Below are 56,671 nucleotides of genomic sequence, written 5' to 3' on the forward strand. Positions count from 1 at the left end.
AACAGGAACATGGTTTTTATCCCTCTGCTGCCTTGCAACCTCCCGGTGGCGCTTCACATCTTCCAGTTCCGCCTTCAATATACTGATCCGGTCATGGATCAGGCGGCGGTCCATCTCAAGCTTTTTCTCTCCTGGTCCTCTGGTTCCGATTCCGCCTCCCAGACGGGATAAGGAACTGCGGAGTCCTACCAGACGTGCCGAACGGTAACGCAGCTGGGCCAGCTCCACCTGGATCTTCCCTTCTCTGGTGGTGGCTCTGGAAGCAAAAATATCCAGAATCACCATGGTGCGGTCCATCACCTTTATATCCAATTCCTGTTCCAGATTCCTCATCTGGGCCGGAGACAGTTCATCGTCGCAGACCACGCCGGTCGCATCAAGCTCCCAGACACGTTCTTTGATCTCCTGAATCTTTCCTTTTCCAAGATAAGTGCCAGGATGGATCCGTTCCCTGTTTTGGATCACCTTGTCTGCAGTGACCGCTCCTGCGGTCTTGACAAGTTCCTCCAGTTCATCGAGAGAGGCTGCCGCATCTGCCCCGTCTCCGGTGCTGACTGCAACCAGAATGACTCTTTCTTCTACTTCTTTTAAATCGATCAGTTCTGCCATGGATTCTTCCAACCTATCTAGTTTTTAAAAATGTGATCTCCCGCTCTGCCGCTTCATCCGGGCCGTGAACGGAGACATACTTCTGCATCAATTCAAGAGCCTCTTTAAACGCTCCCTGATACTCTTTGGCAACCGCCTGATTGAACAGCAGTTCAGGTACCTTTGCACTGTCTTGTGCTGAAAGCCCCTGTTCAAAGTAACCGACCGCCGCATCATAATCTTCTTTTGCCATACTGCATAATCCCATACGGTTCAACAGCCGGGCGTTATTTTCTCCCGCCTGCAGCGCCTCTTGATAAAGGGACATGGCATCATCTGCAGCCCCGCCCTTTTCCATTAAAGCTCCTGTGGCAAGAAGGGCATTGAGCCTTCCCGGTGCCTTTCCGTCCTTATCAAGCTCTGTGCTTTTCCGATAATCTTCCAGTGCTCCCTTAACATCTCCGGTTTCCGCTTTTGAAACGGAGCGCAGATTCAAATACTCCGGTTTCCGGCCATCGGCTTTTATAAGTTTGTCGTAAGTATTGACAGCCTCCTTATAATTGCCGGATAAATACTCTGCCTCCGCCCGGTATTTGAGTATATCCATATCCACTTTTCCAACCAGGCCTTTTGAGACGTTGATGGCTTTATCAAAGGATTCGATGGCCTCTTCATAATTGCCTTCATTCAGTGCTGTAATTCCGGCTTCCCGGTAGGAATACCGGTTGTCTCTGCCCCCGCAGCCTGCAGCCAGTGAAAGCACCAGGCTTAACGAAAGAACAACCGCCGCATATCCTGTTTTCCTTCTCATGCTATTATCTCCAACTTTATAAAAGCTATGAATGTCATTGTTTCCCCGTACTTCCGTGACCGCCCCGGTCCTCATGACCCAGCTGGTCCACTTCCTGAAATTCAATGGCCGGCTGGTGTTCCATAATACGGAACTGGCAGATCCTGTCATTGACGTGGATTACCGTGTCCCGAAGCGCATAGGCAGGAAAGAACCACTGGTCATTGTCTCCGCAGTAAGTCTCATCAATGATGCCCATGCTGTTGGTCTGAATCACTCCGTAATTTTTAAAAGTACTGCTTCTCGGAACCACGTGGGCCTCATAACCAGCAGGGAGTTCCATGGCAATGCCCAGGGGAATCAGTTGAAATTCTCCTGCTTTCATCTCCACCTCTTCGGCCGCCCGCAGGTCGATCCAGTCAGATTTCCCTCCTACATAGCAAAGGCGTTCAATCTTATCTGTAAAATACTTTATCTTTATGGTTCCTGTCACGTTATTTCCTCCTGAAATTCATCTTCTATTTTTTCTTCTTCCGGCATCAGAACACCGCTGCCAGACAGTTCCTCCTCTACCTCCATGCGGATTTCAGCCGCAACCACAGGATCTGCAACCGGCAGGTTCTGCGTGGAACCGATTCCGAATCTTCTTAAAAATTCTTCTGTTGTCGCAAACAATGCGGGACGTCCGGGGGCGTCAAGACGTCCCACTTCATAGACCAGGTTATATTCCACAAGCTTATTCACGACATGATCGGATTTTACCCCCCGGATCTTCTCAATCTCCAGCTTTGTCACCGGCTGTTTATAAGCGATAATGGATAGTGTCTCTAATATGACATCGGTCAATACCTGCTTTTTAGGTGCCGCCGCCACCCGGATCAAATGTTCGTAGTATTCGGAGCGGGTACACATCTGGTAACGGTTTTCCAGTTCAATGATCTGTATCCCCCGCTTTCCCGTATCGTAACGTTTTTTCAGGCGGAGAACGGCCTCTTTTGCTGTCTTCTCATCCTGGCCGATGGCTGCTGCCAGACGGCTAAGTTCCACGGAATCGCCCATGGTAAAAAGGACGGCTTCTATTGCAGCTTCCCAGATCTTTTCCTCTTTTGTGATCTTCTTCGGTCCTTCTTCTAAAAGAGTTTCTTTATCCATCTGTATCCTCTCCCCTGAATCCTTCTCCGTCTTCCATAATATCCGTCAAATCCAACTCCCCTTCTTCGCCTTCTGCTTCCAGAGTCTCGATCAACATATCCTCAAATAAATGCTCCTGGGTCAAATGGATCTTTCCGATCTTCATAAGCTCCAGAAGCGCTAAAAATGTCACTACCACCTCGACCTTATCCGCCTGCCTCTCCAGCATCCTGCGAAATGAAAATTTCCGGTGTTTTCTGGCATAAGACATGACCGATTTTATTTTATCCTCCAGACTGACGGATTCCTTTCGGATGTTGCCAAAGCGGCTTCTGATGGGATCCACGCGATCCGACTTGCGCTTTGTGACCGCCCGGAATATTTCCTGAAGCCTTGCCAGGGTAAGTCCGTCAAGGAGCTTGTCTAAATCCACCGGAGGCTCGTACTTTGCCACTTCCGGCGGCACCGTGGAGGTTTTAAAAAACAGCCGTTCTGCCCCTATCTCCCGGTCCTTCAGTTCCAGAGACATGTATTTATAATATTTATATTCCAGAAGACGTGCCACCAGCTCTGCTCTGGGATCTTCTTCCTCTCCCTCCTCATTGACTTCCTTGGGGAGAAGCATACGCGCCTTGATGTCAATCAGTGTTGCAGCCATGACCAGAAATTCACTGACCATATTTAAATCCTCTGTCTCCATATGGCTGACATAGTCTAAGTACTGCTGTGTAATGGTCACAATGGGAATATCATAAATATTTACTTTATTCTTTTCAATCAAATGAAGCAGCAGATCCAGCGGACCCTCGAAATTATCCAGTTTATAAGAGATTCCCATAATTTCCTCCAAAACATATGTAACGCACTATGGACTAGTATAACAAATCCTGCCTCATCTGTAAACATATGCCAGGCCCAAAATCATGCTTTTGCTTTTAAATCCACTACTACCAGCTGGGGTTTGTTGTTCAAGCGTATGTTGATGGAATGGGTGCCAAGTCCCCGGCTGACGATCATGTACTTATGATCCTTTTCAAAAAAACCGGCACAATAAGGGTGAAAGAACTGATACTGGGGAGTCATTACGCCTCCGAGAAGGGGAAGCCTTATGGTACCTCCATGAAAGTGTCCGGACAGGGTCAAATCAGCTCCCCAGTCCAAGCATCCACGAAAATAAAGGGGGGAATGGCAAAGAAGGATCTGAAACCGTTCTTTGTCTGCCTTTCCCACCTTTTTTTGTATCTCTTCCCGAGTTAATATTTCGCGGCTGAATTTGCGGTAATAGCAAGGGTCCAGATCAATACCGGTCACTGCTACGTCATCGCCGAAATGCCGTGTCCTGTTTTCCAAAACAGTCACTCCAAGCTGTTTCAAACGGCTTGTGTATGTTTCATACTGGCGGCCATAGACGGAGCGCTCCCAGCACATCCGGTTTTCATGATTGCCGTTTCCATAAATTACAGGGTACTTAGCCGCAAGTTTTTCCATTAACTTTAAGGGAACCGACGTTTCTGCAGTTCCCTTACTGACTAACATATCGCCTCCCACCAGGATGAGATCGGGATTGATCCGGTCCACCGCTTCAAGAAGCCTTACATTGTCCTCACCAAACTGATGATTATGAAGATCAGAAAGGAAAAGAATCGTATGATCCTTTCTGATCTTACGGCTTTCTATGACCATTCGTTCTTCGGACAGCTGTTCTTTTTCATATTCGGAACGCAGCAGGAAACCTGCAGCAATCACCAGACAAAAAGCTCCAACAGCAATTAACATCTGTTTTCCTCAACTTCCAATTTTTTTCTGCTGTCTTTTCATCATACAATGAAGAACCCGTCCTCGTCAAGCCTAAGAAAACCATCCACCCGGCTGGCAATCAATTACGATATTGGGCAGTATCACAAGCAGGCCGATGCCCACACCCATGACAAGAGTACTGAAAAGGTACTCATTATACCCAGGAGTTCCTGGCTGCGGCGGTATCGTGAACGCCAGCCGGTAAATGGAACCGCAGATAATAAAAAAACATATCAGATAGTAAATTACATTGAAAACGCTTTTTTTCATTTGTACATACCTCCTTTCTCATAATATATACCATTTATGGATAATATGCAATAGCAGATACTCACGGTTTAATAATATTTAGAGGTGACACATATGATTGTTTTTGACAGACTATGGGAGACCATGAAAAAGAAAAATGTCAGCCAGTATCATCTGATCAAGTATTATAAGGTTAGTGCGGGACAAATCGGGAGACTTAAGAAAAATAACTATGTATCCACTCATACCATTGACATGCTCTGCAAAATTCTTGATTGCAGCGTAGAAGAGATTATGGAATACAGGGCTGATATCTGTGAAGTATCTGACGAATCAATCCAGAAGGAAACAAAATAGATCTGACTGCACCAGGATATAATCTGACATAAAAAAAGAGCCATTCAGGCTCTTTTTTTATGCATAAACGGCTTCTACGGAATCCATACTCCGGCGGAATCCACCTGATATCCGTCAGGTGTGACCGCATTCTTCAGCATGGTGCCGTCTCCTCCGATATAATACCACTTACCGCTGCTTTTCACCCAGTAATTACGGGCCAGGGCGCCGCTTGACCGGAAGTAATACCACACATTGCCGGGAAACTCCCTCCAGCCGGTGGCCATGGTTCCGTCGGAATCAAAATAATAGTCGGCTCCGTCTACCTTCAGCCATTCCTGACTGGCCTTCCTGCCATCCGGCTTTTTATAGTACCATTTCGTTCCATTCTTTTCCCAGCCGGTGGAGGAATTTGAGGATACGCTGGTTGCGCCCGCCTTAACGGCAAATCCGTAATCCAACAGGGCTTTGGTATCTGAATAATGGGTGGATCTGCTCTTCATCACCACTGCGACCAGTCGGACACCGTTCTTTTCCGCACAGGTGACCAGCGTATTTCCCGCAAGAGACGTATAACCGGTCTTACCGCCAATGACACCAGGATAATAGCGTGAATCAGAAGGATGGAGCATCTTATGTCCCATGGTAACGGTTCTGGCTCCTGCTTTTTTTGTAGCAGGAATCTGGTAGCTTGTGGTTGAAGCGACTTTTCTTACGATATCATTGTTAAATGCCGCCCTGGCAATCAGAGCCATATCATGAGGCGTGGTATAATGATCGGAATGATTGAGGCCATTGGGATTGACAAAGTTGGTGTTGGTACACCCAAGCTCCTTTGCCCTGGCGTTCATCTGTGCACAAAACGCACTTATACTGCCTGAAACGTGCTCTGCCAGACCATTGGCGGCTTCATTGGCGGATTTCAGCATAAGGCCGTAAAGGGATTGCTCCACGGTCAGCCTGTCCCCTTCTACAAGTCCCAGCGTTACAGCTCCTGACTCCAGATTGGTTGTGGCGGTTTTTGAATATGTAACCGTATCGGAAAGGCTGGCTTTTTCTGCCACAATAAGAGCGGTCATAAGCTTTGTGATGCTGGCCGGATAATATCTGGTTTCCGCATTCTTTCCATAGAGAACGGTTCCGGTGGAAGCGTCCAGAAGAACGGCCCCTTCCGATAAAATCTGAGGCTGTGATACGTTGGCAGTCCCGTTTTCTTCCTGGGTCTGGGTTCCGGCGGAAGTCTCTGCCGGCTTTTGACCGGACAGAGAAGCCCCCGGTCCTGCAACGGTTCCGGCTGTGGTCTCCGAGGTCTGACCGGAAGAGCCTGGAAAAGGCTGTACAACGGGGACGGTGCCATAAGCCGGGATGGATGCGAGTATGCTGAAACTGATTGCAAGACTCCATAGTCTTGGTGATTTATTTGTCATTTCCGTTTCTCTCCTGTATCGTTTTCACTGCTTATATGATTTCTTCCAACAGTATAGCATAAAATCCAAAATTTTCCGATTAAGTTTTTCTTACAAACGTCCGGCAGCAAAAAACGCATCATCCCTGTGAGATGATGCGCTTATATCAAAATTCCTGTTCCCTGTATTCTTTTTCCAGTTCTTCCAGCCGGTCCATCGCCGCATTTAGGATTTCTGCATGGTCAAATGCAAGCTTTTCCTGTTCCAACATATCAATCGCCGGCAGAAGTTCAATATCCGTCTCTTTCTTCCACATAAGACCCTGGCGGTCATAGGTTTCCGTGATCCGGTATGTCATGTAAATGTGATCTTCGTCATTCTCAACCGTAAGAGAATAGGTGGAGCCGTTCTCCAAATCCGAAAGTTTCTTTTTCTTTACCTTAAACCAGCCTGCCTTTTCCGCGTCATCGGCTGCCACAGGGTTCAACTGATTCTTTGGAACTGCGGCAAGATAAGATACGGAGATCACTCTTGTCCGCGGGTCCCTTTTTACAGTCCCCCAGGTATAGAGCTGTTCCAGGCAGATTCCCTTTAAGCCGGTCTCTTCAAACAGTTCTCTTGCTGCCGCTTCCTCCAGGGACTCATCAATGCCTGCAAAGCCTCCCGGTATGGCCCACTGGCCAATGCAGGGGTGATTTTTCCGCCGGATGAGCAGGATCTCCGCTTCCGCCTCAGCATCTTCCTCATCCACCGCAAAAATCAGCACATCAACTGTTACCGATGGACGTTCGTAGTCTCCGGGACGGTACTGTAAAAGAAACTCTTTTTCTGTCAATCCCTCTTCATTCTTTCGTTCCATTCTGTCCTTCTTCCTACCAGAATCTTAGAATGCCATGAACAAAGACCTACAAAAGCACGCCTCCCGTCACAGCTAGAATACTGGATTTCCTATCGTTATCAAACAGGCACGCTGACAAAGCCGCTAAATGGCTTCCGCCTGCAATTTTCACCGTTATGTTTTCCTGATTTTCATTGTCTGCTCACAAAAGTCTGCTTATATACTATACACAAAGATTGTCTCTCTATCAACCATTTTATAAAAAGATTATATTTAGGTACCGTCACTGGCCCTTGTCTGCAATCCATATTCCCATCGGTTTGCTGCCAGATTTTGTCTGGAAAATTAATCTTCCCCGAATAAAATATTAACATTTCTGAAATACTATTGTACAGTTAAAACGAGTATGATATAATCCTCGAAAGTTGATCAAATAAATCCTGACCAAAAGAACGGAGAATGGTGACTTAAATGAAAAATAAATTAAGTAAATACAGGCATGTCTGGATACTCAGCTACGCTTTTATTTATCTTCCATGGTTTTTTTACCTGGAAAAGACCGTAACGAGCAATTACCACATCATGTACGTTGCCATTGATGATCTTATTCCTTTTAATGAATATTTCATCATTCCATACCTTTTATGGTTTGTTTACGTGGCCGGTGCTGTGGGATATTTCTTCTTTACGGATGTGAAAAGCTATTACCGGTTATGTACCATGCTCTTTACGGGTATGACCATCAGCCTGATGATCTGCACCGTATTTCCAAATGGAACCGATTTCAGACCTGTTATTGATCCCAGTAAGAATATTTTTACAAAAATCGTTTCCATACTTTATTCCGCAGACACCTGTACCAATGTATTTCCAAGTATTCACGTTTATAATTCCATCTGTGTCCATTTTGCCATTTTAAAAAGTGAACGGCTGAAAAGACACCACCTGATAAAAGCGGCTTCTTTTCTCCTCATGGTTTCCATCTGTCTGGCTACGGTCTTCTTAAAGCAGCATTCTGCGTTTGACGGCTTAGGCGCCATTGTAATGGCTTATATTATGTATCAGTTCGTATATGCCGGAAGCTATGAGCCAAAGAGAAATAAAGTTACTGAAAAAGCAATCAGTTAGAAAAAGTCCCCGGCGGTGATGATTCCGCCGGGGACTTTTTTAATTAAACCCAAAAAATTTCTGGGTCATTTTATAAATCGCTATGGGGAATTTTCTTCCGCTTTTGCCGGGAAGATTGACTCCCTGGCCTAAAAATCCCCATCTAAGTCTCAGATAGAGCTTAAAATTCTCTTTCCTCAAATACTGCCATAGTTCCTTTTTCTTTTCCATATTCTCTTCAGATTCGGATTTGATGGCCAGAATGGAGGAAATGGTCATCATAATCTCCAGATACCGCACCATATAGTGACGCAGCTTCCACTGCTTGATCTTTGTCACATCATAGTAGCCAAGCATCAGCTTGGTCACCCGGATCTGCTGGTCGATCCGTCCGATCATAATGGTTTCATTGACAGACTGGTCTTCTCTTCCGATGAAATACCGGTAAAAATTCACGTTAAGGTAATACATGGTCTTCACATGGGGCAGCGGCTGATATACAAAAATGTTGTCCACATAAAAGGTATGCTTTGGAAGCTCCAGTCCGCACTGCTTTAAAAGCTCAGTCCGGTAAATGACAGAATGCATCAGAATGTACTGTCCAAGCATAAACACCTTTACATCATCCCAGTCAAACAATTCATTCTGGGGAAGTGCGGTACGGTAATGCATCACTTTTTTTCTCTTCGCTCCCTGCTTTTCATAAACGAAATTGCTTACCAGCATATCCAGTGTCTTTTCTCCGTATACAAAGCCTCTCAAGGTATCCAATATCTCCATATAGGAGGCTTTATCCACCCAGTCATCACTGTCTACTACCTTAAAATAGATTCCGGTCGCATTCTTAAGCCCGGCATTGACCGCAGCTCCATGACCTCCATTCTCCTGATGAATGGCCCGGCATATACCGGGATAATTTTTTTCGTATTCATCTGCAATCATGGCAGTGCGGTCTTTGGTCGAACCGTCATCTACAATAAGAATCTCGACCTCATCCCCTCCTGGCAGCAGCGAATCAATGCAGTGCCTCATATAAGCTTCAGAATTATAGCAGGGAATTGCCACAGATAAGAGTTTCACACCATATCCTCCTTTAGTTTGTTTTTGCTGTTGATCCGGACAGCACATGCTACGGCTAATGCAAAGGACAGGAGCGCAAAAGCTGCCATAACCGTCTTTTTTTCCGATTCAAACAACCTACCCGCAAATACGGTATTCGTCACAAGCAGTGACAATAAATTGGCTGACATATGGAGCAGGCAGGGCGCCAGTAAGGTTTTTGAAACCTCACAGAGCCAGGCTACTGCCATGCCAATCAAAAAAGCATATACTCCCTGGGGGAGATTTCCATGGTAAATCCCAAACAGAGCCGACGACAAGACTGCGGAAGGCCAGAAAGAAAGCCTGTCCCTAAGGGTCAAAAAACCAAGTCCCCGAAACATCAGTTCTTCTGTGACAGGGATCAAAAAACCGGAGGCCAGAATCTGTACCGGCACCGGCGGTGCATAGAGGGCATGTCTTACTTCTTCGTAAGTCTGCGAGCTGTGAGCCAGCCCCAGAAGGGCAATGATCTCATTGCCGCACACACATAGAGCCCAGCCCATGACCAGGATATGGAAAAAGCAGCCGTGAAGACTTAGACGGATCGCTTTGCCGATTCCCCTCTCTCTCTGATCTCTGCGGTAAATGGTATAAAATAACGGAGCGCAGACCGCAGCAGCGAACCCCGTAGCGGCCAGAGCATCCAGCTTCAAACCCAGAAACAAAAAACTGGTCACTCCAGAATAAAAAAACATTGGAACGATCAGATGCAGGATCAATGATACCATGTTAATGCAGTCCTTTCTTGTTCTGTTTCTTCCTAAACATTATACCACCTGATTTTAAGATATCCACAAATATTTTATAAATTCTTTGGAAAAGATACCCTGCTATTTTCTGCACAACCCATGAATCAGGAAAACCTGTTGCTTTTTTTTCTGCCTGATAATATAATGTTCTTATCTTTTTTGAAAAAACATGGAACTGAGAGGGAACTGAAATGGCAAAAAAACGTATTGTTATGGCTTTGGGACATAACGCTTTAGGAACGAACCTTCCGGAACAAAAAGAGGCTGTCAGCAAAACTGCCAGAGTGATTGCAGATTTTATTGAAGCCGGCTGGCAGGTGGCAGTCACACACAGCAACGCTCCCCAGGTTGGCATGATCCATACAGCTATGAATGAATTTGGAAAACAGCATGACGGCTATACTTCGGCTCCTATGTCCGTATGTTCTGCCATGAGTCAGGGCTACATCGGATATGATCTGCAAAATGGAATCCGGGCGGAACTTTTGAAGCGGGGCATTTATAAATCCGTTGCTACCATTCTGACCCAGATGATGGTAAATCCTTACGACGAGGCTTTCTACACTCCCATGAAACCCATCGGCCGTTTCATGTCTGCGGAGGAGGCAAAGGAGGAGGAAGAAAAAGGAAATTTTGTGGAAGAGGTTCCCGGTAAGGGCTTTCGCAGAGTCGTGGCTTCTCCAAAGCCTGTGTCCATAGTGGAAATTGATATCATTAAATCAATTTTAGACGGGGACCAGATCGTAATCGCCTGCGGAGGCGGGGGAATTCCGGTTATCGAGCAGGGATATGTTTTAAAAGGTGCCAGTGCGGTTATTGAAAAGGACCGGGCTGCGGGTCTGCTGGCGAAAGAAATTGATGCGGATGTGCTTATGATTCTCACCAGCGTGGATAACGTGGAACTGAATTACGGCAAACCGGATGAAAAGCCCATTGCCCATATGAATCTTAAAGAGGCCGGCTCCTACATTGAGGAAGGCCAGTTTGAATCCTCTTCCATGCTTCCTAAGATCGAAGCCTCTGTGGATTTTATCAAACACGGCAGAAACAGAAAAGCAATTATTACCTCCATGGAAAAGGCAAAAGCCAGTCTGGAAGAAAAAGCGGGTACGATTATCAGCGAAATCTAGCCGTTACTGGAATCTCTTTGAATAGGGACAGGCCCAGCCTTCATATATTGAAGCAAACGTACACAACGGAGCTTACGCAATATGAAGTTTTTGGGAAATCTAAAGATAGCAGAACGGTTCCGGAAAATCACCGTTTCTCCTGAGACCGGGAAACGATCCGCCAAAATATTCCTGCTCTTTCTCTGTGCTTTCCTGGCAGGTCGAATGGGCGCCATGTTTGCAGAACATCAAAAGGCGGTCACCGTAGCAGCTGACGGAAACTGGGGATTAAGTTTCCAGCAGGAGGGCCAGCCTCCGGTGGCCAATGCGACCATGGATTATTTAAAGCAGTTTGACTCCTATTACGCCCAGAAGACCCAGGATAAAGTTCTCTATCTCACCTTTGATGCAGGATATGAAAACGGCAACACACCTGCCATTTTGGATGCTTTAAAGAAACATAAGGCACCGGCTACCTTTTTCGTGGTAGGCAATTACATAGAAACAGCCCCGGATCTTGTAAAACGGATGCTTGAGGAAGGCCATACCGTTGGAAACCATACCTTCCATCATCCGGATATGTCTAAGATGGCTACAAAGGAATCCTTTGAAAAAGAGCTGAAGGACCTGGAAAGTTTATACGAAAAAACCACGGGGCAGCCCATGAAAAAATATTACCGTCCGCCCCAGGGAAAATACAGTGAGACCAATCTTCAGATGGCAAAAGACATGGGCTACAAAACTTTTTTCTGGAGTCTCGCTTATGTAGACTGGTATCAGGATAAGCAGCCTTCAAAGGAGGAAGCCTTTAAAAAACTGCTGGGAAGAATCCACCCTGGCGCGATTGTGCTGCTGCACAGTACTTCCAGTACCAATGCCCAGATCCTTGATGAACTGCTGACAAAATGGGAAGAGATGGGATACCAGTTCAAATCCCTGGATCAGCTTGTATCGGAGCAATAACCGCAGACCGGATTCTGCGGATCATAAAAAACGACCACCTTTCCTGGAGAAAGATGGTCATTTTTTTACCATACGATGACTTATATGGAATAACTGGGCTCCAGAGCTATGATTCTGGATAAGAACTGTCTGGTACGCTCTTCCTTTGGATTGGAAAAAATATCTTCCGGTTTTCCCTCCTCTACTACAACCCCGCCATCCATGAAAATAACTTTATCCGCCACATCCTGGGCAAAGGACATCTCATGGGTCACTACGATCATGGTAATCCCTGTTTCAGCCACTTTTTTTATGATCTCAAGGGTCTCTCCGACCAGTTCGGGATCCAGTGCCGAGGTGGGTTCATCAAATAATATGACTTCGGGATTTAAAACAAAGGCTCTGGCGATCCCCACCCTCTGCTGCTGTCCGCCGGATAGCTGACAGGGATAATAATCGTACCGGTCCGATAATCCCACCCAGTTGAGCGCTTCTTCCGCCCGCTTCCTTGCTTCTGCCTTTGGCACTCGTCTTGCCGTTATCAGTCCCTCCATCACATTTTCTATGGCAGTTTTATTGGCAAAGAGATTATAATTTTGAAATACAAATGCGGTTTTTCTTCTGATATCCAAAATTTCTTTTTTGGAGGCCTTCTTTAGATCTACCTGGGATTCTCCAATGGTAAGCCTGCCGCTGTCCGCATTTTCAAGAAAATTGATGCAGCGGAGCAGGGTGGTTTTCCCGGAACCGCTGGGTCCCAGGATGACCACAACCTGACCGTCCTCCACTTTGACCGAAACATCTTTTAAGACCTGATGTCTGCCAAAATCCTTTTTGATATTTTTCACTTCAATCATACAGATTCCTCCTGAATTTTCCGGTATACTGTCTTAATTTCTGAGCCAGGTATTCGATCCCCATGGTAAATCCCCAGTATATGATGGCCGCCGCCACATACCCCTCAAAAAAGGAATAGGTTCTGGAGCTGGGAATGGTGGCGCCTGCTACAATTTCCACAATGCCGATGGCCATAACCACGGAAGAACCTTTGATCAGACCTACCACGTTGTTGATCAGCATGGGAATGGCTACCGGAACCATCTGAGGAATCATGATTCTTTCAATGGTCTGGAGCTTTGTCAGTCCTACCGAATATCCTGCCTCATTCTGACCATTATCAATGGATAGCAAGGCACCCCGGACGGCTTCTGATATGGAACAGACTGCCATCAGGCTCAACGCAAAGATGCCGACCCAGATATTATCCACATCTGAGACGCTTTTCTTAATATGCAGCAGGCTTGCCAGATTGTTGAATTTGAGCATAAAGACCAGGTTGTATATCATTAGGGCCACCACAATGGGGACTCCCTGATAAACCGTAACAAATACTGCAAAAACCTTACAGATTACAGGCACTTTATACACACGCACCAGCGCAATCACGGTTCCCAGAAGCAGCCCGATGACTAACGGAATAAAAACCAGTCTCAGCGTATTGGGCAGATATTTCAGTCCATAGATAAGACTTTCATTAAAATGAGCTACGTTGAAATTCATCCCATTTCCTCTTTTCCATAATTCATTTTGACATTTAACTGATAGAACAAAAGCCGGACTGCCAGACTGATGATAATATAGATGATGACCACAAACACATAGGCTTCCAGAACGTGCTTTGTGGCGGTTCCGATGGTTTTTGCTCTTCCCATGATATCAGTTACTCCGATGAGGAAAACAAGAGAGGAATTCTGGAATAAGCCAACCAGATCGGAGCCAAAGGGCGGTATGGCGGTCTTGACCATCTGGGGCAGAATGATTCTTCGAAATGTCTGGAATTCTGTCAGCCCGACGCTTAAACCGGCTTCCGTCTGGCCATAGGGAACGGAGGTGATGGCACTGTAAAAGATGGCGGAGAGAAAAGCCCCCTGGTTGAGCAAAAAGGTCACATATGCAAAATTTACAGCGCTCCATTCCCTGTTTATATTCGTTCCCAAAGCCGGATCCAAAAGAGCCGGTATGCCGTAATAAACAAGCATCAGCTGAACCAGCATGGGAGTTCCTCTCATGAAGGAGACATAGACTTTCACAAGAGGATACAACACCGGCAGTTTCTTTATCTGAACCAATACGATTAAAATCCCGAGAAGCACTCCAAAAACCGTTGCATAGATCACAATCGAAAAAGTCACGGATAAATACGGAAGAATTTTTGGAATGCTTTCAAAAAACCGATCCCATACAAACAGCTTCTCCATAGGAATTACTCACTTTCTGTATAATCACCGCCGATGACATCTACTGAGATCTGTGCAAGCTTTCCATTTTCTTTCAGCTGTTTTAAGGCACCATCCACAGCCTCCTGCAATTTGGTGTTATTTTTTGCAAATACAAAGTAGGTGGAGGAGGTCTGTACCGGATCGCCGGCTATTTTGATGGCTTCTTTTCCGTTTCCGTAACTCTTATTCAGCTTTTCTACATCGCGGGAGGTCATAATGGTGGCATCCCACACGCCGTTTAAAAGGCCGGTAACGGTTTCTTCATCGGTGGAATTATTCACATATTCAATTTTAATGGGATTATCCCCATGCTCCTTATTATAGCTTTCCAGAATATAAGCGGAATTGGATCCTGAGGAGCTTTTTACCTTTTTTCCCTTCAGATCGTCAAGAGAATTTATATCATTTCGGTCTGCTGCAACCGTAAGATAGGTGACATAGGTTGTATAGGGTTCCTTTCCAAAGAGATATTTTTCATCCCTTTCCTTGTTCCATTCATATTGATGTGCTCCAATATCAATCTTTCCTGCATCAAGAGAAATGAGTACATTGGCAAAATCAGAGGTCTTAAATTCAAATTCATATTCCGGAAGCAATTCATCCACTGCCTTTAATACTTCATATTCATAACCGGCAAGATTTCCCTTGTCATCCAGATAGCAATATGGCTCATAAGCATTTCCGGTTCCAACTACCACCTTTGCTGCTCCGCTCCCCGCCGCGGTCTCCTTTTTTCCGCATCCGGTTAAAACGGTTCCGCCAAGTGCTGTTAAAATTGCTGCTAAAATCAATCGTCTGACCCTTTTTTTCATATTTTTCGTTCCTCCTGCTTTATATCACCGATCCATTGGCAATTCCCCTAAGTGAATGATGATGATCCACCCGGTAAAAATATAACACGATTTTATGTATTGCTTCCTCAATCTCCCCATCCACATCAAAAGAGCTGATTGCTTTCCGGTCCAGCTGCTTTTGTACAGGACTTCCGGTTTTTTTGCAAAGCAGGCATCTGCAGTCAGATATTAAATCCACTTTGGGGTTTTGAGGGCCGCTGTCATGGCAGCCGCCACCTTTACATTCCTCTTTTTTTCCGCAGGAGGAGGAAAGTTCTTCTCCCTGCAGTGTTTCCGGGACCTTCCTTCTTTCTATCAGTCCAAACTCTCCATTTTCCCTGACCTCATAGATCAAAAATTCCGATGCCGCTCCAAAATTTAAATCAATCTTTCTCTGGTCCGAGGATACAACGGCTATTTTATATGACATGGTACTCCCTCCATGAAACAGATTTATTAATTGAATCTTGTTTTTGCAACGGAGTAGATATCTTCGATCAGCTTTAACCCTCCGTCATAGCCTGCATAGTAACTATTCATAATTAAACGCTCATTGACCGGCCAGGAAACATTTAAAAAATGGCCGTCCGTCTGTTTTGCCACTTCCTTTTCCCAATACCCGCCAAGGATCAGCGGGTATCCATGATAGTCATGGGCTTTGATCTCATTATGTATTTTGTATCCATCGGTTTCAAAACTGACATCTGCCTCAATCCCAAAATTTAAATCTTTAAAATAGGAACGGATGGCTTCCCGATGTTCTCTCGGAGTGTCATCCACAATAAACTGCTTTGCCGGAAAAAGCCCCAGATCATTGACCAGGAATTTGGTGATTCCAAGAGCATAATGAGCATCGGATACTACGGTAAACTGTTTTGACATGACCCGTGTTTCCAAAAATAGGTCCGCATAGCGCTCGATGTAATAGTAGTAATAAGCCTCTTCCTCTGTGATGATCTTTTCCACCGTTTCCTTTGGCACTCCTGCATACTCTCCCACGGTGCGGAGAAATTTGCTGGTTTCATAGGCACCGATGGGCAGTGTGGGATAATGAAGGTAAGGAATTTTCAGCTTCTGTTCCATTTTTTTCATATTGCCCAGTCCTACCCAGGGAGATATTAAAAGATTAAATTCAGCAGCCGGAATCTTTTTTACATTGGCAATCCCCCGGTTGTATCCGAAAATAATGTTTGGAATCAGTCCCAGCTTTTCAATCAGCTTTTCAAGCTCCCTGAAGTTCCCATGCCAGAACTCATCCTGATAAGGTACATCTGCCCAGATGTTCACCAGATTTTTCACACGTATATCTGATTTTTCCAGCAGCTGATCAATGATGGCATCCACCACCTGCTCGTGGCCTTTGTAGTTATTTCCCTTAAATCCTGCGGTGGAGGCATAGATTACCGGCTTTCCCGCATCCTTAAAACCATCTACCACCTCTTCTGTATTATCTCCCACGATTTCAGGAATGCATCCGGTCAAAACCACATATAAGTCCGCATCAATCACATCCAGGGAATGTTTGATCGTGGATTCCAGCTTTTTCACCCCGCCAAATACCACGTCCCTTTCGTTGATGCTGGTACACGGGTAAATATTGGGGGAAAAATAGCCGGAACTCCCGGAGGAATTGGAAAGCTTCTGGGCGCATCCCGGACCGGAATGAAGCACTGGTATGGCACGGTCAATGGCCTGAACGGTCTGCATGGCACTCATTGCACATTTGTACCTTTGTTTATCTAATATTTTTGCCATTAGCTGATTGCCTCCTCTAAGAAACTTCCTACCTCCTGCTTATACCACCAGTCGGTATAGGGTAGCTTCACTCGTTTTGCCAGATTCTGTTCAAAGCTCCGGTTGCGTACCGTATCAAGGACCGTATGAGCGAATTCAAGGGTATGCTTATAGCCGAATATCATATATTCATCCGCTACATAGACAGCAGGTGTCCCCTGCTTAATGGCCCATACCGTAGAACCGGGATGTCTGGAAAGATATAAGTCCGGACGATATTTATTCAAGATGTTCATTACCTCAAAATTCTGCTGGTCCGCCACGCTGGCTTCAAAGTTGATGTCATTTTCAAGGAGATAGCTCATGGCAGGGGGAACATCACCGTTTTCGTATTTCTTATCATAATGCCAGGCAAGAGCCCATACCACTTCAATGCCCAGTTCGTCTAAGACTCTGGTCACCTCAAAGGTGTAGCCAGGTCCCATGCCAAGAACCGCCTTTAGTCCTTTTAATTCCTTCTTTACTTCTTCAATCTGCGGCAGGTAAATCTTTCTCTGTTCCTCGATATAGCGTTCCACCTGAGGGGATTTTCCTGCCACTCTTCCAATTTCCCGAAGCCAGGTCTCAAAACCGGTGATTCCAAGGGGGTTTATGGTACGGATATAAGGCACTCCATAGGTTTCTTCCAGACCATTGCCAAGATAATTTCCCAGGGTTCCGCAGATACAGGTGGTGGCAACGGATTCTGATAAATGTTCCAGTTCCTCTATGGTGGCGTTTGCATAGAGAAAAACAGGATCTAAGTCAAAGTTTTTAAAGATTTCTATGATTTCACTTCTGGCGCTTTCATAAAAATTCTTGAAATTGATGGTATTTCTCTTTTGCTTTGGCGGCTTTACAATTCCGCTGAGCACAGCGTGGTCGGAAATATCAAAGCCAGTGGCCCATATCCGGGATTTAAACCCTTCGCAGTGAACCGGAATAACAGGTACGCCGATCTGGTCTTTCACCTCATCCACCACACTGTCAATATCCTCACCGATGATTCCAGTGGCACAGGAACTGCTGACAAAGATGGCCTTTGGCTGATACCGTCTGTTCACTTCCAAAATAATATCGGCCAGTGCTTCCGTGGAACCAAAGATGGTATCGTTCTCATTCATGTCCGTACCGATATAGACGGATTTGTTCACCACGCCTCGTTTGGCAGCGACCTGGTTGGTAACGATGTACTGAGAGCTGGCAGTTGCCGAACATCCTGACGGCCCGTGATGGATGACTGCCACATCCCGTATGCCTCCAAGCTGGCTTAAAGCACAGCCGGAAAGGCAGGTACTGGACTGGGAGAAGCAGCGCCCGCAGCCCTTTAAGGTTCCGCACTTACTCTGGCTTGCAAGATCGTGCAAATCTCCCACATACCCGGTTATGGAACCCAGGCGGTTCTCTCTGGTTGCCAGATTAGAACTTGATAAATTAATCCCCATTTTTAACCTCCAAATCTTTTTTAAGCTTCTTCAAACAGTTTTGTTGACAGATAGCGAAGACCTGTATCAGCCAGCACTACCACAATGTTCTTTCCTTTGTTCTCCGGTCTCTTTGCAATCTGGCCTGCCGCATAAATGGCGGCTCCGGAAGAAGTTCCTACAAGAATACCCTCTGTTTTTGCAGCTTCTCTTGCCGCCTCATAGGCCTGATTGGTTTCTACCTCAATCTTTTCATCATAAATGCTTAAATCCATAGTGAGGGGAATCCTCTCAACGGGTACTCCTTCAAAGGGATGAACACCGGTGATATCCGGCGGAAGCGGGTCCGTCTCATTGGGCAGGGACCCAGGTCCTGGCTGAATGGCAACAATCTTAATTTTTTTATTTTTACTCTTTAAATATTTCCCTGCACCCGATACCGTTCCTCCTGTTCCCACGCAGGCAACAAGGATATCCACTGTCCCATCCGTAGCTTCCCAGATTTCCGGTCCGGTGGTACGCTCATGGATGGCGGGATTTGACGGGTTTTCAATCTGATTCACAAAAAAGATATTTTCTTCCTTTGATAGTACATGTTTCTCCAGAGCTTTTATGGCAGCCACAAAATCTCCTCCCGTTTCATCAAGCACCTGCTTCACCTCCGGCACCTGGGAAAGCCGGATGGTCTCTCCTCCAAAAGCCCGGATATTCTTAAAGCGTTCTTCACTGACATTATCCTGAACATATACCCGAAAGGCATATCCCTTTGCCGCGGCAATTGCTGCAAGACCAATTCCCGTATTTCCGCTGGTGGTTTCCACAATGGTAAACCCCGGCTTTAACAATCCCCTTTTTTCCGCATCTTCGATCATTGCATATGCAATCCGGTCTTTTACACTTTGATTTGGATTAAAATATTCAAGCTTTGCAATGATTCTCGCTTCCAGACCATGCTTTTTTCCATAGTTATTAAGCGCAAGCAGGGGTGTCTTACCGATCAGTTCCGTAATTGATTGATGTATTTCAGCCATTTGCATTCCTCCTTAAACCGGTGTCCGGTTGGTTAGATTTTATAGTCGTCATTGAAATCCATTAGCCCAAACTCCAGAAGAATCTCTTCCAGCCTTTCCGAGTCCATGGGTGTGGGGATGGTAAAATCCTTATTGTCAATCACTGCCTGAGCAAGATTTCGGTACTCTGTGGCCTGACTGGAATCAGGTTTATATTGAATCACTGTTTTGCGGTTGATCTCCGCATGCTGTACAATATTATCCCTGGGTACAAAATAAAGGAGTTTGGTCCCCAGTTCTTTTGAAAAGGCACGGAGCAGATCCAGTTCCCGGTCCACATTCCTGCTGTTGCAGATGATTCCGCCCAGTCTTACTCCGCCTGATTTTGCATATCGTTTGACACCTTTTGCGATATTATTTGCCGCATACAGCGCCATCATCTCTCCGCTGGCTACAATATAGATTTCTTTTGCTTTTCCTTCCCTTATTGGCATAGCGAATCCACCGCAGACAACATCACCAAGTACATCATAGAACACATAATCCAGATCCTCTGTATAGGCGCCCAGATTTTCAAGAAGTCCGATGGAGGTAATAATTCCCCGTCCGGCACAGCCTACTCCTGGTTCCGGACCGCCGGATTCCACACAACGGGTTCCTCCGTAGCCTTCTTTTAAGATACGGTCAAGTTCCACACCATCGCCTTCTTCCCGTAAAGTGTCAAGTACGGTTTTCTGTGCCAAGCCTCCCAAAAGCAGCCTGGTTGAATCCGCTTTTGGATCACATCCCACAACCATAACCTTTTTTCCTTTTTCCACCAACCCTGCCGTCAGGTTTTGAGTCGTGGTGGATTTTCCGATTCCTCCTTTCCCATATATGGCAATCTGTCTGATCTCTCCCATTGTTATAACCTCTCTTTCTTTTCCCTATAAATTGTCGTATAAATCTTCTATTAATGTCAGGCTTCCTCGTTGCTGCTGCCAACCAGGTGCGTCAAATTTTCCTCTTTCATAAGGGATTTGTTAATTTCATACAATTCTCTACTTCCACATATGAAAGAAGTCTTTTTACGGAATCCTCAATGAATCCCGGCAATTCAAACACCAGGGTACCGTTTTTTGCCAGGGCAGCCCTTGCGCCTTCCCCGATGTGGCTGACCAGAACATAATCGCAGTCCTTTAAACGATCCGCCAGCTCATAAAGCTTATGATCATCATGCTGCTGCCCCTGGCACACAGGAACCGTCTGCCGGCTTTCGCCGTACCGGAACGTCATATTCCCGCTGTCCGCCTCCACAATATAGAAGACATCCGCTCTGCCAAAATGCAGATTCACCACTTTTCCGTCTGATGATGCAATTCCGATTTTATACTTCATAATCTCCTGCCTTTTCCTTATCCGTGAGAGAAGGTATCACTGCCTGCCACCCGTCTCTCATAGATCATATCTCCGTAATCCTTTCCCCCCAGTAACCCAACTGCATCTGCGCGGCAATGCTGGCAATGTCTAAAAACATCAATGTGCTTTCCTGCCGCAGTTCTGGCTTCATCAATTTCAGCACACACCGGGGCAGGCTCACCGGAAAGGTCGGACTGGGGAATCAGCGGTATGATGTTATAAATGCTGGCACCTGCCTCCTTTACAGTTTTTGCAATTGTTTCAATATGGTCCCCGTTGATGTTTGGAACCAGAACAGTATTCACCTTTACTGTAATGCCGGCATCTGCAAGCTTTCTGATTCCTTTTAGCTGGTTTTCAATTAAAAGCGCGGCTCCTTCGATGCCGATGTAAACCTTTCCGTGATAAACCGTAAAGCGGTTCAGTCTTGCTTCTATCTCAGGGTCAACTGCATTGACGGTGACTGTTACGGATTCCACGCCTACCTCTATGATCTCCTCCGCCCGTTCATTGAGAAGAAGTCCGTTGGTGCTCATACATTTGATCAACTGGGGGTAATGTTCCTTTATGAGCCGGAAGGTATCAAGAGCGTAATCCGTAGCCAGCGTATCCCCCGGTCCTGCGATTCCGGCGACTGTGATTTCCGGGCAAAGCTTTAATGCTTTTTCTAAAACCTGAAGTGCCTCCTTGGGAGTAAGCACCTTGGAGGTGACTCCGGGCCGTTCTTCATCATCATTGATCTTTCTGTCACAGAACTTGCAGGAAATGTTGCAGCCTGGACTGACCGGAAGGTGGATTCTTCCTGTGTTGTTTCGATTTCCCCCAAAGCAGGGATGGGATTTTTGAAGATTTTGATATGTATTTGCCATTTTGCTCTCGCTTTCTTTCATTTTAGACCATAAAAAAGACAACCCTTGCCTGATATGCTCTTATGGCTTATCAGAACCTCCGGTTGTCCAGTCAGTCCTTTAATCTGATTTTTTCTATTTTTTCGATCTGCACTATTTTTCCATCCTGAATGGTAATGGTAATGGAACCATACTTCACATCTCTCGCCATTTCGTTCACGAGCCTGATGTATTCCTTTTCAGGTTGGGAAGCATTTGAATAAGATATATGAATCACCTTCTCTCACTTTAAGATTCATTCTCAAGCCGGTCATTTGCGAAAGCTGCCGTCTTTCATTCTTAGGTGGTTCCCTTATACCATGCATATGGATCTGTATTTCGTGCATGTTCCTGTCCGTTTCAATAACTTTTTCTCTAATTGATAGAGTTTCGTCATTTCATTTTATGTCATTAAAAAGCAGGTACCATACTAGTACCTGCCAAACTCCTTATGTCACGGATTCAGGTAGACTAATACATACAAAAATAAGCTGTATTCATACACATATACACAGTTTTACAACAACAGTTCATCTTATCCGTATTTGAAAATTCCATATCTCTGGTCAAAAACGCTGTGCTTTTCATATGTATTGCATCCTTTCTTAAATCCTATTATTTTTATATGTTTGTATGTATAGTATTATAGTATCATCTATTTTAGTTGTCAATATTATTTTTAATTTTTTTGATAATTTTTTACAACTTGTCCCATATTCTGTTTAATCTTTACTTTATAACAAAAAGCGGGATATTGTATCAAGATAAAGGGAACGGAGAATGGGGGAAAAGGAATCTGTGACAGAAATAAAAAAATCCCCCATACAGGACTTTGCTATTTCATTGTCCTATACAGGGGCACATCAATCACTGGTCAGGCTGCTTAATCAAAGCCCTGACGCACGAAGCAGTGCTTCGTCAATACAGCCGGCAATGTTCTCTCTGCCGATCATCTCTGTAAAGCCGGCCTTTTCCATGATGGACATGGGCTGCTGATTGACATGGGATAAAACCAGGATGACATTTTTCTTTTTTAAGTTCTGGTGAAGCTTCTGCAAGCTCTTTAATGCCGTGGCATCCATTGCGGGAACGCTGCGCATCCGAAGAATCAGCACTCTCTTGCCTTCCTCCAATACCACTTTTGATATTTTATCTGCGGCACCAAAGAACATGGGACCGTTGACTTCAAACACCGATACATGCTTGGGAACCGGTTTTAAATCAATGGATTCCTTCTCCGGTTCTTCCTGCTGGTCCTCTAAATACTTCCAGCCGCTGATCTCGGCCACATCGGCCATCCGTTTCATGAACAGCAGAGAGGCAAATACCAGGCCTACTCCGATGGCCACAACCAGATCAAATACAACGGTCAAGCCAAAGGTGACAAGAAGTACGGACCAGTCACTCTTCGGTGCTGTTTTCACGATGGAGACAAACTCTCTCCATTCGCTCATATTATAAGCCACCATAAAGAGGATCGCTGCAATCGCAGGCATTGGGATCAGTGCCGCATAGGGCATAAGGAAAATCAGGATCAACAGCAGCAGCCCGGCATGGACCATACCGGAAACCGGCGTCCGTCCGCCATTTTTAATATTGGCTGCGGTACGGGCAATGGCACCGGTCGCCGGGATTCCTCCAAACAGGGCGGAACAGGTATTGCCCACTCCCTGAGCGACCAGCTCCATGTTGGAATTATGCTTTCCGCCTGCCATTCCGTCTGCCACCACACAGGAAAGCAGGGATTCCACTGCTGCCAGCACTGCAATGGTGATGGCATCGGGAAGGACCTTCTGCACCATGGCAAAGGAAAAATCAGGCAGGTGAAAGGCCGGTAAGTCAGGGGAAATGGTATACAGATCCCCAATGGTATTGACCGGAAGATCAAACAGCTTCACAGCCAGCGCCGTTACGATGACAGCAATCAACGACGGCGGGATTTTCTTAAAGAATTTCGGCCATATAATCAAGATGGAAAGAGCCACAAGCCCCACCGCCAGGGTCATGGGATTTAAGGTGTGAAAACAGAGAACGATCTGTTTTAATTTTTCCATGGTCTCTATGGGCGACTCCTGAAAGGTCAATCCGAGAAAATCCTTGATCTGTCCGATGAAAATGGTGACCGCAATCCCAGTGGTGAAACCGGTGGTTATGGTGTAAGGAATAAAACGAATGAGACTTCCCAGACGCAGCAATCCCATAAGCACCAGAATGATTCCTGCCATGATCGTAGCCAGGGCCAGGCCATCCATGCCATTTTTTATGACAATGCCTGCCACGATGGAGGCAAATGCCGCGGTAGGGCCTGCGATCTGCACTTTACTTCCGCCCAGAAGGGATATCACAAAACCAGCCACAATGGCTGTGTAAAGTCCTTGTTCCGGAGTCACACCGGAAGCCAGAGCAAGGGCGATGGAAAGAGGAAGGGCAATGATTGCTACAATGATACCGGATATGAAATCCTTAACAAACTGCTCCTTGGTGTAATGCTTCATTGATAAATAAAACTGAGGTACCATATCTTTCATTTTTCCTAATCCTTTGTATATTATAAAATTTTTATAAACATTTTAAAATATAATGTTGTAATCGGAAGAATGCAAGCGATTTCGCCATGTTTCTAAATTAATACACAATATCCGGCAAAATTCCCCTCAAGAAAGGGTAAATGGATAGGAAATCTCATCGTTGCTGTCAAAAAGCCTGAAACACTCCTCGTAACCAAGTCTTTTGGACTTTAACTCTTCTGCCAGCATAAGAAGAGTTACCGAATTGATGGCGGCTCCATGGATTCCCGACCGGACAGAGATAAGATTTAACCGGTCTTTAAATCCTCCCGTAAAGGAACCGGAAACAAATGCAAAGTGAAAACTGGTCACGGATTCTTCAAAGATGTTCCACCAGCGGTTGGGATTGAGCATGTCCCTTCGTTCTTTATTCTCTTCGATGTAACGGCACATCTCGTCTGCCTGTTTGATGGGAAGAGAATACCCTTTTCCATAGGCTTTATTGTCTATGATCAGCCCGTGATTACCATAAAAAACGCACACATCAGGCTTTCTGGTATCCCCAAGCCTGGCTCCCTGAAACTCAAGCTCCGAGGTCAGAAGCTCCGCGGTTTTTATCTCATAATCCCGGTCGGAACTGCCGTCAAAGCCCAGGTCCACAAGGATCAGATATTTATGGTCTACATGGGTCATGTGGGTTCTCAAATAATCCTTATACACAGATACTTCTGATTTTACCGGTATCCCGTACCGGCCCTCCTCCGGCAGCTCCAGTCCCCTTATCTCATCCATGATCCGGTAGGTATCCCCTGTTTTTTTTACCTGAAGTCCAATATTGGCAAAGCTTTTGAGGTCATCGAGGATGGTTTCGGTTTCTTCTTCAATCCCTTTGGTGCTTAAGTATTCCTGTATCTGCAAAGGGGAACGGTAATTTCCCTCTAAATATTTAATGATATAAGTCCTTCGGTTTCTTAAATATTCCCGGTCTGCCGCCTTGGTAGCCAGCATGTCCCACATCACCCTCTTTGGAATCCTGGCAAATCTGGATACTCCGGCAATGTGTTTTAAGACGGTCCTTCCCTTTAACGTTAGCATATAAGACTGGGGAATGACAGCAGACGCTCCCCGGCTTCCTGTGGGGGCGGCCACTTCCTTTGGCACTTTCCGGATAAAGCCCATCTGGATCAGCCAGCTGCAGATGGTGCGGACGTACTTGTCACTGGTTCCCTCCGTATCCTGCAGCAGCTTGGTCCTCTCTTCCTTTGTCTTTGCCTCCAAAAGCCCTTCTAAAATCATGTATTGGGGGATAGAGGTAAATCCGGCCTCACCGATGAATCCAAGCCTTGCTCCGATCTCAAACTTCGTCAAATGTTCTTCCTCTGCCAGCAGGGATAAAACCCGGCAAACCGGAGGATAAGACAAAAACGCCGTCTTGAGCACCTCTGCCTCCTCTTCACTTCCTTCTTCTGCCTCCGCATACCGGCGTCCAAGTTCTGATAAAGAACAGACATCTTCTGCTCTGCTGTAATCAAGAAACCCCACGCTGACCGCCCAGCGGAGAAAGGAATCCGCAGGCCAGTCACTCTGGTATTCCTTTCGCTGGCCCGGAAGCACTGCCTGTATAATGCCGGAGCAGGGTGCATTGCTTCTGGTAAAGCCAACAGGCGTTCCTTTTCCTTTCAGATGGAGATACGGAATGCGGATGGTCTCTTCCTCCAACTCTTTGATAAAAATATCTCTTCCGTCTTTTTCTGATATCAGCCTGGGGATTTTATCCGTCCGAAGGAGCCGGTTGATGGGGGAGCCGGGTACAAAGACGGATACCACATTCTTTAAATTTCCCAGGATATAGGCCTCCTGTACCCAGCCAAATGTTCTGTCTGCCACTGTTATTTCCTCTCCGTTTTTTTCTCAAGTATAGCATAGCACAAAAAGATACGCAAAGCGTTTTGGTCTCTCCTCATTTGGTTTGTTTCCATTTCCATTTTGTGCTATAATAGGAAACACGGATTGGAACCAAACGGAAAGGAACAAAAGAACATGGGAAAACTACAGCTGATGTTTCTGGCTTTTATCATCATATCCCTCTGTCTCCATATAACTGCGGGGAGAAAAGACAGAGAGCATTTTAAAAATCTCCTGTCAGGGAACACAGAGCGTGGAAAACGAATCCTTTACCTGGATTATATCCGTCTGATTGCCACTCTTTTTGTCATACTGGTTCACTGTCTGGATTCTTCGGCATTCAGCCATACAAAAACCCTCTTTCCCCGAATCGCCATACAATCCCTGATCGCCGTTTTATTCGTCTGCAACACCCTGTTTATTATGAACAGCGGAGCGCTGATTTTAAACCGGAGGGAGGGTTGTCTGGCACGCTTTTACTATAAGCGTTTCATCCAGGTAGCCCTCCCTTTTTTCTGCTACTATGGCATTTACATCCTTTTATCTTCCCAATACTTTACTTCCGGTTTTTTTAATGGGATTTTAAGAGCAGGAAAGGACATGATGGCGGGTCCCATAGACTGGGCGCCCCACCTGTGGGTGATCTATGTGATTTTGTCACTTTATATCCTGGCACCGTTTTTTTCTATTCTATTAAAGCATCTGCCCGATGGCCTGCTTCACGGACTGGCCGCTCTGATCCTGATTTTCAGGTGCATTGGGGTTTATCTGCCTGCGGCCGGTCTTCCGGTAAATTTCCAGCTTATGATCAGTCCGTGGGAAGGAGTGTTTTTACTTGGTTATTACTTTGCTCATCCGGCTTCCTTTTCCCGAAGACGGCTGTTCTTTTGCCTTGGAGGAATTTCTTTGATTGGTACGGTTCTCTGCGTGGCCTTTCGGGAAGATTATAAAGCCATCCTGCTGGCAGAAGGCGCTCCCATGATGATTCTTCTGGCCGGTGCCATATTCCTTCTGCTGCGCTCTTTGGAATCCCGGCTTCCTGCACCGGGAAGAATCATGGGATTCCTTATCCGGTACAGCTACTCGGTGCTGCTGGTTCACTGGGCCGTACTTTACTTTGTCCATGAACGGTTTGGAACCACTCAAAACCCGGTCTTAACCTTTTTCCTTGTCCTTGTTTGTTCGGCGGCCGCCGCATTTCTCTTTGACCAGACCGTCGTCTACTGCGTCCAAAGCTTTTTTAAAGCACTTGCACGTCTTGTCCGGAGAAAATAGCCGGTCATTCCAGACCGGTTTCCCCGGCAGTCTTGTCCGCTGCGATGGGCCTTACAGTGATCCCGTTGATCTCCACATGCTCACTGATCCCGATTACAATGCATGGACGTCCGTCGATCATCCGGTTCTCCACCAGATAGGTCTTGTCCGGGGCAACTTTTATGCTCACGTCGGTTGTCTTAATCTCAAAGCTTCTTGTATTGACCACATTGGAAGCCACAAAGCCCGCACTTTTTCCATCCGGGGTTTCTTCAAAACGCTGTTCAAATTCTTCCAGTTTTTCCTGGCTGGCACCGTTGTTCTCCAGAAGTTTTTTCATTTGGTATTTGTCCAGGGTAAAGGGGGCGGGCTCATCCTTTGTTTCTTCCAATATCTCATTTAAACTCTCATGAATGTTCTTCACCGTTTCAAAGTCACAGTTTTCTCCCAGAGTCTCCTCTACGATCGCCTGAAAAGTCTCTTTCTGATCCTTTGCCGTCATGGGAATGACACAGCCAAGCAGCTCATCAATCAGCCGTTCCGGCATCTGCTCCGGGTTTTTTATGTAGTACATAAGACCGTGGATGTCCGTATTCCGATCGGTAAAGGAAGGGAAAATAAAACCGGTATCGGGAGCTTCCACAAGCCAGTCCCTGCTTCTGTTTTCGATGGTATTCGATTCTGAATTATAGCAAAGTCCTGCCTTTGACAGCTTCACCGGACAGATGGTACATTGAATGAATTCGTAAACAAAATCAGACGCATCAAACATCTCTAAACCATCCGAGGATTTTGCAGGGATATCATACGCACAATGGATGAGGATGATGTAATAATTCTCTCCGTAATCATAGCTTGCAATCACCTTGTCATAAAACTCCTCCAAAAGAGCGTCATCCTTTAACTGGCTGTCCCTAAGCTTTAATAAGAAATTCTGGGTCCCCCCTTCTTCTTCCGCATTCAGAGGGAATTCCATATTCACCATATTTTTCCCGATAGAGCCGGATAACGCACTTTTAAAAATGGTGAAATATTTAAACGCCTCCTCTTCCGGAAGGGACAAAAACGCTTCCTTTAATTCCGTCCTTTTGTTCTTTTCCGCATCCACATAACAGCCGCAGATTCTGCTGATGGCACAATTGGCGGGAGTGAAAAGTTTCTTTAATTCATTGGCTTCTTTCTTATTCATATTACGATTTCTCCTATCTGTGAGCTTACTCCCTGACTGGACCCATGCTCAGGCAGGGCTTCCAAAAAAAGCCCACGGACCATGCGGCCTGTGAGCTTTTCCAGCACAAATTCAGTGTTATCATACCATAAAATTCTCGCTTTTACAATATGTGCCAAATCCAAAAACCGGAATACACTGTGATTTTTTTCTGCGGTTTTCAGATACACTGGGTCCTGATTTACAAGGTCCAGTTCTGACTCTCATTCTGGAGCAGGGTCATATGGCGGTAGATTCCTCCGCGTTCAAAAAGTTCCTCCGGGCTTCCCTGTTCTGCCACGATTCCATCCTTTAATACGACGATCCGGTCCGCTTTTGCGACGGTCCTCATCCGGTGGGCAATGATCAGTACGGTCTTATTGCGTACCAGATTGGAAATGGCCCCCTGTACCATGGATTCATTTTCCACGTCCAGGGAAGCGGTGGCCTCATCAAGAAGAATGATGGGTGCATCCTTTAAAAGTGCTCTGGCAATGGACAGCCGCTGCCTTTCTCCCCCGGAAAGAACGGAACCATTTTCCCCGATCACGGTTTGGTAGCCTTTTGGCAGGCGGTTGATGAATTCCGTACACTGGGCCGCTTCTGCCGCTGCCATCACTTCCTGGTCCGTGGCGTTCTTTCTGCCGAGACGGATGTTTTCCATAATTGTGTTATTAAAAAGCACCACATCCTGGAATACAACGGAAAAGTTTTTGAGCAGGCTTTCCGGGTCAACGGTGCTTACATCCACGCCGCCGATGGTGATCCTTCCCTTATTTATATCCCAGAAACGTGCCGCAAGCCTTGCTGCCGTACTTTTCCCTCCTCCGGAAGGCCCTACCAGTGCCGTAACCTGCCCCTGTCTGGCCTGAAAGGATACGTCTCGTAAAACCGGCTCATCCGGATTATAAGCAAAGCCTACATGATCGAAAACGATGTCATAGCCCTGGTAAGCTGCTTCTTCCGTTCCTGTCTGCACCGGCTGTTCTTCAATGGAACGCAGCCGTTCCACACGGAGCATGGTGGAAAATACGGCGGACAGATTGTTGAGACTTCCGATAAGGGGGTGATAGATTCGAGTCGCTGCAATCATAAAGATCAAAAATACCATAAAGTCTATCTGCTGCCGGGATAACAGAACCGCACCGCATAGAACCGTAGTTGCCATTCCTACCTTTAACACCATCTGGGACGCAGTGACCAGCATTCCGTTCAAAACTTCCAATTTTACTGTAATGGCTTCTACTCCCACCAGCTTCCCGCTCAGTCCATAGAGGTATTCCTCTGTCTGGTTATTAGCCTTGATGTCTTGAATATTCTCAATGCATTCCTGGATGCCCCCGGAAGCCTCCAGGATTTTCCCTCTTTGTTTCCGTTCCATCTTATCAATCCACGGTCTGGTCCCCGCAGAAAGTAAAAAGGCCGCCGGAACCACCCAAAGCGCGGATACTGCCATTTTCCAGTCCATCAAAAAAAGTCCGATACCTATGAGAGACGTAGATAGCACCGCTCCTAGCAGCTCAGGAATAAAATGGGAAAGGGCAGTCTCCATCCAGGCACAGTCCCCCATGATGGTAGTGGTCAAATCGGTTAAGTCCCGTTTTCCGAAAAAGGAAAGAGGAATCTTGCGAAGCTTTTCCGCCAGATTGATGCGCATATTGGCGCTTTCCTTATAGGAGGCCAGGAAGGTGGCATTGTATTGGTGATACATAAGGAGAAAAATCAGGAGCAGAAAGACGATGCTAAAACCTACATATCCTGCAATCCCCATTTCCGGCCCCCTCCTTCCAAGAACAGGAGCAAGCAGCTGTTCCAGAAGTAGCACCAAAAGTGCCATGGGAAGTATTAGACCTACATTTGTAAGGGTACAGGCAAGGACTGCCTTCCACAGATCTTTGCCGCCCTGTTGACTCAATGCAAACAGCTTCTGTAAATATTTACTCATGATTTTTCACCAACCTTCCAGGAAACCGATGTCTGATAATCTTTCCACATTTTTGCATACAGGCCCTGCATTTCCAGTAACTCGTCATGGGTTCCGGCTTCCGCTACCTGTCCCTGGCTCATTACAAGGATTTGATCCGCCTTGCATACCGTGGATAGGCGGTGGGCGATCATGAGAACGGTTTTTCCCTTTACCAGCGTCTCAAATGCCTTTTGGATCTGGTATTCATTATCCGGGTCTGCAAATGCGGTGGCTTCATCAAGTACCACAATAGGGGCATCTTTTAAAATGGCTCTTGCAAGAGCAATTCTCTGACATTCCCCTCCGGACAGATAAACGCCTTTTGTGCCCACTACCGTATGAAGCCCTTCCGGAAATTTTTGAATAATATCCTCACAGCAGGCTGCCTTCACCGCCCGTTCCACCTCCTCTGAAGAAGCCTCCGGCCTGGCTGCCCGGATGTTATCCAAAAGGCTGGCTTTGAACAGATGGCTGTCCTGAAAAACAAAACTGACCCTGCGCATCAGTTCCTCGGTTCCAATTTCTCTCACATCCACACCCCCTACCAGAATGCTTCCCTGGTCCACATCATAAAACCGGGAAATCAGACTGGCGGTTGTTGTCTTTCCGCCGCCGGAGGGCCCTACCAGCGCATAGACCGCTCCTTCCGGCATACGGAAGGAGACATGGTTCACCGCAGGGATCGTATGATCCTCATAAGAGAAGGTTACGTCTTTAAATTCGATTGAGGCATCCTTTGGATGCTTTGGCTTAGCCGGCTCTTTGAACGGCTGCTGGTTCACGATTCCCATGATCCTTGCCAGCGCTTCCTTTGCCTGCAGTGTATGTTCACTGGTGAACATGATTTTATCCATCATTGTCACACAAACCGGAGTAAACAAAATATAAAAAATCAGATCCAGCACCACATTCAGACCGGAAGCTCCGGCCGCTGCTTCTCCGGCAAGAAGAAGGCCGGCCGGCAGCAGAAAGGCAAATATACCGTTAATGCTCACGGTATAGGCACACATGGGAATTCTTAAAGATAACGTATATTTCACCGCCCAGTCCCGGTACCGCAAAATGGATTCATGGAAATTTTTAAAGGAAAAAATGCTTTGCTGGAAAGTCTTTACCACGGGGATGCCTCTTACATACTCCACGGCTTCGTTGTTCATATCTTCCAGCGCATTTTGATACTGCTTCATGGATTCTGCCATGCCCGGACCCATCATTCGGGACAGGAAATACACTCCCACCGCCATTGGCAATAGACTGATCAATCCGAATCTCCAGTCAAAGAAAAAAAGGAGAAACAAAACCGCAGCCGGTGTGACAATTGCACCTGCATAATCCGGCAGCTGATGGGCCAGATAGGCTTCCGTCTGACCGGTTCCGTCATCAATGATCCGCCGGATCTTTCCGCTTCCCAGACTCCTGATATACCCCACCGGAAGTTTTGCCAGATGGTGCAGGGCAACGGTTTTCATATTTCTGGCTGTGCGGAATGCAGATAAGTGGGTGCACAGCAAGGCCACTAAATAAATCAGCATGGAAAGCAGAGAGGTCCCTACTGCCAGCCAGCCATACCTGACCAGCTTCCCCGTTGTGTAGACGTCAGGCCACTGTGTTATCGCTGTCTTTACCGCCAGCCACATATATACGTAGGGCAGCAGACCGATCACCGTACTGATTCCCGACAGAACACAGCCCAGCCATGTTGCATACCGGAAGTTTCCTGCAAAGGTCATCAGCGTGACTTTATCTGTGTCCGGCAGCTTTGTCATTATTTTTGTTTTATCGTTCACCTTTTATCCTCCTTTATAACGATGCGTCTGCTTTTTAGTTAGTTTAAACTAATCGCAAACCTTAATAATATGGAGCATTAAAGCCCCATAATCTTCTTCCAGCCCGCATGCTGGAACCTTCCAAGAACCAGGGAATAGGAAAGGGCCTTTTCCCTTGGAATGTCATGCGCCACAAACTCCAGCAGCTGACGGAAAAAGGAACGGGATATGATATGAATCAGCGTATTGTCAATATCCTTTACCTCATGCCCGATTTCCTTCATGGCATTGATAAAATCCCAGCTTGATTTTTCTTCGATCTCCGCCAGCTGGTCCAAATAGCTGTCACAGGTTCCGGCATTGCTTTTTAAAAACAGCAGCTGAAATAGTTCAAGCCGGTCATACACATAATTCACCATATCCGGCACCGAATTGTCCGTAATTTCTTCCAGAGCCGCTGCCTGTTTCTCCGGAGACAGGCTGGCAAATTCCACATGGACCCGCTTATACATGTCTAAAAGTCCGTCTGCCGCCTCTCCGGTCAGTGCATCAAACAACGCTTCTTTGCTGGGAAAGTATCCATAGATGGCTCCTGTGGTCACCATAGCCTCCTTTGCAATCCTTCTTAAAGAAGCTTTTTCATAGCCATATTTCATAAACTCCTGCATCCCTGCCTGTAAAATTGCCTGGCGTGTACTTTTTATCTGAGCGCTCATAACCTCTTTTTCTCCTTTTTATAACACCGTTATATAACAGTGTTATTATGAATCAAAAAAAGCAGGACGTCAATACGTCCTGCCAGTTATTTTTTCTCAATTACCAGTATTTTAACTTTTTATACCTGGCCGCCTTCCACTACCAGGTTTTCCGGATGGATCTCATCGCCGTATACCGGTTTTAGGGTCTCTTCAAAATCTTTATGGAAGAACTGTTCTTCTCCAAGGGTCTTGATCTCGTCGTTGATCCACTCCAAAAGTTCTGTATTTCCCTTCTGAACCGCTGCTGCAATGGTATCTGTATTCCCAATGGATTCGATGCCTACCTGAAAGCCTTTGTTCTGAAGCGCCCATGCAAGCACTTCGGTGTTGTCTGTTGAGAACGCATCTCCTCTGCCGTCTGCCAGTGCATCATAGGCTTCCTGATACTCATCAAACTTTAACAGCTTAATTTCCGGATGGTTTTCAGAGAAATAGGTTTCTGCAGTGGTTCCCTTTACAACGATTAAAGTCTTATCCTTTAATTCAGCAACATCCTTGATTAACTTATCTTCCGGAGAAACTACCCCAAGTGCTACCTTCATATAGGGAAGTGTAAAATCCACCTGCTCCTTTCTATCATCGGTAACGGTAAAGTTGGCAAGGATCACATCTACTTTTGCGGATTTTAAATATTCTACACGGCTGGCTGCCTCTACATAAACAAATTCCGCCTTATCTTCGCTTCCCAATAAGTCTTTTGCCAAGCGTTTTGCAAAATAGACATCATACCCCTGGATATTCCCGTTGGAATCCACATAACCAAATGGATTCTTGTCGCTGAACACACCGATTTTGATGGTTCCTGATTCCTTAATTTCGGAAAGGGTTCTTGCTTTTGCAGAAGCGCCTTCGGTTGCTCCTGCATTTTCCTTTGCCGGAGCGCTGCAGCCGGAAATCAGCCCCGCTGCCATGGTAATTCCCAATAATGCACCTAATAATTTCTTTTTCATAAAAATCTCCTCCTTTTATTTAGATCGCTTCATAATGAAACGTATTTAAAAACTGCTTTGCCCGGTCTGTCTTTGGAGAGGTAAAAAACTCCTCCGGCCGGCTCTCCTCCACCACCAGTCCCTGATCCATAAACAGAACACGGTCTGACACGGCTTTGGCAAACTCCATCTCATGGGTGACAATGACCATGGTCATTCCATCCTTTGCCAGTTCCAGCACCACCTGTAAAACCTCTCTTACCATCTCCGGGTCCAGAGCTGCTGTGATCTCATCTAAGAGAAGGATCTCCGGATGCATGATAAGCGCTCTTACAATTGCCACCCTTTGCTTCTGTCCCCCGGACAGCTGCCTTGGATAGGCATCCTTTTTATCCAAAAGCCCCACTCTTTCCAACAGCTGTTCGGCCTCTTTTGTGACTTCCTGTTTCTCCCGTTTCTGGACCTTACAAGGGGCCAGAAGGATATTGCCTAAAATAGTCATATGGGGAAACAGATCGTAGCTCTGGAAAACCATACCGATCTTCTGTCTGATTTCGTACGCATCTTTTCTGTCCCGTTCTATGACCTGATCTTTAAACCGGATCGTTCCGGAATCAATTGGTTCCAGCATGTTGAGACATCGCAAAAAGGTACTCTTTCCGCAGCCGGAAGGCCCTACAATCACCACTACTTCTCCCTTTTCCAGTGAAAAGCTGATATCCTTTAAAACCAGGTTCCCGTTTTCATAGGACTTTTTCAAATGTTCTGTTTTTAAAATTACTTCCTGCTTCATTTTTCTCAATCCTTTATTTTTTTATCTAGCAGAGCCGCTGCTCTGGAAAATGGAAAACAGATGGCAAAATACAAAATGAAAATAACCCCGTATACCCAAAGGGCTGCATCAGGAACCGTATACCTGGATGCGTCAATGATCTGCTTTCCAACCTTCACTACCTCAATGACCCCAATCAGCACCACCAGAGAGGTGGTCTTGATCATTCTTGTCAAAAGGTTCATGACCGACGGAAGAAGTCTTCTCACGGTTTGGGGAATGATGATGTAACGGTAAACCTGAAGCTTTGTCATTCCTAATCCAAACCCGCTTTGATACTGGTGGACCGGAATGGACTGGATGGCACTCCGCACCAGATCCCCCATCTCCGCCGCTCCCCAGAAGGTAAATACGATCACAGCCGCCGCTGAACCGGAAAGATTGACGTTTAAATGCTTTGCCGCTCCGAAATATACTAAAAACAAGAGCACCAGCTGGGGCATGATGCGGACAATCTCCAGATAGATCCGGCAGACAAAGCGTACCGGCTTTTTCGGACTGGTCATTACCACACCAAGGAGCAATCCCAAGAGGATGGACAATGCCATGGCAAATACTGCGATCCGAAGAGATACCCACAATCCTCCCAAGAGCCGAAGAAAGTTATTTCCCTGGAACAGCACTTGAATTCCCAAATTCTGCATAACGCACCCTCCTTTCTATATAAGAACAAAGTAAGGATATTGGCAGCAATATGATTAAATATGCCGTTACCAGCATAAAAAGGGCTTCATCGGTCTTATAATAGATGCCGATCAGATCCTTTGCCACAAACATTAAATCCGCAAGAGCTACGGCACTGAACACGGAAGTTTCCTTAATAAGGAAAATAATATTGGCACAAAATACCGGGACAGAGGTGGCAATTGCCTGAGGCAGTATAATGTATTTGAATACCTGCCCTTTGGTTAATCCAAGGCTCAGCCCTGATTCCGACTGAATGGCCGGGACCTGGTCAATCCCGGTACGGAATGCCTCTGCCATATAACTTCCTCCCAGAAAGGCCAGCCCGGTAACGGCACAGCCTTCACTGCTTAAAACAATCCCAAGTTTTGGGAGTCCAAAGTATAAAAAAAACAACTGTATCAGTAACGGTGTATTTCTTGATAGCTCTATGTAGCCGCTTACCACCTGCCGGAGGACCGGTACTTTAAAAACCTTGATAAGGCTGCATAAAAGCCCGATTGCCGCCGAAAGCACTATCCCCAGTAAGGATATGCGAAGCGTGATACCTGCCGCTTCCACATAAAGCGGCGCATTGGCCCGTATAAACTCAAAATCCATGACTTCTTTTTTCCTCCCCTTTCTTATCCTTCTGACTCATGAATCTCCTTCCTCCCTCGCTTTGATTCATAAAAAAGGAAGCAGGTATACGAACATACCTGCTTCCTTCCATCTATTTTCTCTGTTACAAGATAAAATTCCGGATTTCAGATATTTGAACGCATACATAAATAAGCTGTATTTCTTCCCAAGAAGCATCTACAGCACCTCATGATTTGATCCATGCCCTGCATGCAGCCCGTTTTCATATCTTCATTCTCCTTATTCATACCAAGTTTATATGTTTACTATACTGTGCCCTTAACTATTTGTCAATCCCTTTTTCTCAAATATCCCCTACGGTAAATCCTGGTATGATTGTTAAACCTATTAAATCCTTACTTAGAAACACTCCTTTTAGAACCAAATTTTCATACCAGGCTTCTATTCATATCAAACTGATACAGACTCTTCTATGCGGAATTCCCCTACCAGTTCTTTTAACATCTGCATCTGGTTTAATAAATCCTCGCTGGTAGCCGCACTTTCCTGAGCCGTGGCGGAATTGGACTGGGTGACCATGGAGATCCTCTGCATGCCTTCCTCCAGGTCTTTGACGCTGTCGGACTGGTTCTCCAGAGACTGGGATATCTTGGCTACAAGAGCGTTGATATTGCCGGTCTGCTCCACAATCGTCTGAAATACTCCGGCAGTCTGTTCCGTATTCTTCTTTCCCTGGTCAACGGAATCTATGGTACTGCTGACCAGCTCTGTGGTCTGTTTTGCGGCATCCGCACTTTTGGAAGCCAGCTGACGGACTTCATCCGCCACAACGGAAAAGCCTTTTCCCGCCTCACCGGCACGGGCCGCTTCCACTGCCGCATTTAAAGCAAGTATATTGGTCTGAAATGCGATATCATCAATGATCTTAACGATATTCTGGATCTTCCTGGAGTATTCATCAATACTGGCCATTGACCGGAGAAGCCGTTCCATCTCCTCATTGCCCCTCTGGGTCTCCAAAAGAGCGGATTCCGTAATGCCCTTCATGGAAAGGGAATACTCTGCATTATCCTTAATATAGCTGGAAACCTTCTCAAGAGAATTGGTAAGGGCTTCTGTGGTAGCCGCCTGCTCAGAAGAATTTTCTGCTAGATTCCTTCCGGTCAGTGCCACCTGTTCGGAACTGGAACGTACCTGATCCGTGGCTTCCGCGATATGGAAAAGTGTACCGTTAAGAGAAGAAAGGATCTTTTCCAGAGCAGCCTGTATGGGCACAAAATCTCCTTTGTATTCTACAGAGCTTTTTGCTGTTAAATCCTTGGAAGCGACTGCACTCAGCACAGCTGAAATATCTGAAATATAAGTACGCAGTCCGTAGATGGTATCCTGCAGCGCCAGAATCAGGCGGGCACTTTCATCCTTTCCATTTGCCGGCTCAAGCTCTCCCTGCAGATCTCCTTCCGCCAGCCGTTCAATCCGATGTGTGGCTGCAACGATGGGAGCGGTCAGTCTCTGTGCAAACACACGGGTGATCAAAATGGCCAACATCAAAAGAAGGAGTCCCGTTCCTGCACACATGGCAATGGTAAATCGAACGGCACCTTCAATCTGAGTCAGAGGAGTGGTAACTGCTACCGACCAGCCTTCCGGTCCGCTTAAAGGAGTATATCCCACCAGACGGCGCTGGCCTTTGTAAAAGCTGAAGCCTGTTCCGGTCGCACCGCTCATCATCTTCTCAAAAATCTTTGCCGTGGGAGCGTAGGAAGGGTTCTTTTTTGCCAGTTCTATGTAGTTCTGCGGATTTGCCACATTATCCTGAGTGGGATGAATGACTGTGATTCCATTTTTATTAACCACAAATGCATATCCGCTTTCCCCGATTTTGATCTTTGTCAAATCATTGCTGATGGTCTCATAAGGCAATGTTCCATATAAGACCTTGCCGGTACTGCCAATGGGTGCGCCGATGTAGAATACCAGCTTTTTGTTCCCATCGAGAAACGGGTCGGAAATATAGGGAACTCCGTTCTTTGCCTGTTTGAAAAATTCCAGATCGGCGATCTTATCGTTCTTTTCATTGCCTCCCTGTGCGTCTGCAATGGTTATGTAATCAAAGCCAGAGGCCTGTGCTTCTTCCTGCAGCAAAGCCTTCTGTTCGGATAAGGAAGTTTTTTTGTCGGTCAGGAAACTCTTGGAAGCGGTGATGCTCAATTCGTTGCGGTAGATGTTCAGGACCGAATCAATGCCCTGCTGATATGCGTTTGCAAGATAGGAAGAATTCTTTTTGGATTCTTTCATGGAACTGTTATAGTAAAGAATGGAAGATATGGTTGTTAAAAATATTACGGTAAAACCCAATAACAATGAAACGAAAAGTAATAGCTTGTTTTTTAAATATTTCATACTTATGAGCCTCCTCTAAATATCATTCGAAAAGCATCCCGGTGCTCCTGCTGATAATACTCATACCTGTGTTCTGCCTTTTTACGTTCAAAACACAGAATCTTTTACTCCTATTATCAAAAACGATCGTACTATGATTTTCGACTTTTTATTTAGCACATTATACCACAAAAACCATAAACCGGCAACTCCTCCTTCTCCCTATTTCGACAATTTAACCGGTTTGCTGCGGAGGCTCCATTACCTGAAAAAAGCTGATAAATACAAAGAAAACGCCGGCTTCTTTAGAGATGGCCAACGTTTTCTTTTGATATAATTATTCAAGTTCCTTAGGAAGCAGAAACCTTGTTCACCCACTGGGAGAAAGCCTCCAGATAATTTTTCAAATGATCAAGAGTTCTTTCTGATGTCACTTCGCCTTTTTCGTTGACTGCTTCTGCGATGTTGCTGATATAGGCTTCCGGCTGCTGCATCATAAGGACATTTAAGAATACCATAGGCTGTCTTAACTGATGATTGGCACCGAATGCGCCAAGACTTCCTGGCGTCACGCTGATAATGCCGCCTGCTTTTCCATCCCACGCATTGCTTCCATAGGGTCTAGAACCAATGTCAATGGCATTTTTAATAACCGCAGGAAACGATCGGTTATATTCGGGAGTGACAAAAATGAAGCCGTCAAGCGCTTTGATCTCATTACGGAATCTGGTCCAGGATTCCGGAGTGTTTCCATCCTCATCAAAGTCCTGATTAAACATAGGTAAATCCCCGATTTCAATAATACGCAAAGAAAGATTTTCCGGAGCCAGAGAAGTTAAGGCTTTTGCAACTGCACGGCTAAAGGAATTTCTTCTAAGGCTTCCAACGATAATACCGATTTGCTTTGTACTCATAACAACATCTCCCATCTTTTTTCTATTATGATCCAAACAGCGAAGCCGTTTGGTGATCCTTTTACGCATTTCCTAAAGGAGTTATCTCCATTATATATACCGGACGAAATACCTGTCAAGTATCCTGTTTGATCGTGGTCTTACTCCAACCGGTCAGTCCGCGAATAAGCTGGTGGATAAATACCGGTCCCCGGTATCCGGTAACAGAGCCACAATGGTCTTGCCTTCGTATTCGGGCCGCTTGGCAAGTTCAATGGCTGCCCATACCGCCGCACCGGAAGAAATGCCCACCAGAATCCCTTCTGATTTTCCGATTTTTTTGCCGATATCAAAAGCATCGGCATCAAGGACCGGAATTACTTCATCATAAATATCCTTATTCAGGACATTGGGCACAAACCCGGCTCCGATCCCCTGGATCTTATGAGGTCCTGCGTTGCCTGTGGATAATACAGGAGATGCAGCCGGTTCCACTGCTATGATCTTTATATCCGGGTTTTTGGATTTTAAATATTCTCCGACACCCGTTACCGTACCGCCGGTGCCAACGCCTGCAACAAATGCATCCACTGCTCCATCCGTATCTTCGTAGATCTCCGGTCCTGTGGTCTCCCGGTGAACCTTTGGATTGGAGGAATTGTTAAACTGACTGGGTAGAAAGCTGTCAGGAATCTCTTTTGATAATTCCTCTGCTTTTGCAATGGCACCTTTCATCCCTTTTGAGCCTTCCGTAAGGACCAGTTCTGCACCGTAAGCCTTCATGAGGGTCCGCCGTTCCAAAGACATGGTTTCCGGCATCACGATCATTACACGATACCCTCTGGCCGCCGCAACAGAAGAAAGCCCAATACCAGTATTTCCGGAAGTTGGCTCAATAATTACAGAATTGGGTTTTAATATACCCGCTGCCTCCGCATCATCAATCATGGCCTTCGCGATCCGGTCTTTTACGGAACCTGCCGGATTGAAATATTCAAGTTTTCCAAGAATCCTGGCTTTTAATCCCAATGCTTTTTCTATATTCGATAATTCAAGAAGGGGGGTTCTTCCAATAAGCTGATCTGCTGAAGTATAAATTTTTGACATATGTTTCTCTCCATTTTACTTATATATTTTTTTAGGTATTTTAATATTACTTTGTATAACATACTTTGTCAACGGGTTTATATGTGCATTCCGTCATTTCTTCATAAATATGTTATATTTTCCACAGAAGGTTCCGACGACATTCCTTTTTCTGGAGTTAAAAAACAGCGGCAATCATTTAACAACATCTAAAAAGTGTTGTCAAATGGTTGCCGCCGTTTATAAGAGGTTGACGCGGTTTATTAATATGTAAATAACTGTACCCAGTACTGTGTTCCGCTTCCGTTCTGCGTATTACCTACTCCGATGTGGGTATAGCTCTTGTTCATGATGTTTGCACGATGTCCTGCGCTGTTCATCCATGCGGTTACTACTTCTTCGGGAGTTCTCTGTCCCCAGGCAATGTTCTCACCTGCTCCGCGGTAATTCACTCCCTGCTCCTTTAATGCGCTTGAGAAGGAACTTCCGTTTGGACGGGTGTGGTCAAACTTAGACTGGATTTCATTGGCTCTTACGGTTGCAGCTTTCTCCACACTTGGGTCAATGGTAAGAGGAGCAAGTCCTTCTTTGGCTCTTTCAATATTCACCAGATCCACCACCTGCTGGGTATAGGTCTTATTGGAGGTGTTATCGTTGCTGCCGGTGTTGTTCCCATTATTGCCAGTGTTGTTGTTTCCGCTGTTATTGCCGGTGTTGTTATTTCCACTATTGTTGTTATTCCCGCTGTTGTTGTTATTCCCATTATTGCCAGCGTTGTTATTTCCCTTACCCTGGTTTCTGCAATAATTTAAATAGTCATTGATATCATAAATGTTTGTATTATTTCCTTTGATACCGAACTGCTGCAATTTTGCTTTTAAATCATCGGAATTGCAATATCCATTGATCGCTACCACATTTCTGCCACCAAAAGACGGGGTATTACACCTTACCGCTGCATTTGCTGTTAATGGGATCATACTTGTTAAAGTCAGTGTCATTAATCCAAGTGCTGTTAATTTTCTCAATTCATTTGCCTCCTTTGAATTATTACATTTGTGTTACATTTCTGTTACATTTATATGATATCACTCTTATTCCCATTTTACCAGTGGAAAGAATTGGAATTTTCCTGTTAAGTAAAATTTTGTTATCTTTTTGGTAAAAAACAGCACGACTACTGGGTTTTAGCAATAATCTGCCGGATTTCCCCATATAATAAAGAATTTATTACAATGATACCACCTTCTGCCAGCGGATGGGCATCCAGTTTCTTACATTCCGGTAATAAAAGCCAGAAAATCAAGCAAAATGCCAAATGGAAAATGGAAAAGAACCGAAAACAACAGGCAATAAACCAGCTGATCTAACATGCAGACAGGGCCGGATGAGTTACATCCGACCCTGTTTTGCTTTTCATATTCCAATTTTTTTCATATTTCCATTTTATATGATGTAATTATCAGCATAATCACTTTTACAGACCAGATCCGCAATGGTGATCCCGTCAAAGTAATCATTGATCAGTTTGTTTAAGCCTTCCCACATCTCAAGTGTCTGGCAATGAGCGGCCCGATTGCAGCTGTTCGTCTCCCCTTCTATGCAGGAAACCGGAGCAAGGGAGCCTTCTGTGAGCCTTAAAATGCTGCCTACCGTGTAAAATTCCGGATCTTTAGCCAGCTTATATCCGCCTCCTTTTCCTCTCAGGGAAATAAGAAGGCCGTTCTTGCTGAGAATGGATACAATGGATTCCAAATACTTCTCAGATATCTCCTGTCTTTCTGCGATATCCATGAGTGTAATAAATTCTCCGTTGTTATGCTCTGCAAGATCTATCATCAGTCTGATCGCGTAGCGGCCTTTGGTTGAAATTTTCATTCGACATAACCTCCATATTCATAATTTACCACAAGGTTAGTATGTATTTCAAGTGTGACTTTCAGCAAATGATAAAAAATCACTGATCCAGATCGTATTCATCAAGAAAATGATGAACTGTCCCATTTTTCTTATACGCGATGATGGTATTCAAGTTCACATTCTCCACACTTTTAAATATATTTCCCTCGATATAAGGATTGACCTCTTTCAGCTGTTTAATCAGGTTTTTTATCTCCACCCTCTTAGAGCCGGTGCTTCCGTCTGTCCGGCAGGTCGTGCATGTATCCGTAAAACGACAGGCGCACTGGATGAAATGCAGACCATTGTAGTCTCTCCAGCCCTTGATGTCATCCTCCCGGATCAAATACATGGGACGGATCAGTTCCATCCCTTCAAAATTGGTGCTGTGAAGTTTAGGCATCATGGTCTGGACCTGCCCTCCATACATCATTCCCATGAGTATGGTTTCAATCACATCATCATAGTGATGGCCCAGTGCGATTTTATTGCAGCCCAGTTCCTTTGCTTTGCTGTATAAGTTTCCCCTTCTCATTCTGGCGCACAAATAGCATGGAGACTTCTCCACATCGTAAACTGCGTCAAAAATCTTGGTTTCAAATACGGTAATGGGAATGTTAAGGAGTTTGGCATTGTTTTCGATCACCTGACGGTTCATCTCATTGTAGCCCGGGTCCATCACAAGAAAAACAAGCTCAAAAGGGAACTTATTATGCCGTCTCAGCTCCTGGAACAGCTTGGCCATGAGCATGGAGTCCTTTCCTCCGGAAATGCAGACCGCGATCTTATCATTTTCCTTGACCAGCTCATACTCGTTGATGGCTTTTGCAAACCTGCTGAAAATATTCTTATGAAACTTCTTACGAAGGCTTCTTTCAATGTCCTCAAGCCTGGTATCCTGGTCTTCTTCCTTTTCTTTTTCCATGGAACGGATCAGCCATTGACCGTAGCCGCCCTCCAGGCTGTATGCTTCGTATCCTTTTCCCGTAAGATACTCTGCTGCTTCCACGCTGATAATTCCTTTTAAACAATATAAAATCACTTTTTTGCCAGCCGGCGGAATATACTCCCCACTCAAAATACTGTCCAGCTCCACGTGAATGGCACCTGGTATAAAACCATGATTGTATGCGGTCTGATCCCTGACATCAATGAGCACGCACTCTTTTTCGTTTAATTGTTTCATCTGGTCCAATGACAGAAATAAATCATGAACCTCCGTGCTCTTATCAAGCATGTGATTTCCTCCTCATCTAATCATTATCCCTCTTTGCCAGATCCTTGATCACTTCTCCGGCTATGATAAGCCCTGCCACAGAAGGAACAAAGGCCACACTGCCGGGTATGTCCCTGCGTTCGGTGCACTTATGCTTTGCCCCTGGCGGGCAGATACAGTTTGTCCGGCAGCTGATCGACATATCCTCAATGGGCCTGGTTGGTTTTTCCTTGGAATAAACCACTTTAAGTTTCTTGACCCCTCTTTTTTTCAGTTCCCTCCGCATCACCTTTGCAAGGGGACACATGGTGGTTTTATAAATGTCCGCCACTTCAAACATGGTCGGGTCCAGTTTATTGCCCGCGCCCATACAGCTGATAATGGGCACACCAGCAGCCTTTGCCTGCATGATCAGCTCCAGCTTTGCCGTAACGGTGTCCACGGCATCCACCACATAATCATATTCTTTAAAGTCAAAATCAGCCGCCGTCTCCGGTAAATAAAAACATTTATGCATCTCTACTTCGGCATCCGGGTTGATTTCCAAAATCCGGTCTTTCATCACTTCTACTTTATATTTACCCACTGTTTTTCTCGTCGCAATGATCTGCCTGTTAATATTGGTTAAGCATACCTTATCGTCATCCACAAGAACAAAGGAGCGGACACCGCTTCTGACCAGCGCTTCCACAACATATCCCCCAACTCCTCCGATTCCAAAAACAGCAACTTTTGCTCCCATCAACTGACCCATAGCATCTTCGCCAAAGAGAAGCTGGGTTCTTGAAAACTGATTCAACAACTGATTCTACCTCTTTCTTCACATATTATATCTTTTTAGTAGGAATAAAAAAACACACTTCAAATAATTATACTTCTAAATGTGCATTTGGGCAATTGATTTTTACTGGATAGCGAGGGAAACTTATTTTACCGCCAATATGGAAAACATGGGAGTGGAGCCATAGTTGGCTTTTTCCTCCTCAGACCACACCTGTTTCCATACGTGGACATCGGTGGTGACACTGGATATTTTGTATCGTTTCAATACAGAAACATCCCACTCCGGTCTCTGTTTCCGGCTCAGAGGCAGCTTTTTTGCGATGGCTTCCATGCGGTCAATATCCGTACAGGTGTAATGATCCTGAAAATGCATTTCCTCCACCCGTTTCCGGTCTTTTTCATATTCCTGCCGTTTCGTTTCATCAAATAAATACTGATACCAGTTGGCATCAAAATTAAGCAATATACCGCCTTTTTTCAAAAGGCGCAGCCATTCTTTATAGGCCAGTTCCGGCTTTTCCAGGTTCCAGGTTAAATTCCGGCTCACGACCGCATCATAGGTTTCTTCCTTTAAATCTGTTTTGTGGGCATCGGAAAGCACCCAGGAGATCCGGTCTTTACAGGCTCCTGCATTCATCTTTGCCCGTTCCAGCATGGAAGCGGTACAGTCTACTGCCGTCACATCAAAACCGGCCTGTGCCAGAATAATGGCAAAAAATCCAGGGCCTGTCCCCATATCCAGGACCTTGATGTTCTCCTTTTTTCCGGGGAAATGGCTGGTGAGGACACTCAGCCATTTATTCTTCTGTTCCGTAGAGAGTTCCTCTTCATTGACTTTGGAATATCCCATGGTCCGGCTGGTCCAGTATTCTTTATTTTCCTCTAACAGCTTCATTTGATTCCCCCTGTTTCCTCACGGTGATTAAAAAGGTCGGCGCTGCCTTGCCGTTTTGCTCCCGCAAAATGCGGGCACCGGCCCCGGTATCACATTCACAGCTTTGAACCCCCAGGTCACGGAGTACAAAAAGATCCCACTCCGGCCTTCGGTTCCGGCTGATGTCCATGGCTTTGGTTATCTGATCGGATTCCATCAGCAGTTCTTCTGTCAATCCTTTATGATATCCCGAACTGCTCCGCGTTTTTTCTCCCTGCTCTGATTCCATCTGAAAAACTTCACGCCCATAGTCCGCATCAAAGTTCAGTAAAACTCCGCCTTTTGAAAGCACTCTTAACCATTCCCGGTAAGCCTTATGAGGCTGTGGCAGGGTCCATGTTAAATTCCTGGCAATGACCACATCAAACATTTCATCGGGGAATTCCAGCTTCTGGGCATCCATCACCTGAAAGCAGATGGCTTCCTGACAGTCCGCCGCCAGCTTTTTTGCCTCTTCAATCATGGCGGGGGTGATATCGACTCCCCAGACCTCATGTCCTTCCTTTGCAAGGAGCACCGCAAAATACCCCGCACCGGTCCCCACATCAAGTATTTTTAACCGTTTCTCTTTGGGGAGATACTTCCTGATCTCTTCCAGCCAGCGGCCGCTGATCTCATCTTTTAGTTCCATTCTTCGCACGTCCGAAAAGTCCCTGGCACGCCTGGTCCAATACTGTTTTACTCGTTCTTTAATCCGTTCCAATTCTTAAACTCCTATCCATTCCGGCAGATGCCAGCAGTCTTTTTGTATATCCTTCTATGGGATTTCTTATTAAAGTCTCCGGGGTACCGGCCTCCACGCATTTCCCCTGATGAAGCACCAGGAGCTTGTCACAAAAACTGCTTACCAGCACCAGATCATGGGAAACGAAAATAACCGCCATTCCTGTTTCCTCCACCAGCTTTTTTAATAATCGGATCACATCTGACTGAATGGGAGCATCCAGCGCACTTGTGATCTCATCACACAAAAGCAGCTCCGGTTCCACGCTGATGGCTCTGGCTATGGCCGCTCTCTGGCACTGTCCTCCGCTGAGCTGCCAGGGATATCGGTCCGCCAATTCGGGAGACAAGCCGACACGCTCCATCAGTTCATTGATTTTTCTGTCCCTGGCTTCTCTTTTTCTCATTCCGCAGAGGTTTTTCAGGGCCACATGGATGGAATGGCGGATGGAATATCTGGGATCAAAGGATTCGGCTGCATTTTGAAAAACCATCTGCATTCTTCCATAATCTGCTTTCGTCCTTTTAGTTCCCATGGGTTTGTCCCGAAAGAATACCTCTCCTCCGGTAGGGTCCCACAGTCCGGCGATCATTCCCAAAAGCGTACTTTTTCCGCTTCCGCTTTCCCCAACCACCCCAAGGATTTCTCCGGCCTTTACTTCCAGACCGATTTGGGAAAGGGCCAGAAACGGGACCTTTTTTCTTCTGTATTCTTTGCTGACCGCTTCCAGCTTCAGCAAAACCTCCGCTGCTTTCCGGGGAGTGGTTTTCCTCTGCAAACGGACCTTTGGTACTGCGTCCAGAAGTCTTCTGGTATAGAAATGTTTCGGAGCGTAAAGTACCTCTTTAGCGGTTCCCCATTCTACCAGACGCCCCTCATATAGAACTCCTGCCTTATGGGCAATCTGGGACAGCAGCCCGATATTGTGAGTCACTAAAATTATGGCTGTATTGGTATAGGCTCTTATGCGAAGGAGTTCTTCTATTACAAGCTTCTGGTTCGGCACGTCAAGTGCACTTGTGGGCTCATCAGCCAAGAGAAGCCGGGGCTTTAAAAAAAGGGAAAGGGCGATGGCAATCCTCTGGTTCATTCCCCCGCTCATTTCACAGGGACAGCTGTCTAAAATCTCCGGTCCGTTTGCAAGGTTCAGTTTTTTAAACGCCTCAAGTATTTGTTTTTCAACCCCCTCTTTCTGATACAGACCATGACTCTTTAAAGTCTCTATCAACTGCTTGCGGTACGTGCGGATGGGATTAAAGGAGGCTTTGGGATTTTGTACGATCATGCCGATTTCTTTCCCGCATAAGCCCCGAATTTCCCTCTGACTTAACTCCGTCAGATCCTGCTGCCCAAAGCAAACGCTTCCGGAGGATATGGAAAGCCCGGACGCCTTCTTTGGAAATATGGCTTTTAAAAGAGTGCTTTTTCCGCATCCGCTTTCTCCCACGATTCCCACGATCTCTCCCGGTTTTACATCAAAGGAGATCTCCGACAGCACCTGCCGTTGTCCGTAACTGACGGATAAATTTTTTATGGACAAGACCAACTCATTCATAGCGCTCTCTCCTCACTCCAAAATAGTCCCTTAAAGAATCTCCCAGCATTTGGAAGATGAATACCGTAATAAAAAGAGCGGCTCCCGGAGCCAGGACAGCCCACGGGGCCTGCTGCATATACCCGACGGCTTCGTTGATCATGGAACCCCACTCCGCCTCCGGGACAGAAACTCCCAGTCCCAGATAGGATAAGCCTGCAAACCCCATCATTACGGTTCCAATCTGAAGGGACCCATTTACGATCAGTTCTCCCGCAATTCCAGGTAAAATATGCACTGCCATGAGCTGCAGACCGCCTTCACCGCTTAATCTGGCTGCACTTATGTAGGATTCCTTTTTTATGCCCAGCACAAGTCCTCTTGCAAGTCTTGCATAAGAAGTCCAACCGGTTAGGGCAAGAGCGATCATGGCATTGGTCATAGTTCCCCCAAGGAGTCCTGCAACCCCGATCGCAAGCACCATCTGGGGAAACGCAAGAAAGATATCGCAGATGCTCATTATAAACCGTTCAAAAATCCCTCCGTAATATCCGGCTGCCATGCCAAGGGCTGTCCCTGCTGCCATGGAGGTCATGACCACCATAAGCGCCGAAAAAACAGAGGTTCTTGTGCCCATTAAAACTCTGGAAAAAATACAGCGTCCCAGCTTATCCGTACCGAAGGGATATTGAAAAACAGGAGCCCCCTTCCGGTATAACGCCTGGGTCGCATAAGGATCATTGGGAACAAGAGAAGGGGCCAGGATACTGACCCCGATCAATAGGAAAACGAAAAACAGATAAAAGGCCACCCGCCTTTTGACACTCCTCATCTACAGTTCCTCCAATCTGGGGTCTAATAAATGATAGCTGATATCAATCAAAAAATTGAGCATCACATACATCAAGGCCATGAGCAGAACAAATCCCTGGACCACAGGATAATCTCTCGCCGTTATGGAATCCATCACCAGCTTTCCAAGTCCCGGCCACATAAAAATGCTTTCGATCACCACACTTCCTCCCATCAGAGTCCCCGCCGACATTCCTAGGACTGTAAGGATGGAAATCATGGCATTGCGGAGAACATTGAAAAACAATATATAGTTTCTCCGCACTCCCCGGGCCTTTGCCCCATCCACGTATTCCATCTCCATCTGGTTAAGTACCGCTGCCCGGACCTGAAAGATGAGACGGCTGGACAGAGGAAGAGCCAGGGCGAGTGCAGGGAGAAACAACCCCTGAACACTGTTCTTTGCTATGACCGGAAAAAGCTTCATACGAATGCAAAAAAGGTACATCAATAAAACTGCCAGAAGAAAGCCGGGAATGGCATTTCCTGCAAGGCAGAATAACCGGACGGTGCGATCCAGAAATCCGTTTTTCCTCATTCCGCAGAAAATACCAAGAGGCAGGGCAGTCACCAGTGCCAGAAAAAAGGCACTGACCGTTAAGACAAGGGTGTATTTCGTTGCCTTTATAAGCGTTCCTGCCACCGGTGTCCCATCTTTATAAGAGACTCCAAGATCACCACGTAAAAGACCTGACAGCCAGTCCCCGTATCGTACCAGCCAGGGGCGGTCAAGGCCCATCTCCGCTCTGGTCTGATTCAGCACCTCTTTTGTCACAGCTACGCCCTGGGCGCTCAATCGTTTTTGTGCCGCATCACCCGGAGCAAGGGATAAAAGAGCAAATGTCAAAAAGGTGATTCCAAATAAAACCGGAATCAAATGCAACAGCCGGCTCACCACATATTTTTTCATAGCCTTCCCCTAATCCATATCGGTCTCTGCGTTTAAAAAGTAAAAGTCAAAAGGATTGTTCTCCGAAATGCCGGTTACCCCGTTCCTCATGACTGTGATCTTATTAAATAAAGCGACATATCCAAACGCATCTTCATCCATGGCGGCCTGAATGATCTGGTCCGCCAGCTGAGCACGCTTTTCCCCATCCGGCTCTTTTTCCAATGCGAGGATCTTCTCCTGCACGTCCGGATTTGAAAAGCCGCCGCAGTTATAAGGTGCTCCCTCTGCCAGCGTGCAGCTGATGAAATAATAAGGATCACCTGCCTTATCTGCGATCATGCAATAAAGAGCGATATCAAACTCTCCGGTTGCAATATAAGTTCCATCCGGGTCTTCTTCGCAGGTCAGCACCGCCTGTATGCCTGCTGCCTTTAATTGCTCCTGCATCAAAGCCGCCAGAGTGTCCAGGCTTCTTGCCGCATAATAAGATACATTTAAAGTCAGTACCTTTCCGTCCTTCTCATAATAACCGTCTGCATTTAAGGTATAACCGTCTTCTTCCAGCAGGGCTTTGGCCGCTTTTACATCGGGTTTTCTCTTCTTCACCTTTCCATAAGGTGCCAAGGGACTGAAAGGGCCGTCTGTTTTGGTCACGGTACCGTTTAAATAAGTTTCAATGGCATCTGCATCCACCGTTAAATTCACCGCTTTGCGCAGATTGGAATCCATTCTGTTTTCATTCAATATGTAAAACTGAAGTCTGGTGGCGGGAATCGTGGTCAGATGATACGTCTCAGGCTCCTTCTGATACAGCTCTGCCGCATCGGAAGTCACACTGGTATAGCAGTCGATCTCCCCATTCTGCATGGCCATCAGCGCAGTATCCGCCTCCGGCATATAATAAAAAACGGCACCGTCCAGCTTGACTTTTCCATTCCAGTAGCGATCATTCCTTACCACCTCCATGGTTCCTCCCGGTTCAAAGGAAGATATGACAAACGGGCCGGTAGCAATCAATTCTGATTTCATGTCTTTGCTGCTGTCAAGATCCACAATGGCAAGCTCCGGGCTTGCCAAATCGTTGAGAAGGGTGGGATATACGGTTCCTGTATCAATGGTAAAGGTTTTATCATCCATTACCTGATAGGTATAACCCGACAAATAGGCAAAGCGGGGATTGATCTCGCCGGCGGCTTTTAGATTCCGGATGACCATATCCGAAGTCACTGGATTGCCATTGGAAAAAACGGCATTTTTTTTAAGCCTGATGGTCCATAACGTACCGTCCGCTTCTGCACTTTCCGCAAGAAGGGGTTCTATAGAAGACTGGTCCTTCATGAAAAACAAAGCCTCTGTTACCCCGTAGATCGAGGTATACCAGCCCTGATAATCCAAATGGGGGTCTAAGGTCTGAAGTGCAAAGGATTCAGATGTTTTTAATTGTTTCTTTCCCATAGCTTCACTTCCTACGGCGGTTGGAGCTTCCAGTCCTTTTAAAGAGGAAGATGCATCCGCACTGTTTTTACAACCAGCCAAAGAAACTGCCGCAAATACGGCAGCTATAAAAATAGTCAACCTTTTTTTCATGTTCCGCACCCCTGTCCCTAAAATCACTTTTCCATCTAGTATAGTGGAAACGGTGCTTATGTAGCAAGCCTCCCCAGGGGATATTTTTATTTCATAAACCTGTCTATGGCGTTATTTAAATCGTCTATTGCCTTTCTGTCTCCAGATTCAACGGCATCGACAATGCAATTTTCAATATGATCCTTTATAATGACCTTTCCGGTACTGTTAAGCGCTGATATTACCGCAGACAGCTGAACCAGCACTTCACTGCAGTCTCTTCCGTCACTTACCATGCGTTTCACCGATTCTAGGTGTCCGATGGCACGGGATAAACGGTTTATAACCACCTTCGTGTTCTTATGAGTATGAGGATGCTCCCCTTCGTGACAATGGGTAAATTCCGACCCATCTGCGGATGTATGCGTATGATATTTTTTATCTTCTTCCATAATTCCACCTCACTCCTGTCCTTTTTTATTGTACTCTAAATCACCCCTTTTCACAAGAACAGACGGCAGGAAACTTCTTGCATCCCGTTTCTTTTTGTGTTATACTGTGTGTCCGCCCATAGATCAATGACTGTAAAATGGGCAAAAAAACCTAAGGAGGAATTATATAATGCAGCAAATTTACGAAACAGATCGGTTAATTCTGAAATCTTCCGATGTTTCTTTCACCGATCTGGTTTTCAATTATTATCTTAGAAATCAGTCATTTTTAAAAGAATGGGAACCGCTTAGAGATACAGAATATTACACAAAGACTTATCAGAAAAAGCTTTTAGAAGAGGATGCAGCAAATCCTAATTCTGTTATATTTTGGATTTTCAAAAAAGAAGAAGCAGATAAGATCATCGGAAGCTTCGCATTTACCAACATTTCAAGAGGTGCATTTTTATCGTGTTTCCTTGGTTATAAACTGGACCAGGAAGAATTAAATAAAGGATATATGACAGAGGCTGTCAGACAGGGCATCAAAATTATGTTTGAAGACCTTGGCCTGCACCGGATTGAAGCAAATATCATGCCCCGGAACAAACGGTCTATGAAAGTTACGGAAAAGCTGGGCTTCTTTGAGGAAGGCTTATCTCGCAAATACTTAAAGATCAACGGTATCTGGGAAGACCACATCCATATGGTATTATTAAATGAAGAAATAGAATAACCATATTGATATGCCGCAGTCTTCCCATTTTGTTACTTTATTGAAAATTAGTTATCCACAAAAGTTATTTTCAACCGTTTTTTCTTACGTGTTTTCGGTGATGAGATGTTCCTGTATCGATAGATACTTAATAGCACCCCCAGTAACATATATGAGACGAGGGTTCCAGTACCGCCAAAAGAAAACAGAGGCAAAAATACAGTGGTGGTTGGATATAGTCCAATATTTTGCAATACAAAGGTAGCTGCCTGAATAGTCAACACAAGTCCGCAGCCCAATCCCATCATCATTCCCATTTGATTTTTTTGAACCATCGATATTCGGAATATCTTTTCAATCAGTATAATCAGCAATAATACAATTCCAACGGCCGCTAAAATTCCATAATAAGAAATAATATGGGTCAACAGATAATCACTGTTGATATAAGACAGACGTTCATAAGCCTGTATTCCGGAATCATTACTTCCTACCAATCTGCTGCTGCCTACAATGGTTCTGACATTGGAAATCTGATACCCAAAGGTCTCCGGATCAGGTGCAAAAAATGTCTGAATGCGTTGTGACTGGTATTCCGGAAAAATAGTTTTTTGATTATTCAGCATCAGTATTATGGTCGTAACAGGAAATACCACAATGGCTCCCCATGTCGCTGTCAAAACCAGCTTTTTATGAATCCCATACCAATTTTTAGCAATTGCCACTGTCAACAATAAGAACAACATTAAGAATAGATTGACGGCCGTGATCAAACTTGGCATTCGTATTGCAATGCTAACAGGCAGTAACAGCCACATAAAGGCTTTCACCAGTGCCCTATAGCCTTCCCCTCTATATTGGTATAAAATTGCACCATAAACAGGAACATATAAATAGATAAACAGCTTTAAGGAAACAGCCAGAGGACCAACTCTTATAAATGCAGACATACCATTTACTTTAATTGCAATAAAAAATACACTAATAAACATAATGGCACAAAATACAACGCCGATTTCTTTTGCATATCTCCCAATGATGCTGAAGTCAACGAAATAGATACCCAGCATGATACAAAAACCTGTGACCATATAGATCAACTGATGAAAAAAATAATAGCTGCCTTCCGCCACATAATTTTTATTCATGAAGTATTGAAGGAATATGCTGACAACGCTTATCACACCGATCAGAGCCAGTACCTGCCAGGCCATTTGAGGCCGATGGATCCGGTCAAGGGAGACTCCCACTTCAACAGGATCTCCCATTTCCCTGACCGCCTTTTGTTCAGCCACTTTGTCTTCAATTCCCATCTCCATATATGCTTTTGTCTGATCCTCAATATGATTTTCAACCTCCTCTTTCACCATATCTCTTGCCCGCTTACAGCGAATCTGATTTACAACTGCATTTAAGTACTCTTCCCGATTCATTGACTAAACCTCCAGACACAAAACATTGGTCACAGCGGTTGAATACTCTTGCCACTCTTCTTTTTTTGCTTTTAAAAACTTCTTTCCGCCCTTTGTAATGCTATAATATTTTCTTATTTTACCGCCCGCTAAGCGTTCATAGGATGTAAGCAGATTTTGTTCTTCCAGTGAATGCAGCAATGGATATAAGGTTCCTGCTTTTAACTGAAATACATTATTTGATTTATTTTGCAGATTCTCAATAATATCATAGCCATACATGTCTTTATTCTGCAGCAGCCCTAAGACCAGCATGGAAGTATTTCCAGAAATCATACTCTTGTTGCCTGCCATAAAAATCCTTCTTTCATTATATAGATGATCTACATATAATTATATATAGATCATCTATATATGTCAAGCCACCACCTGGAATTTAATGATTCTTAAGAAACAGTTTTAGCCTAATGGAAACCTGAAACAAAGAAAAAGCTCCGGTAAAGGGGCTTTTCTCACGACTCTATATTTATTTAACCTGCTGATATAATCCTTTTTCTTCTTTCTGCATCCGGGTTTCAATGGCCCGAATGATTTTATCCGCCTCTCCATAAAAGAAGGCTTTCTCAGAAAGGATTTTTAATTTGGTATTGTATTTATCCTTAAATCCTGTAAATACAGCCAGTAAATTCCCCATTTCCTTCTGATATTCATCGGCCATGGTTACAAGCCTTGAATCACTGGAATGAAGAAAGGAAGGATAGAGATACTGGTCTTCGAAAGACAGATGTATCTTCAATTTTCCCGCCAGACTGTTGATATGCAGCGCTATCTCGGCTGCTGTCTGCTCTAAATCCGGCTTTTTGCACAGCGTTTTTAATATGTTAAGCTCCTCCTTGATTCGTTCGTGCTGTTCCATGTAATGTTTTAATTCCATGTCTTGATGCTCCCTTCTTTTGTATGATGCCATAAGAGAAGACGGCCTGTTTTACAGACCGTCCTTTGATGACTGTTACTTTATTTTCTCATGAAGCCAGGTAAGGTAATGATCCTGTACCCCCTGCTCCTTTGCCTGTTTTTCAAAGGTCTCCGTTTCTTCATCTACAGCCTTTTTATGATCCTCCGATAAAGCACGGACTGCAAACGTATAAACAACTTCATCTTCTTTATCAATGTGCCGTTTTAATAAGGCACCATATCCCACTGCGTTTGATATGATATCCAGCTTATGATCATCAACCGGATCTTTTTCATATTCCTCTACGGCTTTTTCCAGATCGGAAAGATATAATCTTCCCAGATCATGCTCCACCAGCATACCATTCTTAATCAGCTTTTCCGCAACAGGACCCATATGATCAAGCATAAACTGAAACAGGATCTTTTCTTCTTTTCCATGGTGATGTTTATCTGCATAGTTTCTTCCAAAACCAACGCATTCCCGCAGCAGTTTTCCGTCTACAGGTTCACCGTTTAAGATACCGAAAGAAATTTTTCTCAAATAAGCAGTAAAATCCAGAATGTTTTCATGCTCCTTCATTAATAAATCTATCCCGTACATGATTTTCATCTCCTTAATTCGTATACCTGATCCTCCAACTGACTGAGCACGATACCGGAACCATCGAGCATTCCCTTCATCAGTGATTCTCTTAAGGTATAATAATGTTTCACGTCTCCGTGAATCATAGACCAGTAAGCACCGTGGATATCCTGGGCCTGTCTCCAAACCAGCTTGTCTTCTGAATTCTCTACCAGCTCATTGACATGGTCACAGGGCATTCCGTTTAACAGCTTACTGTCCAAATAATCAAAGGCTGCTTTTGCCGATGAACCGCTCTCAACAGGGTTTGATTGACCCAACTGACAGATGGCTTCCTCCATAAGGGGCAGACTATCCGGAATTTTTGCCAGCAGCTCCGTTACTGCATAAGCCAGTCTGTTCTCTACCAGGCTCACTTTTTCCTGAAGCCAGCCGTGAATATTGCCGGTATCAACCAAATCTTCCAAGTTTCCTTCCGGCAGCTTTCCGTATCTGCTGTCTGTTTTCTCTCTCAGTTCTCCAAAGCCTTTGTCTTCTGCAAGATCTAAGATCACATCTGTCATTGCATCCTGAAATTGAATCTTATGGTACAACCAGATATGAATCGGTCCTAAAAATGCGCTCATACCGCTCCTCTTTTCTCTCTTATCTATTATTTGTTCAGTATCTCAAGGACTCCGTCTACGTCAAGTCCGTGTACCATGCAGGCTTCCTCCAATGATTCCATCTGAGAGGACGGGCATCCGAGACAGTGCATGCCGCAGCCCATTAAAATCTCTGCTGCGGATGGTTTGCTTCTTAATATTTCTCCGATATACATTTCCTTCGTTATCATGATAAATTCCTCCTAATATGATTCTATATTTTTAATTTTCTTCTGCTCTGATGGCCGGGCATACTCCATACCGTTCCACCAGGAGGGAAAATACACCTGGCGATAAAAACTCCGGCAGGGATGGGCCAAAAGAAATGTCTCTGACTCCAAGGTGCAGCAAGGTCAAAAGAATGCAGACCGCTTTCTGTTCATACCTGGAACGTATGACGGAAAACGGAAGTTCCTTCCCTTTGGTCTGCTTTAGAAGCTGTTTCAAATCATAGAAATCCGCATTTGCCTCATCAAGCAACTCCATGCATTTTAAATTCACTTCACCTGCTTCTAAAACCACAGGAAGAAGCTGCTCCACAGTCAGATCATAGCTGAGGATGGACAGCGCCTTGTAAAAGAAATGATTGACCGACTCATCCTCATATCCAAGGGCCATGGCATGATTTGCATACACCGCCAGGCCTCTGATCCCAAATAAGAGCAAAGATTTTAGAGAACGGATCTCTTCCTCGGCCTCCCAGATTTCATTCATATCGTAATCAGACGTATTTCCGCAGACGGAAAGACAGCTGCTGCAGTTGGGTGCCACTTTCATTTTTTCTTCCCGCACTTTTTTTATCGTTTCCGCTAAAACCTCATCATTCCAATTCCCATCGGTTATAGTCGCAGATAATCCTTCCACAATGATTCCTGTGGTGGTGGGAAGCTTCTGATGATTTCCACAGGACTTTGCCAAACCGATCAAAGCACCTGTCAGCTCATCCTGCAAACAAAACATCGTTCTATCCATCTTTTTTCTGACCTCTCTGTACCCCTTTTTTATCTTAATCCGGTTAAAAAACCACGACT

Annotated in this window: 61 protein-coding genes (2 of these 61 cut by a window edge); 6 read left to right on the forward strand and 55 right to left on the reverse strand. The window is 45.4% G+C overall.

Annotation, left to right across the window (positions count from 1 at the left end):
• The 7 genes from hflX to VIG27_RS10750 all read right to left on the reverse strand — a co-directional run.
• Positions 1 to 609, reverse strand: the beginning of a protein-coding gene (gene hflX, locus VIG27_RS10720) for a GTPase HflX (protein ID WP_394522504.1). 663 nt of this gene lie to the left of the window's left edge; 609 of the gene's 1,272 nt are visible here — the first part of the coding sequence; its start codon is at positions 607 to 609; its stop codon lies off the left edge, out of view.
• A 13-nt stretch (positions 610 to 622) separates the two neighbouring features.
• Entirely contained in the window at positions 623 to 1,399 is a 777-nt protein-coding gene (locus tag VIG27_RS10725; RefSeq protein ID WP_394522505.1) for a tetratricopeptide repeat protein, read from the reverse strand.
• Between the two features lie 34 nt (positions 1,400 to 1,433).
• Positions 1,434 to 1,871, reverse strand: coding sequence for a dUTP diphosphatase (locus VIG27_RS10730; RefSeq protein WP_394522506.1), 438 nt, complete (start codon positions 1,869 to 1,871; stop codon positions 1,434 to 1,436).
• Positions 1,868 to 2,530: an SMC-Scp complex subunit ScpB gene (gene scpB, locus VIG27_RS10735; protein WP_394522507.1), complete on the reverse strand. Its 663-nt coding sequence runs from the start codon at positions 2,528 to 2,530 to the stop codon at positions 1,868 to 1,870. Before scpB ends, VIG27_RS10730 begins: the two co-directional genes overlap by 4 nt.
• Positions 2,523 to 3,350: a segregation and condensation protein A gene (locus VIG27_RS10740; protein ID WP_394527522.1), complete on the reverse strand. Its 828-nt coding sequence runs from the start codon at positions 3,348 to 3,350 to the stop codon at positions 2,523 to 2,525. Before VIG27_RS10740 ends, scpB begins: the two co-directional genes overlap by 8 nt.
• 80 nt (positions 3,351 to 3,430) lie before the next feature.
• A complete protein-coding gene (locus VIG27_RS10745) occupies positions 3,431 to 4,285 on the reverse strand; it encodes a metallophosphoesterase (RefSeq protein ID WP_394522508.1) in 855 nt (284 codons plus the stop codon).
• A gap of 72 nt (positions 4,286 to 4,357) precedes the next feature.
• Positions 4,358 to 4,576: a hypothetical protein gene (locus VIG27_RS10750; protein ID WP_394522509.1), complete on the reverse strand. Its 219-nt coding sequence runs from the start codon at positions 4,574 to 4,576 to the stop codon at positions 4,358 to 4,360.
• A gap of 93 nt (positions 4,577 to 4,669) precedes the next feature.
• Here VIG27_RS10750 and VIG27_RS10755 point away from each other — a divergent pair, with 93 nt between their 5' ends.
• The gene (locus VIG27_RS10755; protein ID WP_394522510.1) at positions 4,670 to 4,912 is read left to right on the forward strand and encodes a helix-turn-helix domain-containing protein; all 243 of its coding nucleotides are present in this window, start codon (positions 4,670 to 4,672) and stop codon (positions 4,910 to 4,912) included.
• A gap of 74 nt (positions 4,913 to 4,986) precedes the next feature.
• Here VIG27_RS10755 and VIG27_RS10760 read toward each other — a convergent pair whose 3' ends face one another.
• Both VIG27_RS10760 and VIG27_RS10765 read right to left on the reverse strand, forming a co-directional pair.
• Complete coding sequence (locus VIG27_RS10760) at positions 4,987 to 6,318, reverse strand: serine hydrolase (protein WP_394522512.1); 1,332 nt, start codon at positions 6,316 to 6,318, stop codon at positions 4,987 to 4,989.
• A gap of 145 nt (positions 6,319 to 6,463) precedes the next feature.
• A complete protein-coding gene (locus VIG27_RS10765; protein ID WP_394522513.1) occupies positions 6,464 to 7,156 on the reverse strand; it encodes an NUDIX domain-containing protein in 693 nt (230 codons plus the stop codon).
• Between the two features lie 450 nt (positions 7,157 to 7,606).
• On the opposite strand from VIG27_RS10765, the gene VIG27_RS10770 reads away from it, so the two are divergent.
• Positions 7,607 to 8,263, forward strand: a complete 657-nt coding sequence (locus VIG27_RS10770) for a phosphoesterase (RefSeq protein ID WP_394522514.1) — start codon at positions 7,607 to 7,609, stop codon at positions 8,261 to 8,263.
• 39 nt (positions 8,264 to 8,302) lie between these two features.
• Here the strand turns inward: VIG27_RS10770 and VIG27_RS10775 are convergent, their stop codons facing one another.
• Both VIG27_RS10775 and VIG27_RS10780 read right to left on the reverse strand, forming a co-directional pair.
• Positions 8,303 to 9,322 carry a glycosyltransferase family 2 protein gene (locus VIG27_RS10775; protein ID WP_394522515.1) on the reverse strand — a complete coding sequence of 340 codons (1,020 nt, stop codon included), beginning with the start codon at positions 9,320 to 9,322 and terminating at the stop codon, positions 8,303 to 8,305.
• Entirely contained in the window at positions 9,319 to 10,071 is a 753-nt protein-coding gene (locus VIG27_RS10780) for a CPBP family intramembrane glutamic endopeptidase (RefSeq protein WP_394522517.1), read from the reverse strand. The genes VIG27_RS10775 and VIG27_RS10780 overlap by 4 nt, the downstream gene beginning before the upstream one ends.
• A 212-nt stretch (positions 10,072 to 10,283) precedes the next feature.
• Here VIG27_RS10780 and arcC point away from each other — a divergent pair, with 212 nt between their 5' ends.
• Positions 10,284 to 11,222, forward strand: a complete 939-nt coding sequence (gene arcC, locus VIG27_RS10785; RefSeq protein WP_394522518.1) for a carbamate kinase — start codon at positions 10,284 to 10,286, stop codon at positions 11,220 to 11,222.
• A gap of 81 nt (positions 11,223 to 11,303) precedes the next feature.
• Entirely contained in the window at positions 11,304 to 12,164 is an 861-nt protein-coding gene (gene pdaA, locus VIG27_RS10790; protein ID WP_394522519.1) for a delta-lactam-biosynthetic de-N-acetylase, read from the forward strand.
• Positions 12,165 to 12,244: 80 nt separating this feature from the next.
• Here the strand turns inward: pdaA and VIG27_RS10795 are convergent, their stop codons facing one another.
• The 14 genes from VIG27_RS10795 to VIG27_RS10860 form a co-directional block, all read right to left on the reverse strand.
• On the reverse strand, positions 12,245 to 13,000 hold the full coding sequence (locus tag VIG27_RS10795) for an amino acid ABC transporter ATP-binding protein (RefSeq protein ID WP_394522520.1): 756 nt from the start codon (positions 12,998 to 13,000) through the stop codon (positions 12,245 to 12,247).
• Entirely contained in the window at positions 12,993 to 13,703 is a 711-nt protein-coding gene (locus tag VIG27_RS10800) for an amino acid ABC transporter permease (RefSeq protein ID WP_394522521.1), read from the reverse strand. The genes VIG27_RS10795 and VIG27_RS10800 overlap by 8 nt, the downstream gene beginning before the upstream one ends.
• Positions 13,700 to 14,401 carry an amino acid ABC transporter permease gene (locus VIG27_RS10805; protein ID WP_394522522.1) on the reverse strand — a complete coding sequence of 234 codons (702 nt, stop codon included), beginning with the start codon at positions 14,399 to 14,401 and terminating at the stop codon, positions 13,700 to 13,702. Before VIG27_RS10805 ends, VIG27_RS10800 begins: the two co-directional genes overlap by 4 nt.
• Before the next feature lie 5 nt (positions 14,402 to 14,406).
• On the reverse strand, positions 14,407 to 15,234 hold the full coding sequence (locus tag VIG27_RS10810; protein ID WP_394522523.1) for a transporter substrate-binding domain-containing protein: 828 nt from the start codon (positions 15,232 to 15,234) through the stop codon (positions 14,407 to 14,409).
• Between the two features lie 19 nt (positions 15,235 to 15,253).
• Positions 15,254 to 15,685 carry a NifB/NifX family molybdenum-iron cluster-binding protein gene (locus tag VIG27_RS10815; RefSeq protein ID WP_394522524.1) on the reverse strand — a complete coding sequence of 144 codons (432 nt, stop codon included), beginning with the start codon at positions 15,683 to 15,685 and terminating at the stop codon, positions 15,254 to 15,256.
• A 26-nt stretch (positions 15,686 to 15,711) separates the two neighbouring features.
• On the reverse strand, positions 15,712 to 17,010 hold the full coding sequence (locus VIG27_RS10820) for a nitrogenase component 1 (protein ID WP_394522525.1): 1,299 nt from the start codon (positions 17,008 to 17,010) through the stop codon (positions 15,712 to 15,714).
• Positions 17,010 to 18,473, reverse strand: a complete 1,464-nt coding sequence (locus VIG27_RS10825; protein WP_394522526.1) for a nitrogenase component 1 — start codon at positions 18,471 to 18,473, stop codon at positions 17,010 to 17,012. Before VIG27_RS10825 ends, VIG27_RS10820 begins: the two co-directional genes overlap by 1 nt.
• A gap of 20 nt (positions 18,474 to 18,493) precedes the next feature.
• On the reverse strand, positions 18,494 to 19,483 hold the full coding sequence (locus VIG27_RS10830) for a PLP-dependent cysteine synthase family protein (protein WP_394522527.1): 990 nt from the start codon (positions 19,481 to 19,483) through the stop codon (positions 18,494 to 18,496).
• A 32-nt stretch (positions 19,484 to 19,515) separates the two neighbouring features.
• Positions 19,516 to 20,364, reverse strand: coding sequence for a nitrogenase iron protein (gene nifH / locus VIG27_RS10835; RefSeq protein ID WP_394522528.1), 849 nt, complete (start codon positions 20,362 to 20,364; stop codon positions 19,516 to 19,518).
• A 106-nt stretch (positions 20,365 to 20,470) separates the two neighbouring features.
• Complete coding sequence (locus VIG27_RS10840; protein WP_394522529.1) at positions 20,471 to 20,839, reverse strand: NifB/NifX family molybdenum-iron cluster-binding protein; 369 nt, start codon at positions 20,837 to 20,839, stop codon at positions 20,471 to 20,473.
• Positions 20,840 to 20,856: 17 nt separating this feature from the next.
• Positions 20,857 to 21,729: a radical SAM protein gene (locus tag VIG27_RS10845; protein ID WP_394522530.1), complete on the reverse strand. Its 873-nt coding sequence runs from the start codon at positions 21,727 to 21,729 to the stop codon at positions 20,857 to 20,859.
• Positions 21,730 to 21,820: 91 nt separating this feature from the next.
• A complete protein-coding gene (locus tag VIG27_RS10850) occupies positions 21,821 to 21,919 on the reverse strand; it encodes a DUF2292 domain-containing protein (protein ID WP_394527524.1) in 99 nt (32 codons plus the stop codon).
• A 715-nt stretch (positions 21,920 to 22,634) separates the two neighbouring features.
• Positions 22,635 to 24,275 carry a SulP family inorganic anion transporter gene (locus VIG27_RS10855; protein WP_394522531.1) on the reverse strand — a complete coding sequence of 547 codons (1,641 nt, stop codon included), beginning with the start codon at positions 24,273 to 24,275 and terminating at the stop codon, positions 22,635 to 22,637.
• Between the two features lie 126 nt (positions 24,276 to 24,401).
• Entirely contained in the window at positions 24,402 to 26,141 is a 1,740-nt protein-coding gene (locus VIG27_RS10860) for a restriction endonuclease FokI C-terminal domain-containing protein (RefSeq protein WP_394522532.1), read from the reverse strand.
• Between the two features lie 123 nt (positions 26,142 to 26,264).
• Between VIG27_RS10860 and VIG27_RS10865 the strand changes: the two genes are divergently transcribed.
• The gene (locus VIG27_RS10865) at positions 26,265 to 27,434 is read left to right on the forward strand and encodes an acyltransferase (RefSeq protein ID WP_394522533.1); all 1,170 of its coding nucleotides are present in this window, start codon (positions 26,265 to 26,267) and stop codon (positions 27,432 to 27,434) included.
• Positions 27,435 to 27,438: 4 nt separating this feature from the next.
• Here VIG27_RS10865 and VIG27_RS10870 read toward each other — a convergent pair whose 3' ends face one another.
• The 22 genes from VIG27_RS10870 to VIG27_RS10975 all read right to left on the reverse strand — a co-directional run bounded on the left by VIG27_RS10870 (position 27,439) and on the right by VIG27_RS10975 (position 51,350).
• On the reverse strand, positions 27,439 to 28,602 hold the full coding sequence (locus tag VIG27_RS10870; protein WP_394522534.1) for a DUF4317 domain-containing protein: 1,164 nt from the start codon (positions 28,600 to 28,602) through the stop codon (positions 27,439 to 27,441).
• Between the two features lie 220 nt (positions 28,603 to 28,822).
• The gene (locus VIG27_RS10875) at positions 28,823 to 30,565 is read right to left on the reverse strand and encodes an ABC transporter ATP-binding protein (RefSeq protein WP_394522535.1); all 1,743 of its coding nucleotides are present in this window, start codon (positions 30,563 to 30,565) and stop codon (positions 28,823 to 28,825) included.
• Positions 30,562 to 32,352 carry an ABC transporter ATP-binding protein gene (locus VIG27_RS10880; RefSeq protein WP_394527527.1) on the reverse strand — a complete coding sequence of 597 codons (1,791 nt, stop codon included), beginning with the start codon at positions 32,350 to 32,352 and terminating at the stop codon, positions 30,562 to 30,564. Before VIG27_RS10880 ends, VIG27_RS10875 begins: the two co-directional genes overlap by 4 nt.
• A 98-nt stretch (positions 32,353 to 32,450) precedes the next feature.
• Positions 32,451 to 33,068, reverse strand: coding sequence for a TetR/AcrR family transcriptional regulator (locus VIG27_RS10885; protein WP_394522536.1), 618 nt, complete (start codon positions 33,066 to 33,068; stop codon positions 32,451 to 32,453).
• Positions 33,069 to 33,187: 119 nt separating this feature from the next.
• The gene (locus tag VIG27_RS10890) at positions 33,188 to 34,060 is read right to left on the reverse strand and encodes a cysteine ABC transporter substrate-binding protein (protein ID WP_394522537.1); all 873 of its coding nucleotides are present in this window, start codon (positions 34,058 to 34,060) and stop codon (positions 33,188 to 33,190) included.
• A gap of 19 nt (positions 34,061 to 34,079) precedes the next feature.
• Positions 34,080 to 34,832: an amino acid ABC transporter ATP-binding protein gene (locus VIG27_RS10895; RefSeq protein WP_394522539.1), complete on the reverse strand. Its 753-nt coding sequence runs from the start codon at positions 34,830 to 34,832 to the stop codon at positions 34,080 to 34,082.
• 5 nt (positions 34,833 to 34,837) lie between these two features.
• Entirely contained in the window at positions 34,838 to 35,515 is a 678-nt protein-coding gene (locus VIG27_RS10900; RefSeq protein WP_394522540.1) for an amino acid ABC transporter permease, read from the reverse strand.
• Positions 35,475 to 36,155: an amino acid ABC transporter permease gene (locus VIG27_RS10905; protein ID WP_394522541.1), complete on the reverse strand. Its 681-nt coding sequence runs from the start codon at positions 36,153 to 36,155 to the stop codon at positions 35,475 to 35,477. The genes VIG27_RS10900 and VIG27_RS10905 overlap by 41 nt, the downstream gene beginning before the upstream one ends.
• Before the next feature lie 432 nt (positions 36,156 to 36,587).
• Entirely contained in the window at positions 36,588 to 38,540 is a 1,953-nt protein-coding gene (locus tag VIG27_RS10910; protein ID WP_394522542.1) for a methyl-accepting chemotaxis protein, read from the reverse strand.
• Between the two features lie 329 nt (positions 38,541 to 38,869).
• Positions 38,870 to 39,433: an NADPH-dependent FMN reductase gene (locus tag VIG27_RS10915; RefSeq protein WP_394522543.1), complete on the reverse strand. Its 564-nt coding sequence runs from the start codon at positions 39,431 to 39,433 to the stop codon at positions 38,870 to 38,872.
• Between the two features lie 153 nt (positions 39,434 to 39,586).
• Entirely contained in the window at positions 39,587 to 40,519 is a 933-nt protein-coding gene (gene cysK, locus VIG27_RS10920) for a cysteine synthase A (protein ID WP_394522544.1), read from the reverse strand.
• A gap of 242 nt (positions 40,520 to 40,761) precedes the next feature.
• Entirely contained in the window at positions 40,762 to 41,526 is a 765-nt protein-coding gene (locus VIG27_RS10925) for a CAP domain-containing protein (RefSeq protein ID WP_394522545.1), read from the reverse strand.
• 418 nt (positions 41,527 to 41,944) lie between these two features.
• Positions 41,945 to 42,376: an RrF2 family transcriptional regulator gene (locus VIG27_RS10930; RefSeq protein ID WP_394522546.1), complete on the reverse strand. Its 432-nt coding sequence runs from the start codon at positions 42,374 to 42,376 to the stop codon at positions 41,945 to 41,947.
• Positions 42,377 to 42,455: 79 nt separating this feature from the next.
• Positions 42,456 to 43,634, reverse strand: a complete 1,179-nt coding sequence (locus VIG27_RS10935) for an ATP-binding protein (RefSeq protein ID WP_394522547.1) — start codon at positions 43,632 to 43,634, stop codon at positions 42,456 to 42,458.
• 16 nt (positions 43,635 to 43,650) lie between these two features.
• Complete coding sequence (locus VIG27_RS10940) at positions 43,651 to 44,415, reverse strand: ThiF family adenylyltransferase (RefSeq protein ID WP_394522548.1); 765 nt, start codon at positions 44,413 to 44,415, stop codon at positions 43,651 to 43,653.
• A gap of 123 nt (positions 44,416 to 44,538) precedes the next feature.
• Positions 44,539 to 45,291 (reverse strand): class I SAM-dependent methyltransferase, encoded by a 753-nt coding sequence (locus tag VIG27_RS10945; protein ID WP_394522549.1) that lies wholly within the window; start codon positions 45,289 to 45,291, stop codon positions 44,539 to 44,541.
• A complete protein-coding gene (locus VIG27_RS10950) occupies positions 45,269 to 46,033 on the reverse strand; it encodes a class I SAM-dependent methyltransferase (RefSeq protein ID WP_394522550.1) in 765 nt (254 codons plus the stop codon). The genes VIG27_RS10945 and VIG27_RS10950 overlap by 23 nt, the downstream gene beginning before the upstream one ends.
• Positions 46,020 to 47,609, reverse strand: a complete 1,590-nt coding sequence (locus VIG27_RS10955) for an ABC transporter ATP-binding protein (RefSeq protein ID WP_394522551.1) — start codon at positions 47,607 to 47,609, stop codon at positions 46,020 to 46,022. The genes VIG27_RS10950 and VIG27_RS10955 overlap by 14 nt, the downstream gene beginning before the upstream one ends.
• Positions 47,602 to 48,420, reverse strand: coding sequence for an ABC transporter permease (locus tag VIG27_RS10960; protein ID WP_394522552.1), 819 nt, complete (start codon positions 48,418 to 48,420; stop codon positions 47,602 to 47,604). The genes VIG27_RS10955 and VIG27_RS10960 overlap by 8 nt, the downstream gene beginning before the upstream one ends.
• Positions 48,421 to 49,350, reverse strand: a complete 930-nt coding sequence (nikB, locus tag VIG27_RS10965) for a nickel ABC transporter permease (protein ID WP_394522553.1) — start codon at positions 49,348 to 49,350, stop codon at positions 48,421 to 48,423.
• Positions 49,351 to 49,359: 9 nt separating this feature from the next.
• On the reverse strand, positions 49,360 to 50,919 hold the full coding sequence (locus tag VIG27_RS10970) for an ABC transporter substrate-binding protein (protein WP_394522554.1): 1,560 nt from the start codon (positions 50,917 to 50,919) through the stop codon (positions 49,360 to 49,362).
• 86 nt (positions 50,920 to 51,005) lie between these two features.
• Positions 51,006 to 51,350 (reverse strand): metal-sensing transcriptional repressor, encoded by a 345-nt coding sequence (locus VIG27_RS10975; protein WP_394522555.1) that lies wholly within the window; start codon positions 51,348 to 51,350, stop codon positions 51,006 to 51,008.
• 169 nt (positions 51,351 to 51,519) lie between these two features.
• Between VIG27_RS10975 and VIG27_RS10980 the strand changes: the two genes are divergently transcribed.
• Positions 51,520 to 52,065, forward strand: a complete 546-nt coding sequence (locus VIG27_RS10980) for a GNAT family N-acetyltransferase (RefSeq protein ID WP_394522556.1) — start codon at positions 51,520 to 51,522, stop codon at positions 52,063 to 52,065.
• Positions 52,066 to 52,112: 47 nt separating this feature from the next.
• Here VIG27_RS10980 and VIG27_RS10985 read toward each other — a convergent pair whose 3' ends face one another.
• From VIG27_RS10985 to VIG27_RS11020, 8 genes are all read right to left on the reverse strand, one after another.
• Positions 52,113 to 53,477: an FtsW/RodA/SpoVE family cell cycle protein gene (locus VIG27_RS10985; RefSeq protein ID WP_394522557.1), complete on the reverse strand. Its 1,365-nt coding sequence runs from the start codon at positions 53,475 to 53,477 to the stop codon at positions 52,113 to 52,115.
• Between the two features lie 3 nt (positions 53,478 to 53,480).
• Positions 53,481 to 53,810: a PadR family transcriptional regulator gene (locus VIG27_RS10990; protein WP_394522558.1), complete on the reverse strand. Its 330-nt coding sequence runs from the start codon at positions 53,808 to 53,810 to the stop codon at positions 53,481 to 53,483.
• A gap of 172 nt (positions 53,811 to 53,982) precedes the next feature.
• A complete protein-coding gene (locus VIG27_RS10995; RefSeq protein ID WP_394522559.1) occupies positions 53,983 to 54,390 on the reverse strand; it encodes a hemerythrin domain-containing protein in 408 nt (135 codons plus the stop codon).
• Positions 54,391 to 54,465: 75 nt separating this feature from the next.
• Complete coding sequence (locus VIG27_RS11000; protein WP_394522561.1) at positions 54,466 to 55,014, reverse strand: hemerythrin domain-containing protein; 549 nt, start codon at positions 55,012 to 55,014, stop codon at positions 54,466 to 54,468.
• A 5-nt stretch (positions 55,015 to 55,019) separates the two neighbouring features.
• Positions 55,020 to 55,622: a hypothetical protein gene (locus tag VIG27_RS11005; protein WP_394522562.1), complete on the reverse strand. Its 603-nt coding sequence runs from the start codon at positions 55,620 to 55,622 to the stop codon at positions 55,020 to 55,022.
• 26 nt (positions 55,623 to 55,648) lie between these two features.
• Entirely contained in the window at positions 55,649 to 55,831 is a 183-nt protein-coding gene (locus VIG27_RS11010; protein ID WP_394522563.1) for a DUF1858 domain-containing protein, read from the reverse strand.
• Positions 55,832 to 55,862: 31 nt separating this feature from the next.
• The gene (locus VIG27_RS11015; RefSeq protein ID WP_394522564.1) at positions 55,863 to 56,612 is read right to left on the reverse strand and encodes a hypothetical protein; all 750 of its coding nucleotides are present in this window, start codon (positions 56,610 to 56,612) and stop codon (positions 55,863 to 55,865) included.
• A gap of 43 nt (positions 56,613 to 56,655) precedes the next feature.
• A protein-coding gene (locus VIG27_RS11020) for a cupin domain-containing protein (protein ID WP_394522565.1) crosses the window boundary here: on the reverse strand, positions 56,656 to 56,671 show its end. 320 nt of this gene lie beyond the right edge of the window; the window shows 16 of its 336 coding nt (coding positions 321-336); its start codon lies beyond the right edge, outside the window — the gene reads right to left on this strand; the stop codon is at positions 56,656 to 56,658.

The organism is Lacrimispora sinapis, from assembly GCF_043633585.1.
Classification (GTDB): domain Bacteria; phylum Bacillota; class Clostridia; order Lachnospirales; family Lachnospiraceae; genus Lacrimispora; species Lacrimispora sinapis.

What these genes read in the sequence shown, in the direction of transcription:
- VIG27_RS10810 (WP_394522523.1), bottom strand. Translation starts at nt 15,234, where the DNA reads ATGAAAAAAAGGGTCAGACGATTGATTTTAGCAGCAATTTTAACAGCA.
- VIG27_RS10780 (WP_394522517.1), bottom strand. Translation starts at nt 10,071, where the DNA reads ATGGTATCATTGATCCTGCATCTGATCGTTCCAATGTTTTTTTATTCT.
- VIG27_RS10800 (WP_394522521.1), bottom strand. Translation starts at nt 13,703, where the DNA reads ATGAATTTCAACGTAGCTCATTTTAATGAAAGTCTTATCTATGGACTG.
- VIG27_RS10820 (WP_394522525.1), bottom strand. Translation starts at nt 17,010, where the DNA reads ATGGCAAAAATATTAGATAAACAAAGGTACAAATGTGCAATGAGTGCC.
- VIG27_RS10725 (WP_394522505.1), bottom strand. Translation starts at nt 1,399, where the DNA reads ATGAGAAGGAAAACAGGATATGCGGCGGTTGTTCTTTCGTTAAGCCTG.
- VIG27_RS10875 (WP_394522535.1), bottom strand. Translation starts at nt 30,565, where the DNA reads ATGAGTAAATATTTACAGAAGCTGTTTGCATTGAGTCAACAGGGCGGC.
- VIG27_RS10910 (WP_394522542.1), bottom strand. Translation starts at nt 38,540, where the DNA reads ATGAAATATTTAAAAAACAAGCTATTACTTTTCGTTTCATTGTTATTG.
- VIG27_RS10960 (WP_394522552.1), bottom strand. Translation starts at nt 48,420, where the DNA reads ATGAGGAGTGTCAAAAGGCGGGTGGCCTTTTATCTGTTTTTCGTTTTC.
- VIG27_RS10825 (WP_394522526.1), bottom strand. Translation starts at nt 18,473, where the DNA reads ATGGGGATTAATTTATCAAGTTCTAATCTGGCAACCAGAGAGAACCGC.
- VIG27_RS11000 (WP_394522561.1), bottom strand. Translation starts at nt 55,014, where the DNA reads ATGTACGGGATAGATTTATTAATGAAGGAGCATGAAAACATTCTGGAT.
- VIG27_RS10990 (WP_394522558.1), bottom strand. Translation starts at nt 53,810, where the DNA reads ATGGCAGGCAACAAGAGTATGATTTCTGGAAATACTTCCATGCTGGTC.
- VIG27_RS10830 (WP_394522527.1), bottom strand. Translation starts at nt 19,483, where the DNA reads ATGGCTGAAATACATCAATCAATTACGGAACTGATCGGTAAGACACCC.
- VIG27_RS10905 (WP_394522541.1), bottom strand. Translation starts at nt 36,155, where the DNA reads ATGGATTTTGAGTTTATACGGGCCAATGCGCCGCTTTATGTGGAAGCG.
- VIG27_RS10935 (WP_394522547.1), bottom strand. Translation starts at nt 43,634, where the DNA reads ATGCTTGATAAGAGCACGGAGGTTCATGATTTATTTCTGTCATTGGAC.
- VIG27_RS10805 (WP_394522522.1), bottom strand. Translation starts at nt 14,401, where the DNA reads ATGGAGAAGCTGTTTGTATGGGATCGGTTTTTTGAAAGCATTCCAAAA.
- VIG27_RS10945 (WP_394522549.1), bottom strand. Translation starts at nt 45,291, where the DNA reads ATGAAGCTGTTAGAGGAAAATAAAGAATACTGGACCAGCCGGACCATG.
- VIG27_RS10930 (WP_394522546.1), bottom strand. Translation starts at nt 42,376, where the DNA reads ATGAAAATTTCAACCAAAGGCCGCTACGCGATCAGACTGATGATAGAT.
- VIG27_RS10895 (WP_394522539.1), bottom strand. Translation starts at nt 34,832, where the DNA reads ATGAAGCAGGAAGTAATTTTAAAAACAGAACATTTGAAAAAGTCCTAT.
- VIG27_RS11010 (WP_394522563.1), bottom strand. Translation starts at nt 55,831, where the DNA reads ATGATAACGAAGGAAATGTATATCGGAGAAATATTAAGAAGCAAACCA.
- VIG27_RS10900 (WP_394522540.1), bottom strand. Translation starts at nt 35,515, where the DNA reads ATGCAGAATTTGGGAATTCAAGTGCTGTTCCAGGGAAATAACTTTCTT.
- VIG27_RS10850 (WP_394527524.1), bottom strand. Translation starts at nt 21,919, where the DNA reads ATGGCGAGAGATGTGAAGTATGGTTCCATTACCATTACCATTCAGGAT.
- VIG27_RS10885 (WP_394522536.1), bottom strand. Translation starts at nt 33,068, where the DNA reads ATGAGCGCTCAGATAAAAAGTACACGCCAGGCAATTTTACAGGCAGGG.
- VIG27_RS10890 (WP_394522537.1), bottom strand. Translation starts at nt 34,060, where the DNA reads ATGAAAAAGAAATTATTAGGTGCATTATTGGGAATTACCATGGCAGCG.
- VIG27_RS10970 (WP_394522554.1), bottom strand. Translation starts at nt 50,919, where the DNA reads ATGAAAAAAAGGTTGACTATTTTTATAGCTGCCGTATTTGCGGCAGTT.
- scpB (WP_394522507.1), bottom strand. Translation starts at nt 2,530, where the DNA reads ATGGATAAAGAAACTCTTTTAGAAGAAGGACCGAAGAAGATCACAAAA.
- VIG27_RS10995 (WP_394522559.1), bottom strand. Translation starts at nt 54,390, where the DNA reads ATGGAATTAAAACATTACATGGAACAGCACGAACGAATCAAGGAGGAG.
- cysK (WP_394522544.1), bottom strand. Translation starts at nt 40,519, where the DNA reads ATGTCAAAAATTTATACTTCAGCAGATCAGCTTATTGGAAGAACCCCC.
- VIG27_RS10985 (WP_394522557.1), bottom strand. Translation starts at nt 53,477, where the DNA reads ATGAATCGGGAAGAGTACTTAAATGCAGTTGTAAATCAGATTCGCTGT.
- VIG27_RS10840 (WP_394522529.1), bottom strand. Translation starts at nt 20,839, where the DNA reads ATGAAGTATAAAATCGGAATTGCATCATCAGACGGAAAAGTGGTGAAT.
- VIG27_RS10955 (WP_394522551.1), bottom strand. Translation starts at nt 47,609, where the DNA reads ATGAATGAGTTGGTCTTGTCCATAAAAAATTTATCCGTCAGTTACGGA.
- nifH (WP_394522528.1), bottom strand. Translation starts at nt 20,364, where the DNA reads ATGGGAGAGATCAGACAGATTGCCATATATGGGAAAGGAGGAATCGGA.
- VIG27_RS10765 (WP_394522513.1), bottom strand. Translation starts at nt 7,156, where the DNA reads ATGGAACGAAAGAATGAAGAGGGATTGACAGAAAAAGAGTTTCTTTTA.
- VIG27_RS10795 (WP_394522520.1), bottom strand. Translation starts at nt 13,000, where the DNA reads ATGATTGAAGTGAAAAATATCAAAAAGGATTTTGGCAGACATCAGGTC.
- VIG27_RS10870 (WP_394522534.1), bottom strand. Translation starts at nt 28,602, where the DNA reads ATGAATAAGAAAGAAGCCAATGAATTAAAGAAACTTTTCACTCCCGCC.
- VIG27_RS10915 (WP_394522543.1), bottom strand. Translation starts at nt 39,433, where the DNA reads ATGAGTACAAAGCAAATCGGTATTATCGTTGGAAGCCTTAGAAGAAAT.
- VIG27_RS10770 (WP_394522514.1), top strand. Translation starts at nt 7,607, where the DNA reads ATGAAAAATAAATTAAGTAAATACAGGCATGTCTGGATACTCAGCTAC.
- VIG27_RS11015 (WP_394522564.1), bottom strand. Translation starts at nt 56,612, where the DNA reads ATGGATAGAACGATGTTTTGTTTGCAGGATGAGCTGACAGGTGCTTTG.
- VIG27_RS10755 (WP_394522510.1), top strand. Translation starts at nt 4,670, where the DNA reads ATGATTGTTTTTGACAGACTATGGGAGACCATGAAAAAGAAAAATGTC.
- VIG27_RS10815 (WP_394522524.1), bottom strand. Translation starts at nt 15,685, where the DNA reads ATGTCATATAAAATAGCCGTTGTATCCTCGGACCAGAGAAAGATTGAT.
- VIG27_RS10880 (WP_394527527.1), bottom strand. Translation starts at nt 32,352, where the DNA reads ATGACAAAGCTGCCGGACACAGATAAAGTCACGCTGATGACCTTTGCA.
- VIG27_RS10760 (WP_394522512.1), bottom strand. Translation starts at nt 6,318, where the DNA reads ATGACAAATAAATCACCAAGACTATGGAGTCTTGCAATCAGTTTCAGC.
- VIG27_RS10845 (WP_394522530.1), bottom strand. Translation starts at nt 21,729, where the DNA reads ATGGCAAATACATATCAAAATCTTCAAAAATCCCATCCCTGCTTTGGG.
- VIG27_RS10975 (WP_394522555.1), bottom strand. Translation starts at nt 51,350, where the DNA reads ATGGAAGAAGATAAAAAATATCATACGCATACATCCGCAGATGGGTCG.
- nikB (WP_394522553.1), bottom strand. Translation starts at nt 49,350, where the DNA reads ATGAAAAAATATGTGGTGAGCCGGCTGTTGCATTTGATTCCGGTTTTA.
- VIG27_RS11005 (WP_394522562.1), bottom strand. Translation starts at nt 55,622, where the DNA reads ATGAGCGCATTTTTAGGACCGATTCATATCTGGTTGTACCATAAGATT.
- arcC (WP_394522518.1), top strand. Translation starts at nt 10,284, where the DNA reads ATGGCAAAAAAACGTATTGTTATGGCTTTGGGACATAACGCTTTAGGA.
- VIG27_RS10980 (WP_394522556.1), top strand. Translation starts at nt 51,520, where the DNA reads ATGCAGCAAATTTACGAAACAGATCGGTTAATTCTGAAATCTTCCGAT.
- VIG27_RS10855 (WP_394522531.1), bottom strand. Translation starts at nt 24,275, where the DNA reads ATGAAAGATATGGTACCTCAGTTTTATTTATCAATGAAGCATTACACC.
- VIG27_RS10750 (WP_394522509.1), bottom strand. Translation starts at nt 4,576, where the DNA reads ATGAAAAAAAGCGTTTTCAATGTAATTTACTATCTGATATGTTTTTTT.
- VIG27_RS10745 (WP_394522508.1), bottom strand. Translation starts at nt 4,285, where the DNA reads ATGTTAATTGCTGTTGGAGCTTTTTGTCTGGTGATTGCTGCAGGTTTC.
- pdaA (WP_394522519.1), top strand. Translation starts at nt 11,304, where the DNA reads ATGAAGTTTTTGGGAAATCTAAAGATAGCAGAACGGTTCCGGAAAATC.